Origin of the sequence: Streptococcus suis YS56 (assembly GCF_000440115.1) — a bacterium.
In the GTDB taxonomy this organism is placed as follows: Bacteria; Bacillota; Bacilli; order Lactobacillales; family Streptococcaceae; genus Streptococcus; species Streptococcus suis_L.
This window is the reverse complement of sequence record NZ_ALMY01000003.1, coordinates 1-50,822: the sequence shown is the minus strand read 5'-3', so window position 1 is coordinate 50,822 and position 50,822 is coordinate 1. Positions and strand designations below refer to the sequence as shown.

Here is a 50,822-nt window from a genome sequence, read left to right as displayed (position 1 = left end):
AAGAAGGATTCTACAAGCGTACCTTGGATATTCACCGAACACTAGGGTTGCTCTTGCACACTCAAGTCTCGATTAAGCAATTGCTTAAATACTAAGTTCGCTTGCGTTTCATTATGTAGCAGACTATGAGAATTTAATAAAAAAGATATATAGGATGCTGAAGGCTGGTGGCAATTTAGTTTTTACAGTTGAACATCCTGTTTTTACTGCTCATGGAACACAAGACTGGTATTATAACGAAAAAGGAGAAATACTGCATTTCCCGGTGGACAATTATTATTATGAGGGCAAACGGACAGCTATGTTTTTGGAAGAAAAGGTTACAAAATATCATAGAACACTGACCACATATCTAAATACACTGCTTTCAAATAGTTTTATAATAAATCAGATTGTGGAGCCACAGCCGCCAGAGAACATGATGGATATTCCGGGGATGGCGGATGAAATGCGACGCCCAATGATGCTGATTGTATCGGCAAAAAAGAAGATGTAATAATATAGAAAAAATAAACGAGGAGTATGTAAATGAGATCAGAAAAAGAAATGATGGATTTAGTACTTTCTTTAGCAGAACAGGATGAACGTATTCGAATTGTGACCCTTGAGGGGTCACGCGCAAATATTAATATACCTAAAGATGAATTTCAGGATTATGATATTACATATTTTGTAAGTGATATAGAACCGTTTATATCTAATGATGACTGGCTTAATCAATTTGGGAATATAATAATGATGCAAAAGCCGGAGGATATGGAATTATTCCCACCTGAAGAAAAGGGATTTTCCTATCTTATGCTATTTGATGATTACAATAAAATTGATCTTACCTTATTGCCCTTGGAAGAGTTAGATAATTACCTAAAGGGCGATAAATTAATAAAGGTTCTAATTGATAAAGATTGTAGAATTAAAAGGGACATAGTTCCGACTGATATAGATTATCATGTAAGAAAGCCAAGCGCAAGGGAGTATGATGATTGCTGCAATGAATTTTGGAATGTAACACCTTATGTTATTAAAGGATTGTGCCGCAAAGAGATACTGTTTGCAATCGATCATCTGAACCAGATTCTACGGTTTGAACTACTTAGGATGATGTCGTGGAAGGTTGGGATAAAGACAGAATTTTCATTAAGTGTTGGGAAAAATTATAAGTATATTAACAAATACATTGATGAAGATCTATGGAATAGATTATTATCTACATATCGCATGGATTCCTATGAAAATATTTGGAAGTCATTATTTATATGCCACCAATTGTTCAGGGAAGTGTCCAAAGAGGTAGCAGAACTACTGGGGTTTGATTATCCAGAGTATGGTAAGAACATAACAAGATATACCGAGGACATGTATAAAAAATATGTTGAAAATGACTATTTTTAAAGATTAGCAAAGATCCTTTTATTCATGGAAAATGGATGAAACGTACATCAAAATTAAAGGAAAATGGCATTATTTGTATCGAGCCATCGATGCAGATGGTTTAACCTTGGATATTTGGTTACGTAAAAAACGGGACACACAAGCAGCCTATGCTTTTCTTAAGCGGTTAGTGAAGCAGTTTGATGAACCGAAGGTTGTAGTCACAGATAAAGCCCCCTCTATTACAAGTGCCTTTAAGAAACTAAAAGAATACGGCTTTTATCAAGGGACAGAACATCGTACCATTAAATACCTGAATAATTTGATTGAACAAGACCATCGTCCAGTAAAGAGACGCAATAAATTCTATCGAAGTTTACGCACTGCCTCTACCACGATTAAAGGTATGGAAGCCATCCGAGGATTATATAAGAAAACCCGAAAAGAAGGCACTCTCTTCGGGTTTTCGGTCTGTACTGAAATCAAGGTATTATTGGGAATCCCAGCTTAAATCATAGATACCGTAAGGGATTTTATTCTTTATTTAAAACTTTGCAACAGAACCTTACAAGTAAAGTATTCAGAGGATTTGAGGAAATTTTTACTAACAGAACTTAATAGATGTACCATAGTTACATTTGATGATTTAGTGTTTGATGATATAGAGCAAGAAGTGGTTCTTCTTCTTGGTGAAAAAATAAAAGGTGACAAAGAACATTCTATAAAAGTTGTACCTTTTAAAAATGCAGATGATTTACAGGAACATTCATTAAATGAGTTTGAGTTTATGAATGTTGATAAAGAATCTAATAAGTGGACAAGATATTTTCTAAATAACGAACAAATTCACTTAATTAATACCATTAAGCAAAGTAATGAATTTGTTGAATTTTCAGATGTTGCTAAGTGTGAAGTTGGAATTACAACAGGTAATAATGCATACTTCTGTATCAATGAAGAAATTGTGGAAAAATATGACTTAAGAAAGTATTGTAAACCATTAATAGCTAGAAGCGTAAATATTAAGGGAGTCCAATTTCAAAAAGAAGATTGGGAAGAAAATATTGAGTCAGGGGCTAGAACATACTTATTGGATCTCAGTCCATATGAAAAAAGTGAATTTAAAGATGGTGTGAATAATTACATAAAATGGGGAGAAGAAAATAGCCACAATACTTCTTATAAAACGAGAATTCGTGATGAGTGGTACAAAGTCCCTTCAGTGTGGAGTCCAGATATTTTCTTTTTGAGGAGAAATTACCAATTCCCTAAAGTTATGTTGAATACAGAAGAAGTATCTGCGGTAAGCACAGATACAATGCACAGAGTTAGGTTGAAAAATCATGCTGATGGGAAAAGATTAATTGTTGCCTACTATACAACTGTTGGTTTGTTATTTTCAGAGCTTGAGGGGAGAAGTTATGGTGGAGGTGTACTTGAAATATTACCTAGTGAGGTCTCAAAGATAATGCTTCCGAATATTTTTGATGCAAAGAAAGTAACAGATGCTGAGATTGATATTCTATTTAATAAAATTGACGAATTTATTCGCCAAAACGGGAGTGATAATATCGAAGTGCTAATAAATGAGTTAGATAATAAAATATTAGTTGAAAAGATTGGTTTAGAGATTAACTCTGTGATAGAACTCAGAAAAGCTTGGAAAAAATTACAAAATCGAAGACTTTCACGAGGAAGAACAGCACAGTAATCGTTCCTGATTACCTAAACTGTAGTTGTAGCTATGATATTGTTGTTGATAGTGATATTTTTACTGAATGTGCGAATATCAATGGAACCGATGTTCCTAATAGCTACATTCCATTAGTAAAAGGGAGTTTGAAAACTCCATATCATAAGCCCGAAGTAGATTGGTATATTAGATGGGATAAGAGTGAGATTAATGATTATCATATTTTTAAAAAAGCACGATTTCAGAATAGTAGCTATTATTTCAAATATGGCATTGCAACTCCAATGCTTAAAAGTAAAAAAGTTCGTGCTTGTCTAATGGAAGACAGTGTATTTGATCAAAGTATTGTAGGTATTTTTCCAAAAAAAATCATCAGATTTACTATTTATTTTAGCATTGCTTAATTCTGCTATAGTCAATGAAATTATTCATTCTATTAATCAAACAGTGAATAATTCAGCGAATTATCTAAAACGTATTCCTATACCAAAAATAAACGAAATTGAGAGACAACAACTTAACAAACTTGTATTAGGTATTGTAGATAATCATGAGGACAATCAGAGGGAGCTTGATGAGCTCTTTGATAGACTATATGCTAAATTGAGATAAGAAAAAAGGTTGGGACTCCATCGAGAGTTCCCAGCCTTTTTTCATAGCTATTCTGATATTTTATTATTCCAAGCACTACCAAATAACTCTCCTCCATTTGGATATAACCTAAGTACCTCGGTTTGTTTTAGAATTTCTTGGCATTTTTTTGAATATGATTTTTCTTTATCAAAAGTGATGAACACTTGCTTTTTTTGTTCAAGATAGCATTGTAAGATGCCTTCCAGTCCTTCATCTTGAATTTGTTTTAGAAAGAATGAGTCATGACCAATAATCGGAAGGTTAGTAAGTTGTAGCATAGCTATATCAAAAAGAATAAGTCCTTTATACTCAGAACCAGTTCCCCTATCTTGTGGAGTGTAAAACTCATAGGATTTTGCTGATTTTAATGATATTTTAGGACTGGTTTTAGTACCATTATAGATTTTATCATTTATGGTAGACATTCTTGAATTGAGTCTTTCTTCAATATCATCCAGGATGGCTCTCATTAGTTGATTATAGGCATTATTTAAAGCGCGGATTTCATCCGACAGCTTTTCTTTTTGTTTAAAACTTTCATTGGAATCTCTAAGTTGAGTGATTTCTCGTTGTAAATAAGCATATTGTTCCAATATTGACTGAGAGACGTTTGATACGTTACTAATTTGGGATATTTTATCCTCTAATTGATTCACTTGAGAATTAGTTAGATTAATAAGGTTTTGTAATGTTTTAGCCGATTCTCTGTATTCTGCACTTAAAACGGATGTCAGTTGCTGATGGAAGGACTCAATTTCAGAAATCGTTTTGATGTCTACATTAGGAAAGAATTGTTGTAGCGATTCAAAATCTTTTTGAAATTGCTGCCTTTTAGGATTGCGTTCTGCTTCAAAGCTTCGTTTTTGAGACAATAAGCTAGAGCGCTGGCGTTTTGCATCAGATAATTGATGTCTAAGTTCTGATAATTGTTGTGCCTGAATAGAGTCTAAATCAACCAAACCGCTATCACTTTCTCTGGTAAGTTGATTTATTTCCTGTTCTAGTTCTTGTATTCTTTTTTCGTTGTCCTTATATTCAGTTTTATTCTGGACAGTAGCAATGAACTTATATTTTTGAGCAGCCACAAAGACTTTCTTTCTATCTTCAGCATCTTCGATATATTTTTTCTGCTGCTCTATTTCACTATATCTATTGAACAAACGTAATAGTGTATCGATACCCTGTTTATCTGGGGAGTCTTTTGCAGCTTTTAGTGGTTTCTTATTATCGATAGTTTCTCTGCCCCAAGCACGTATAAAGGGACTTATGGAGGCTCTAAACTGAATGAACGGATAGTTCATTTTATATTTTTGCTTTAGAAAGTGACAGTATGCTTCCTTATCTAAACGTTTAATAACCGTATAGTTACTGTCACATTTATTGAAGGTAGTAGAATTATCAGTTGAACGAGAGAAGTAGTATGACTGGTTATCAAAAACGAATTCATATTTAATTGTATGATGGCCTACGTTTTCAACAATATCGTAGGCTTCTTCGACATAGTCACTTCCTCCAAAAATAAAATCAACTATTAGAAGGAAAGTAGATTTACCAATAGAGTTAGCAGCATTTTCGCTACCCATGACTGTATTTAATCCAGGATGAAATACGATTGGCTCTCTAATTTTTCCTTTTTCTAAAAATTTATCACAACTAATTTGTTTTAACATAATACAGCATCCCGTTTTCATTCATATCGATTTTCTTAAGAGCATATAGACAGGTCACTGCATCAGTAAATAGCGTGATACTGTCTATTTTTTTATAGAGTTTTATATAGAGTTCTCTTGGAGAATAATCATTATTTCGTAGTGCTTCTAAGATGATGGGAAAGAGAGGCAATATGCTTTTCTTATAAGAAACTGCTTTATTCGGTAATTTCATTGAACACCTCACAATTTTGGATAAAGTAAGATACGATAATTTTACATGCGTCTAAATGTCCATTGCTCAGTTTTGATTGATTTAAGAGCCAATTGGCGAGATTTTCTACGATCTCTGGTTGTGAGAGATTGGTATTAGCTAATTGAGTAAAAACTTTTTTTATATCACATTGAATCATTATGAAATTACTATTTTCAGCAAACAAGTCTTTTATGTATGAGAAATAAGTAAGTACGTGATATTGAACTGTTCCCCTTAAAACACCGTGCTCAGGTAAGATTTTCTGATTGAGTTTAAGGGCGGTCATATTCAGGGTTGTTGAGCTTGAGCTTCCAGTATAATCGTTTAGTGCATCTATGACTTCGGTGATTTGTGTTTCAAGATTTCCGTGATTCATAACTTCTTGAATCTCAGTTAACTTCTGAATTTCTTGTTTAATGGACAGTAACTTTTTATATTCGTCAATATCAGCATAGTTTTCATACTCGTTAGCGTCTTGAATACATAAAGGGATTTTATTATCGTATGAATCTAATTTAGCTGGCGGGGGCATGAAATTCTTAAATTTATCTGCAGTATCCTTGTCAAGATTGGAAGAGAATATCTCTACTATTTTGTATGCTCGGATTGTAGTGTCTTTTTTTTGACGTGTTAATGGTTTCTGACAGAGAGGACATTTATTACGAACCTGTTGTAAAAGCTCAATATCCTCAATTCTAGGTGCAGAATCAGTCATCTTATTCGTCTTGTTAAGGGCATATAGAAAAGAATAAGTTAAAAACTCAACTTCTTGCCCATTTTCTAAGTATCTTGCTAGTTCGTCATACTTTTTCGGAGATGCTTCTGAATCACTGTTGATGCACTTTAATATGTTGTCGAAAATATCTTGCTTATTATGTATGCGTAAGTCAGAACAGATATTCTTTTCAAAATTTTTTAGCGTTGCTTGGATAATATTGTAATCGTTTGAAGCTTGGATAAAAGCACTATCAACTTCAATTTTTCTTTGTACTAGGCGAGTAATTTTTCGATCATCTATTGATGTTGTAATACCGTTTAAATTAGATAACGGCTCAAGTAGTGTTATACCGAGCGGCCCCTGCTTTAAAGTTGTCATCCCGGGTAACAGAAGTTTTAAATATGAGGAAAAATTAAATTCTTGCAAATAATATTCTCCTTTCAATGAAAAAATTGGTCAAAAATTGGTCAAAAAGAGGACAAATACTTTTTGATTTCATTATCTTACAATAGCAATGTAAGTAAGTTACTCGAGATTTCTAGTTTTCTCTTATTATATCACGAAACTTTCATAACGTGTGAAATTTCTTTGTAATGGCTTACATTTGCATGAAACCTATATTCGTTTGCTAGCACGACTTGAGGTGTAGGTATCAAAATTCAAATATCAGTATTTCAAGTCTACTGATTGTATATTAAGCAAAGGAAGTGCTTATGCAATCAGAATTAAATATTTTTGTTGAGTCAATTGTCTCATTTTCTTTGCTATGCGATGAAAGCGAGACAAAATATGGCAAACCAAGTCAACCATAGTCAATCTAACAATAATCCCTACCGTTATGAATCCCAGAAATCATATGATGGTCGTCCTTGTCTGTCGGGAGAAGTGCTAGCACCATTTGTGATTAAGGATAAAGTGATGCTAAGTGTGCTGAAAATCAATCGTAATAATTTAAGAACCTTTAAATTTGGAGGTAAATCAGTATTAGTTGGTTTTGTACCAGTTACTCTAGAAGAGTTTGATATCACTATGAAAGTATTCAATGCTGATGTTCATGAGTATCTAAGTCGCCATTCTAGGAGTAAACTTGATACAACATCACTTGAAGAAATGATGGAAAGCAAGGATGATATGAGGTCGTATGGCTATGATCCTTCAGCTATTTCATCCTATGAAGAAACACTTATGCTGAATGAAACTTTGAAGGAGTTGATTGAAGAAGTATATCAACGTAGTCCTAAGCATGGCAAAATTTTAAAACTGATATATGGTAATTATGAGATTACCAAGCAAGAAATCATTGATAAACTTGGTATGAAAAAAACTCAAGGGTATGATGCAATCAAGAAAGCACATGCACTCGCAAAGGAGGTATATAATGAACTAAATCAATAATTGAAAATCGCCATCTCAATTTCTGAGGTGGCGATTTTTTGCTAATCTTTCTGATAGAATAAGCATTCGTATCCATCGGCACGAAGGTTGATATCAGTCATCCAGTCTGGTGCATTACCCATCAATGATGCAATCTTCTCAATTTTTTGTTCCATTGGACATTCGATTATTACTTCATCGTGGACATGGCCTACAATTTTAAACTCTTTCAGTTGTTTCAAAGAGAAAGCAAGAATGTCACGGCTGATAGCTTGTACAATGTTTTCTACAAATTTTGGACCATAACTTTCGAGTCGTTCCCAACGTTTAGCAGTTCCAGTTCCTTCGTAAGTGACGGACTCTCCACCGAACTGGTTTTCGCCAATTCTTGGCTTGATATACGCTAGTTTGCGACCAGAAGGAAGGGTGATGAACAATATGCCACTTTTAACTTCAAATTGAATACCGTGAGTTGATGTTGGAATTAGTTCCTTTACAGCAGTCTTTACAGCATTATCGACATCCCACCAGAAGAGAACGATATTTGGATTTGCTTGTCGCCATGAGTTAACAAGTGGTTGGAGTTCGTCCTCAGTTAGTCCCATATCAATGGCCCCCATGGCTTTCAATGCACCAACAGAACCACCGTAGCCGCAAGCAAGTTCTGCAATTTTCCCTTTTTGTCTCAATTCAGAATTTTGTCCATGCTTTTCAACTGGAACTCCAAACATCTGTGAGGCTGACATGCAGTAGATATCCTTACCATCTTCAAATACTTTACTGCGCCATCTCTCTCCTGCCAGGTGGGACAGTACACGAGCTTCGATAGCCGAAAAGTCGCAAACAATGAATTTTTTTCTTTCACTTGGAACGAAAGCAGTTCGTATTAGTTGCGATAAGGTATCCTGAGTATCGTAGAGGATATCAGTAGCTTCTAAGTTACCGGTTCTGAAAAGTTCTCTCGCTTCCTCAAGGTCAGGAAGGTGGTTCTGAGGTAGATTCTGAAGTTGCACCAAACGACCAGCCCATCGACCTGTACGGTTAGCTCCGTAAAATTGAAACATTCCCCTTGCTCGACCGTCCTTACAAACACAATTCATCATGGCCTGGTATTTAGACACACTTGATTTGGCTGCTTGCTGCCGAAGTTTGAGGACTTTTGCTGTTTTATCATCGACTGTTTTGAGGAGTTCTTTCACAGCTTTTTTATCCAGTGAATCGGTGGTCACTCCGTGTTCACGTAGCCAGTCGATCATCTGAAGAACAGAGTTGGGATTTTCAAGGCCAGTTAATGCTTTTAACTCGTCTTGAATTTTGGCTTTGCTCTTTGCATCAATTTTGATTGCTGCTTTGACAAAATCAACATCTATGCCAATACCACGGTCATTGATAATCTGATCCTGGAGGTACTCATCCCAAACAAAATCAGGTACTGGGAAGTTTTTCAGTCGTTCCTTGATGGCCAATTCGACCTCAACATCACGTCTGTTGTAATTGATAAAGATGGACCATTTGTCAGGCGCGTGATGAGGAAAGTTGCGAACTCGCCCTCCATTGACTTTGGTAGGCTTACAAGGTACGCAGAAGTAGCGAATGAGGTCAGCACCCTCTCTCATCTTTTGGTCTTTGAGTTTGAGAACTGTTCCAACTCCTTCAAGGGAGAGGGGAAGTCCTAAATAAGCGGACCAAATCATGCTACATCTCCATGAAACTGGAGATAAAAATCCAAATGATAGCAATTCGGGATGATGTTTCTTGAGCCAGTTTGATAGACAAACTCGCTCAAATGAAGCGTTGAATGCCCATTTGATGACTCTATCATCTACTAAAGCTTCAAGAATATCTTGCGGTAACTTCTCCTTACTTAAGTCGTAAACAGTCACTGGTCCATTATTGACAGATACTGCAAACAAAAGGAGTTCAAAACTGTCATCTTCCGCATAGCGATAAACACCAGATTTTCGTAGGTCAATTTCGCAATAGGTTTCAATGTCGATGCTAAGTTCTTTAATCGGCATAGTTTGTCCTTTCTGAAAAAGGTGACAGAAGTACTGCCACCTAAAGTTCTATCTGTTTTTTCGACTGAGTGGTGTTTGGCTAAGTTTTTCTTTATTTTGCTTTGCCTTTCGTTCCATTTCATTTCGAATATCATCTCTAATGGTCATATACCCGAAGTATAGTCCGATAAGCACCCAGAGGCCCATAATAGTACAAGTTAAAATAGTATACATCATCAATCTAAATCTCCATTTCTAGTTCAAAAAGTCATCATCATCTTCTGTCGCAAAATCATCCTCGGCACGAGTGCGTCCACCAAGGGGTTCACCATCACGCAATTTTTGCAAGTTATTCAAACCGCAAGCAATACCTTTGTTGCCGTTAGAATTGAAAGCATAGAAGGTAATAGAAGCACGACCATAGATACCAGAGTACAATTCTGAAGTATCAATAATTTCTTGACGATTGCCATCAACCACACCAGGTTTATGCGGAGAGTTAGCATTTACGAAGTAAGAATTTTTGTATGCTTCATCATCAGGGCGTTCAAGGTCACCATCACGAAGTGGAGTTTTTAGAGTAGATAATGCAGGTACAGATTTGCCATTGCCTTTGAGTTTTGACTCACCTTCTTTGTAAGCTTGCTCAATAGCAGCCTTGATTTTGTTAATGGTGACGGTATCCTCTTTTGGGATGATGAGTGAGGCACTGTACTTGGGAGTGCTACCGTTAATTGACTTCGGCTCATTGGCATTTAAGTAGCTGAAGCGAGTGTTTGGTCCTGTAATTACTTTAGTTGTCATATAGTTAATCCTCTTTAAATTCATTTTTTGCTAGGTTCATCTCTTGACGGCTGTCGTCAATTGGAACGAGTGTTGGTTTACCACTTGGTTTTATTACGAGACCACCAAGTAGGTCGTTAAAAGTTTTCTTGCCAAGTAACTTAGTCATGGCAGTGATAGTGAGCAGTTTCTTCTCATAAGGGTCATAGCCTGCTTCAATCACTGCTTGGCTAACGGCTGACTCATCTGAGAATTTACGAACAGAGCGACCTTCAACCAGTTTGTATCCTGGGATTGGGTGTCCATCTGTGGCTTGATTTAATGCATAAGCTTTGACGTCGTTTGCCCATGAAATCAACAGATCTAGTTTAGGCAAAATCTCTGCAATGTCCTCGTTATCAAGGGTAGCTGGATTCGCAAACTCCATCTTGGCTAGTGCCAAATTATCCTCAGCACGTTTGCGACAGACATTCTTGAGTTTACAGAATTGGCAGTGTTTACCAGACTGCATATCCCCCTCACCCTTGAATGCAAGTTCAGCTTTTGGAGCGAGTTTGTTTTCTGCCCATTCAAGCAGCTCTGTCTTTTCCATCTCAAAGGTAGAAATGTTATGTTTTCGTGGTTGAAAGATTGTCATGGTAACTTTATCGAAATCATAAAGTCCATCAAACATCTCAAGTGCTCCAAGTGCATAACACATCATTTGAGGGTTGTGGTCTGCATCAACTAGAACACCAAGTCCGTGCTTATAATCAATAACCTGAAGAAGTCCATCTGCCACAATTAGGCAATCTCCAGTTCCAAATCCTTCAGGTACCCACTTAGAAAAGTCCAGTCGTTGTTCGACAAGAACTGTAGGGTCACGTGAATAGCCTCTAGCTTTCTCAACATGTTCCATGACATAGTTGCGGTATTCTTCAGCGCAATCCTGCATTTCATCGTTATAAAATGCCAATTCCTCAGTTGGATCACGCGCATTCCTACCCAAAGCTTTCTCGACTAGATAAGCACACAACTCGTGAGCATCAGTACCTTCAAGAGCAAACTCAGAGGTTACATCTGGCATATTTTCTGTTAACCGAACAGATGGTGGGCAGTTCAACCATCGATGTGATGCAGAAGCAGATAGAATGGCATGGTTAGTCATTTCCAATCCCTCCAGCTTCTTCAAGGACTGCCGCAAAGTGTTTAGGGTCAAGAGCTGATAGAGAAGAAGCACCGTAAGCATTTAGCAGAGAACGAACCTCATTCTTAAAGCCATCTTTTGCCTTTGTAGCAAGGACTGCACGGACATCCTCCAATTGAATTTCCTTTTGTGGTTCAGATTTTGGTGATATTGGTTCAGGAACTGTTTCATCCTCAGTAGTGAGGAGTTTCTTGAACTCATCCACCAAGCGAAGGTAGTACTTTGCGGTTTCTTCCATATCATGAATTAGTCTATTCAGTTCTTTCATTTTGCTCATTGTTTTCTTCCTCCATAATTTTCCGAGCGAGTAGTTTTGAAATGACGCTGATAGCGATGAGGGTATCAGCTACGTCTTCATCAGGTTTGATGTATGGTTTGTTTACCATATTTGGTCCTCCTATCTTACTAAGTAAGGTTTTTATTAAATTTTCCACTTTGCAAGAGATTTTTTTAGACATATCTCTTACACATTCCTAAGTAGAACCAAGTGATGTTTTTCCGTTAGATTTGAAAAAAATTTTTGAATATCAAAAAAGTTTCCTGTGCAATTTAATAGGAAACTTCTATTTTTTTGAATAATTTTTTCTGAAAGAGTGGAAAAATTTGTCAGATTCTTACTTAGTAAGTTAAGAAGATATATTTCTAAATTACTGCAAAAATATGGAGGGTACATAATGCAATTTACCTTATCTCATTCTGGACAGACTGGGGTTCAGACAACCACGGTTTATCCCAATCAAGTAACTATTACTGATGAAATATCGCTACAAACTGTTGTGCAATTCGACCATGTGGCGGGGCTGTTTTTAAACAATACACGCTCAAATACCAATTTCATTCTGTCGGACGTTTTGGTCATGGATATTGATAATGACCACTCTGAAAATCCAGATGAGTGGATAACTTTAGAGCGATTAAAAGAAATCTTTGCGGATTATAACTTTTCCTTGGTAACTAGTCGAAGTCATATGCAGGCAAAGACAGGAAAAGCTCCAAGACCAAAATTTCATATTTATTTCCAAATCAATGAGGTAACTGATAAAGATGTCTACGTGGCTATGAAGGAAGAACTCTGTAATCAGTACAAGTTTTTTGATTATCATGCCAAGGATGCGGCAAGATTCTTCTTTGGAAATCCAAATGCACAGGTTATATGGCATGATTCATGGCTAACTATTGATGAAGATTTGTTTCAAGCTGTGTCTATTGATGATGAGGAAGATTTCGATGCAGACTTCTATACTCCTCCAAGTGGACCAATCCAGCAAGGGAGTCGTAATTCAACGATGTCTGTATTTGCATCAAAGATTGTCAAACGGTTAGGTGTGACGCACGAAGCAAGAGATGGTTTTGATGAGCAAGCTAAGAAATGTGTGCCACCGCTTGATAAATCAGAGTTAGATTCCATCTGGGGTAGTGCTGTGCGATTCTACAATAAAACCATTAAAAGTTCTGAAGGTTATGTTTCACCAGAACAGTTTAATCGAGAAACTTTAAAACCAGATGATTACTCGGATGTTGGGGAAGCGGGAGTTCTTGCTAGAGAGTATGCCAATAAGCTAGCTTATACCAATGCGACAGATTATCTCTATTACGATGGAACGCATTGGCGTGAGAACAAGCAGTTGGCATTAGGGGCAGTTGTACACTTTACTGATGCACAACTTGCTGAAGCGAATGCACTCTTAGAAACTACAGAAAAACAACTTCAGTCTTCAGGTATTGATGAATTGACCATTAAGGCTGGAGGAAAGCGTCTAGAAAATGCAGTCGAAACTCCACTTCAATTGAAATATTTAAAAGCCTATCTTGCTTCTAAAGAGTTCCATAAATTTGTTATGAAACATCGTGACTATAAGAATTTGATGGCTGTATATAACACAGCTAAGCCAATGCTTTCAGTAGAATTATCAGAACTAGATAGTGATGACTTATTACTCAATACCCCAGAGGCTACCTATGATTTACGAAAAGGAATAAATGGGTCACAAGAACACAATCCTGAAGATTATATAACTAAAATGACAGCAGTCTCTCCTAGTGATCAGGGAATGGGATTATGGCAGGAAACTTTAGCTACTTTTTTCTGTAATGACCAAGAATTAATTGATTATGTTCAAGAAATTATTGGTATGGCAGCTATTGGGAAGGTCTATCAGGAACACATGATTATTGCCTATGGAGGCGGAGCGAACGGCAAGTCTACTTTTTGGAACACCATCGCTCGTGTGCTAGGGAGCTATTCAGGTAAATTATCTGCGGATGCTTTAACCATGTCAAACAAGCGAAATGTCAGCCCTGAGCTTGCTGAGCTTAAAGGGAAACGTCTGGTCATTGCTTCTGAAATGGCCGAGGGGATGCGACTCAATACAGCTGTTGTTAAGCAAATTACCTCAACAGATGAAATCCAAGCGGAGAAAAAGTACAAGGACCCATTTCACTTCGTGCCATCACACACGCTGGTTCTTTACACAAACCATCTACCCAAAGTAGGGGCGAACGATGATGGAACTTGGCGACGTTTGCTTGTTATCCCATTTAATGCCAAAATCACTGGTCGCTCTGACATCAAAAACTTTGCGGACCATTTGTATGACAATGCGGCACCAGCAATTTTGTCTTGGATTATCGAAGGTGCAGAAAAAGCCATCAAAGCGAACTTTAAAACAAAAGTACCAACTGCGGTATCATCTTCCGTCAAAGCCTATCGTGAGGCCAATGATTGGTTAGGACACTTCCTTAGTGACTGTTGTCAAGTTGGTGATCAGTTGACAGAAAGATCAGGAGAACTATACAGTCAGTATCGTGCCTATTGCGCCAAAAACATGGAGTATACACGCAGTACGACCGATTTTTATTCTGCTCTTGATCAGGCAGGTTTTAAACGAAAACGGACAAGTAAAGGGAATCTCATTCTTGGTTTGAAATTGGTTGATGATGGCTATGATTTCTTAGATTAATGACCAACATTTTTAGCCACCTTACCTCCACAAGAGAGGTGATGGACTATTTTAGGTGTGTAGGTCGTTGACTGAATGGTTGGAACTTATTTTGAATGAGGTTTCAGATAAATGCTTAAAACGACCAACATGAGTAACATTTTTTGATTTTGTGTAGGTCTATTATGGTCTTTTCTAAAACTATCCTATAAGCAAAAATTACTATAAAAAAAGCCTATAAGAGGAGTTTTGGATTTGACTGCACTAGACCTACACACTTCAATTTGACGAAAGGATTTAGAACGATGAGAGAAAAGTACGTTGAGCAAGCATTGGTGAGGTCTGTGAAAGCTCGAGGAGGGATTTGTCCTAAGTGGGTATCACCATCTTTTTCTGGTATGCCAGATCGCTTGGTGTTTTTACCCAATGGCAAGTTTGGCTTGGTGGAAGTTAAAGCTCCTGACCAAAAGCCAAGGATGTTGCAAGTGTCAAGGCATAAACTGTTCGAGCGGTTAGGTTTCAAGGTTTATGTGATTGACCACATTGAGATGATTGGAGAAGTGCTAGATGAAATTGACATTACATAACTATCAAGTAGTCGCCAAGGACTTCATCATAGGTCACCCAAATGCAGCAGTCATCTTAGACATGGGGATGGGGAAAACGGCTACGACTTTATCCGCTGTGAATGAATTGATGTTTGACCGATTTGAGGTTACAAAGGTTTTGGTTATTGCTCCACTTCGAGTCGCAAATACTGTTTGGAGTGACGAGATTGAGCAATGGGCAGAGTTACGTCACTTACGGTATTCGAAAATTGTGGGAACTCCCAAGCAACGAAAAGTAGCTCTCCAGAAAGATGCGGATATCTATATTGTCAATCGTGAAAACCTTCCTTGGTTGGTGGAACAATGTAGTCCCTATTTCAAGTGGGATATGGTAGTGATCGATGAATTGAGTTCTTTCAAGTCTTGGCAGTCTAAACGTTTCAAAGCCTTCATGGCTATGCGACCTTACATGAAACGTATCGTTGGTTTGACAGGAACTCCAAGCTCAAATGGACTAATGGACTTGTTCGCAGAGTTTAAAGTCATTGACGGAGGAGAACGTCTTGGTCGCTTTATCGGTGAGTTTCGTAGTCGTTACTTTGAAGAAGGTCGTCGTAACGGTAACATCGTCTATGAGTACATCCCCATGGACTATGCGGAGTGTCAAATTCAAGACAAGATTAGTGATATTACCATTTCCATGAAAGCCTTAGACTATCTGGATATGCCTGATTTGATTTCAACCAAGAAACTGGTGCGTATGACAGAAAAGGAAAAAGAAAAATACATTCAGTTTAAGAAAGAGTATGTATTGTCTGAGTTGGATGGATTAGAAGTTACTGCCGCAAATGCTGCAAGCCTGACGAACAAGTTAGTTCAGTTGTCCAATGGAGCCGTATATTCTGATGATCATACGGTTGTGGCATTACATGAACAGAAATTAGACGCCCTTGAAGATATCCTCGAATCCGCAAATGGAGAACCTGTCTTAGTAGCCTATTGGTTCAAACATGATTTAGCTCGGATTATTGGTCGTTTAGAAAAACTCAAGGTAAAGAGTAGGGTACTGAAAACAGAAGAAGATATTCGTGAGTGGAACAAGGGAAATGTCCCAGTTGGCTTACTTCATCCAGCTGGAGCTGGTCATGGGTTGAACCTTCAAAAAGGCGGTCACCACTTGGTCTGGTTTGGATTAACCTGGTCCTTGGAACTATACCAACAAACAAATGCTCGTCTGTGGCGACAAGGTCAGGAGGCTGAGACTGTCGTTATCCAACACATTGTGACTGAAGGAACGATTGATGAGGAAATCCTCAAGGCACTAGAAAACAAAGATGCACAACAAGAACGGCTGATTGCAGCTGTTAAAGCACAAGTAGGAGGGGCAGATGGATAAGGTAGAGTACATACTGACGCATTACAATGAACTCAAAAGTGACTTGGAGATGTTAAAGTATCGTTTGGAACATTTCAAACCAGTGACAGAAAATGAGGTTATTGGTTCGCTAGTTTTTGAGAAATCTGATGAACCTAGGGTTAAAAGTACACCTACCAATCGACGATCAGAGATGATTGCACTGAGTTTTCGTGAGAAGATGATTCAGGAAAACGAGGAACAATTGGCAGATTTATCGCAGCGGTATATCCGATTAGCTAATGACCTTGATAATTTTGAGATGGCTTTAAAATTTCTAAAGGGAGATTTATATGATTTTGCTCAATCCATGCTTAAGACAGATAGTAATTGGGATAGCTTGATGAGAGAGTTTCATATTAGCCGAAGTACTGTTAGAAATTGGCGCCGTAAGGTCTTAGACCATGTTAGGGAAGTTTATCTGAAAATGGGATTTTCTTTGGAAAAGTAACCTCTCCCTGACCTACCCTTGACCTAACTGTAACCTCCCCCTGCACTAAGTGTGACCTAACATTGACCTCACTTTGTCAAAATTTGTGGTAGAATTGTAAGTGTCAAAAAAGATAAAAATCTCCCTCAAATGACTGGATATTCTTAGGCTGATAGGGTAATATGCACCTAGAAAAAACAAAGGAGAATAACCATGTGGACTGAAGGACGGATTGATTATCAAGGACAAAAAGTGAATTACATTGCTAAGGTTAGTCCCCAACCTTCAGAGGTTGGAATTGACCTTGGATGTGTTTTCAAGTTAGATATTGAAGTAGCTGAAGAAACAATCGTTTCTTACGACAGAGGATGGGAAATCTATCCTGAAACAGAAGAACGTGAAGCCATTCTTGAGGCGGTTTTGTTAATTTTAACTGTTTAAAATATCTTTAAATTAATGCGTAAAAGACTGGATATATCTCCTTTTTAGAGTTAATATGTACACAACAAAAGTAGAGGAGAACAATACCATGACAAAGCATCAACAAGAAAAACTCAATGCCCTTTTAACAGAAATTGCAAAAGAAGAACTTTTTGTAGAAACCTTGGAAAAACGTTGGAGCGACAATCTAGACTTCTACGATGTTTCGGTATGGGGTATCAAAAGAGCATTGGAGAGAGCCTACGAAGCAGGCCAAAAATCAGTAAAATAAAGTGAAGCCTAGCCTCATAAAGGTTGGGCTTTTTGCGTGGAGGAATTATGATTATTTCTAGTGAACAAGTTTCAGTTGGACACCCAGATAAAATCTGTGATCAGATTTCAGATGCCATTTTGACGGAGTGTCTAAAGTATGACAAATCAAGTCGAGTGGCAGTTGAGACTTTAATCAAGGATAACCAAGTTGTGGTAGCTGGTGAAATTTCAACTAGACATTACTTTAATCTCGAGAACATTGTCCGTCAGGTTGTCGAGCCACTTGGTATGAAGAATGTTCGGGTAACTAACCTACTTGGACTCCAAAGCTCCGATATTGCTCAAGGTGTTGATAATGGTGGTGCTGGTGACCAAGGGATGATGTTTGGTTATGCGACAGACGAAACACCTGAGTACCTGCCATTTCCTTATGTTCTAGCAACCCGAGTCCTTGAGAAACTGATGTCGCTTGGTCACCCCTTACTTGGAAAGGATGCGAAAGCACAGGTATCCTACGACTATGAGAAGAAACAGATTGATACCTTTTTAGTTTCCATCCAACATACTGAAATAGCCGACCTTGCCAAAGTGAAACGAATTGTGACTGAAGCTATGATGTCAGTAGCACTTCGTTACCGTCAGAATCTAGATTTCAAAGTTCTAGTCAATCCGACCGGACGTTTTGTTCTTGGTGGTTCGTTTGCGGATGCAGGAGTGACTGGACGTAAGATTGTGGCGGATACCTACGGAGGTTTTGCACATCATGGTGGCGGTGCTTTCTCTGGAAAAGACCCAAGCAAGGTTGACCGCTCAGCAGCATACATGGCACGAAAGATTGCTAAGGATATTGTTAGAGAAGGGGATGCGAAACGATGTGAAGTACAATTAGCCTATGCCATTGGAGTAGCAGAACCTGTGTCGGTTTACGTAGAAACCTTTGGAACCAGTCGCTACATAGCAAAACAACTGGAAGGAATGATTCGTGAGCGGTATGATTTAACACCTCGAGGTATCATTAGGGAACTTAATCTCTTGAATGTAGACTACACCAAGACAACTTGCTTTGGGCATTTCACAAAAGCCTATCTTCCTTGGGAGAAATAGTGATATAATTGAGAGAGAAAAGGAGTGTTCGCATGCCCAATCCTCAAGTATCCTCTATAACCGTATCACTTTTTAGTTTCATGTTGCCGATGATTTCAATTGACATTAACGTAGAAGAAAAATTGGTAAGTATCCAAAAATTTCCTGAGACAGAAGCAGAGATAATAACAATCTCCAATCTCCGATTATTTTTATTCTTAAATCAATTAAAACGTGTGAAACTGTCTGAATGGAAGGAATATTATTCAAATGAGATGGAGATTTTAGATGGTACTCAGTGGAATGTATCATTTGTCATGAATGGAAGAACCTACAATTGCTCGGGCGATAATAATTTTCCAAGAGAATGGACGTTGTTTTGTAGGGCAATAAATAGATTAGTAAAGTACAATTACCTAGAATAATTGTGCTTTTTCTTTGGAGGGAAAATGCCAAGAAGACCAAGCACACCTTGTAAACAAAATGGTTGTCCTAACCTAGTACCTGATGGTCACAAGTATTGTGAGAACCATAAAGCAAACTACCAACTGGATACCAAGTCAACCAAAGCCAAAGGATACAATGCCCAGTGGAACAAAGCACGACTTCGTTACTTAAAAATTCATCCACTCTGTGTTCAATGCAAAGTCAAAGGTCGATTAACCAAAGCAACAGTGGTTGACCATATCTCACCCCACCGAGGTGACCAAGAACTCTTTTGGAATCAATCTAACTGGCAAGCACTTTGTAAGTCTTGTCATGATAGAAAGACCAAGACGACTGACCGATATGTGGAGTATACGTATCGATTTTAGTCTTGGAGTTTCGTTACAATAGTATCCAATTTTTAACCCCTTGGGGGAGGGGGGATGAAATCTCTAAATCCTTGGGAGACTAAGACCGACGCCCCCTCAAACGTGCAATTTCGCAAAATTCGTAAGCGGGTACATTAAAATCGCTTCATTTTGACGTTCCTTCCCACTGTTATCGTGTTTCTAATGTGGGGATGTAGCGTTCCTTAGTATGTCATTTTGGTAATAAAATAGTGAAAAAGGCTAGAAACAATGTAGAAAATAGTTGTTTTTAGTCCTTTTTTGCTGGAAAGGAAAACAAATGGACGAAAGTCAACGCAAACAAATCTGGAAAATGCGCGCAGAAGGTCTTGGTTATGGATTCATCGGAAAGGCTACAGGTTTATCTAGAGATTCCGTTAAGAAATACTGTAAACGAAATCCAGCATTGCTTGGTCATGGTGCTGCGACAAAGCAGATGGCAAAAGCCGACCAGAATGATGGGCTTCGTTGCCCTCAGTGTTATCAAGTACTTAACACTCACAAAATAGGTAGACCAAAGAAGTTCTGTTCGGATAAATGTCGTAAGGTTTGGTGGACAACTCATTCTGACGAACACGACAAATCAAAAACTGCTTATGAAGATTTGACTTGCCAACATTGTGGCAGGTCATTTTTATCTTATGCTAATCCAAATAGAAAATATTGTAGCCATTCGTGTTACATTCAATCACGCTTTTATAAAGGAGAAATCAATGACAAGTCAACCAACAATGGAAATTAGAGAGATTCGATTATCTGAACTACACCCAGCCTCTTACAATCCTCGGAAAAAACTCAAAAAGGGTGACAAGGAGTATGAAAAGATTAAGCAAAGCCTACTCAAGTTTGGCTACGTTGACCCCATCATTGTCAATAAAGATTTGACGGTTATTGGTGGCCATCAACGATTAACTGTATTGAAGGACTTAGACTATGAAACTGCCAAATGTGTCATTGTCGATTTATCCAAGGAAGATGAAAAAGCTTTAAACATTGCCCTTAATAAAATCACAGGTCAATGGGATAACCAGCTTTTGGCGGACTTGCTTTTGGATTTACAGGAGTCAGATTTCAATCTCGACCTGACTGGTTTTGAACCACCAGAAATTGACGATATCCTATCAAATGTCCATGATAAAGACCTATCAGATGATGACTTTGATGTAGAAGAGGAATTGAAGAAACCCACCTTCTCAAAACGAGGGGACATTTGGCAACTTGGTAAGCATCGAGTGATTTGTGGAGACTCTACGAAAGCTGAAACATATGACCAACTTTTAGGTGATAAAAAGGCAAATTTGGTTGTGACAGACCCTCCCTATAATGTTGATGTGGAAGAAACAGCTGGAAAGATTCTCAATGACAATATGCCTGATAGTGACTTTTACCAGTTTCTCTTTGATATGTTCACTCAGGTAGAAAAACATATGGAAGCTGATGCCTCCATCTATGTTTTCCATGCGGATACGGAAGGTCTTAACTTTAGAAAAGCTTTCAAGGATGCTGGATTTTATTTGAGTGGATGCTGCATTTGGAAGAAGAATTCACTTGTCCTCGGACGTAGTCCCTACCAGTGGCAACATGAACCATGTCTCTTTGGTTGGAAACAAAAGGGAAAACACCAGTGGTTCAGTGACCGTAAACAGACGACCATTTGGGAATATGACCGTCCCAAATCCAGTAAAGACCATCCAACTATGAAACCCATCCCTCTTATGGCCTATCCTATTCAAAATTCATCCATGAGAGGGACTTTGGTATTGGATCCTTTCCTTGGTTCTGGTTCAACCCTAATGGCCGCAGACCAAACTGGTCGGGTTTGTTACGGCATTGAGTTGGATGAGAAGTTTGTGGATGTCATTGTCAAACGTTATATAGAGTCAACAGGAAATCATAACGTGACGGTTTTGCGCGATGGACAGACTTTGACCTTTGATGAAGCCTATTCAATGATGGAGGTTGCGGTATGAGCCTAACCTTTCTTGATTTCTTTGCAGGAGTGGGTGGTTTTCGTCGTGATTTGGAATTAGCTGGTTTCAAATGTATCGGTTACTGTGAAAAGGATAAGTTTGCACGAAAATCTTATGAAGCAATGTATGACACGAAAGGAGAATGGTTTCATGACGACATCACAAGCATTGACCCAACACAACTTCCAAAAGCAGATTTATGGACTGCGGGAAGCCCTTGTCAAAATGTGTCTATCGCAGGGAAGCGGGCAGGTCTATACAGTGAACGAAGTGGACTCTTTTTTACATTTGTTGACCTCCTCCAAAGCCAAGAGGAAGAAGATAAACCCGAGTGGATACTCCTTGAAAATGTTAAGGGACTTTTATCAAGTGGCGGGGGACGAGATTATCTCGACTATCTCTCTATCTTGGATGAAGCAGGGTACGACCTTGAGTGGCAAGTGTTCAATTCAAAAGACTACGGAGTTCCCCAAAATCGAGAACGCATCTACACTCTCGGACATCTTAGAAGCAGAGGTCGACGAAAAGTACTACCTATCAGCGGAGAAAGCGGTAGCCATCTTAAGCAACTTGTAGGTGGTATGCAAAGCTACCGTGTCTACGACCCGAGTGGAATTTCCACAACTCTTGTTGGTGAGGGTGGAGGACTTGGTGCTAAGACAGGTCTTTATCTAATTGACCAATCTTTGACAGAACCAAAGTTGACAGATGAGGCACGCTGTATCACTGCACGATATACTGCTGGAGCTACAAAACGGACTGCAATGAACTCTGGAGTTCTTGAAATTCAACCCATTCTGACACCCAATCGAATCAACAAGCGTCAAAATGGGCGTAGGCTCAAGGAACAGGATGAGCCAATGTTCACATTGACCTCTCAAGACCGCCATGGTGTTCTTGAAGGCATCAAGGTCAGAAATGGTACGAAGCAAGGTTATCAAGTTGCAGAGGTAGGAGATTCAGTAGATTTATCCTATCCCAACTCTCCAACGAGACGAGCAAGAGTTGGGAAGGGAATTGCCCATAACCTCTCCTGTGGTGGTCAAATGGGTGCTGTGGTTTGGAATGATCGAGTTGTAAAAATCAGACGTTTAACCCCTCGAGAATGTTTTCGTCTACAAGGATTTTCGGATGATTTATTCGAGAAAGCCCAAGCAGTAAACTCCGATGCCCAACTGTATAAACAAGCTGGGAATGGTGTGACGGTAACAGTTGTCTATGCTATTGGTTGTGCCATTCTAGCAAGCGAAGAATTATCGAAAATATCTTCAAAATAATCGAGAAATGACTGGATATATGTCTCCTTTAGAGGTAATATGTACACAACAAAGGAAGAGGAGAACAAATCCATGACAACAACACTTGAAAAAATTTACGAAATCTACCCAGCAACCGCAAGCATCATTCCTTACAAAGATTGGGTCATCATTGCATCGAATGGATATAGAGGAACAGAAGTTGAGATTTACGAAACGGATGATAGTCTTGAAGAGTTTGAAAACTTCGAACGCAGATTTGACCGCATTTACCAAGAAGCAGGAACCTTCGAAGACTTTGGACATGCAGTTAAGTGGGCATTTGAAAAGATTGGAGAATAACATGGACGCAAAAATTTTCAATAACCTAAAGACAACCTATCCTGTTGGGACTAAGGTTAGATTAGTTAGAATGGATGACCCACATCCAGTTCCTAAAGGAACACATGGAACTGTGATTGGAGTGGATGACATTGGTTCACTCTTAGTTAAGTGGGAAAATGGCAGTTGCCTAAATGTTTTGTATGGAATTGATATCGTAGAAAAGGTAATGTGAGATGTGGGAAATTATGACTCGAACGGTTGGAGACAGACATTACGTTTGTGAGTTTCTCCGTGAAGACACAACAGACCCAAGGAATATAGACGGTGCTTGGATTAGAATACTGACTATCAAGAGAGATGGAAAATATATCTACCAATATAGATATGGGAATGAAATAGATAACATGGACGACATTGACAGAACTGTCTATCAGGCTGTACTCGATAACTTTAATGAACTTTAAGAAAGAACTCGAATTGAGTTCTTTTTTCTTACTCTAAAGGAGGTGAGATTGTGGCAATCAGGGGGCGAAAACCAAAGCCTACGAATATGAAAATACTTGAGGGAAATCCGGGTAAGCGACCACTCCCTACGAATGAAGTCAAACCCAAACAAAAAGCCCCACGTTGCCCACAGTGGCTTGAAGAAGATGCAAAGAAGGAGTGGAAACGGATGGGAAAAATTCTTGAACAGATGGGAATTTTAACCGAAATGGACATGACGGCATTTGCAGGATATTGCCAAGCCTACGCTCGCTGGAAAGAGGCAGAAGAGTTCCTTTCCAAGCATGGCTCCATTATCAAAACTCCAAATGGCTATCTCCAACAAGTCCCTCAAGTCTCTATCAGCCAGACTAACCTCAAAATCATGCTTAAATTCTGTGAACAATTTGGTTTGACACCTTCAGCACGTAACCGAATAGCAACGATGGATTCAGAAGTTGGTACTGGTGATGAAATGGAAGATCTGTTAGGAGGAATTTTATGAGTTATCATTATGAACCAAGTCCCTTCATGCTTCCAACCTCACATTATGATAAGGCAAAGGCTGATAGGGCAGTAACCTTTATCAATAACCTCTCCCACACTAAAGGCAAGTGGGCAGGAAAGCGATTTGATTTGTTGCCGTGGCAGGAACAGATTGTCCGTGATCTATTTGGAATTGTCAAGGAAGATGGTAATCGCCAATTCCTGACAGCCTATATAGAAATTCCAAAAAAGAATGGCAAGTCTGAGCTAGCGGCAGCTATCGCTCTTTATCTACTTTATGCGGATAATGAGGCCAGTGCAGAAGTTTATGGAGCAGCTTGTGACCGTAACCAAGCGTCAATCGTGTTTGATGTAGCCAAGCAAATGGTGCAGATGAGTCGCCCCTTGGAAAAGCGTTCTAAGATAATGGGTGCTACCAAGCGTATTGTAAATTATTCTAACGCTGGTTTTTACCAAGTTCTTTCTGCAGAGACTGGGACAAAACATGGACTAAACGTATCTGGCTTGGTCTTTGATGAAATCCATGCTCAGCCAAATCGTCATTTGTATGATGTATTAACCAAGGGGTCAGGAGACGCAAGGGAACAACCCCTCTTTTTTATTATCACGACAGCTGGCACGGATAGAAACTCTATCTGTTATGAGTTACATACCAAAGCATTGGATATTCTGAATGGTAGAAAGAAGGACACGTCATTCTATCCAGTGGTTTATGGTTTATCTGATGAAGATGATTGGAATGATGAAGCTAACTGGCTCAAGGCCAACCCTTCACTAGGGCATACTATTGGGATTGATCGTGTAAGAGAAGCCTACCAACAGGCACTTGATAATCCTGCAGAAGAGAATGTCTTTAAGCAGCTCCGTCTAAATATGTGGACAAGTTCAAGTGTTGCTTGGATTCCTGAACATGTTTATGCCAAAGGAAATGATCCTATACAATATGATAGTCTTAGAGGTCGTAGCTGTTATGCAGGTTTAGACCTTTCTAGTACGTCAGATATCACGGCTTTTGTCTTGGTATTCCCCCCTAGATTTGAAGAGGAGAATTATATTGTTCTGCCGTTCTTTTGGCTACCAGAAGATACATTGGAGCTTAGATGTCGACGTGACCATGTTCTATATGATGTTTGGGAGCGTCAGGGCTACATCAAAACTACGGAGGGGAATGTTGTTCACTATGGTTTTATCGAAAAGTTTATTGAAGACCTATCGGAAATCTATCATATCAAGGAGATAGCTTATGACCGTTGGAATGCGACACAAATGGTTCAGAACCTAGAAGGAATGGGCTTGACCATGGTGCCTTTCGGTCAGGGATACAAGGATATGAGTCCACCATCAAAGGAACTTTATAAACTTATGATGGAAGGCAAGATTCAACATGGTGGGCATCCAGTTCTGAAATGGATGGGACAAAACGTAGTCATGAGACAAGACCCTGCTGGCAATATCAAGCCTGATAAGGAAAAGTCAGTCGAGAAGATTGACGGTATTGTAGCAGTCATTATGGGACTGGATCGTTGTATTCGTCATCAAACCGATGAAGGAAGTGTCTATGATGAACGTGGAATATTGAGTTTTTAGTTGACAAAATAAAGTAAAATGCGTTACAATTACAGTATAAAAACCAAAGGAGAAATAGTATGGGAAAAACAGCCACTCTAAATGTACGTGTTGATTCAGATGATAAATCAAATGCAGAAAGTGTCTTGAAAGAGCTTGGAATGCCTATGTCTACTTTGATTACCTTATTGTTGAAGCAGGTTTCTATGACACGAAGCATTCCGTTTGATATTGCCTTACCACAAGCCCCCGCTTCTGTGGATGTCTCACCACTGTCTGCTGGTGAATTGAAAGACATGTTGGTGCAGAGCTATCACTCAGCGGATCAGGAAGAAACGATTTTGGCGGAAGATTTTTTCAAAGGTATTAAAGGGGTAAATTAATGATTGAATATCCCGTGAGATTGACAAAACAAGCCAGTGACGATTTGACTGCAATTTATCGCTTTATTGCGATAGAGCTACAATCACCCTTAACAGCAGATAAAAATATCCATCTCTTTGAACAATCCATCAAATCCTTATCAACGTTTCCAGAACGTTGTCCTATTCTTGAAGGGTTTGAGAGTGAGGGTATTGTGATTCGAAAACTTATTGTTAAAAACTATGTTATATTTTATCGTTTTGTTGGAGAGGTTGTAACTGTACTTCGAGTATTACATGGTACTTCTAACATTGATACATTATTGAGAGATATCGCAGAAGATAATGATGTGAACTAATATTGGCATCTCCAAGCGGAGGTGCTTTTTCTATTCAAAGTGTTCAAAAAATAGTTGATAATATCGCCAAAATGACTTGATAAGTCCTTGCTTCTACGGTAATATGTGACTACAAAAAGAAGAGGGGAACAAGACAATGGCAACAAAAGCACGGATTGGATTATTGACTAAAAACCATACAGCACAAACAATCGAGGTAGAGTATGAAGGATATCCAGAATACACAGGGGAACTTCTAAAGAAACACTTTAAATCAAGCAAAGAAATTCGTGCATTACTTCAGAAAGGTGATATCATTCAGCTTGAAGATAGTCTTGATAAAATTGAACACGATGACTTACAGGGGAATGCCCAGCAACATCGTTTCATCGGTGACATCAGTCAATTGGCAGAGGATACCTTGGCAGATTAAATTTATCTTTTTCAAGAAAGTGATAGAACATGGTATCTTCTTGAAGAAGGAGAGATGGAAAACATCTAAGAACAAACGAAAAGCACTTCAATCGAGGTGCTTTTTTCGTACTCAAAAGGAGGAACTATGGGACTACTAGATTTACTGGGACGTAAGCGTGCTAGGGATAAACCACGGAATAGTTATGAAGGCCAGGACTTTTCATATCTGTTTGGACGAACTAGCAGTGGGGAGAATGTGGATGAGTTTAAGGCTATGCAGACAACAGCTGTTTATGCTTGTGTCCGTATCTTGGCTGAAGCAGTAGCTTCACTACCCATTCATGTTTACGAGAGAACGGCAACTGGAAAGGAGAAAAAGGTGGAACATCCCCTTTATTTTCTCTTGCATGATGAACCTAACCCTGAGATGTCATCCTTTGTTTTTAGAGAAACCTTGATGACCCATCTATTGATATGGGGCAATGCCTATGTCCAGATTATCCGAGATAGAAGTGGACAGGTTATTAGTCTTTACCCACTTTTACCAGATAAGATGTCAGTTCATCGAGATGAGAGTGGTAAGCTCTATTACAAATACAAGCGTCAGTCAGACGAAAATCCAAACTTTAAGGAAAAGGGAGATGCTATATTGAAAGCAGATGATGTTCTCCATGTTCCGGGTCTGGGGTTTGATGGCTTGATAGGTTATTCTCCAATTGCCCTTGCAAAAAATGCTATCGGTATGACATTGGCTACGGAAAACTATGGTGCATCGTTCTTTAAAAATGGTGCAAATCCAGGAGGAGTTTTGGAACACCCAGGTATTCTCAAAGATCCCAAACGAGTGAGAGATTCATGGAATGCAGTCTACAATGGGGTAACCAATGCCCATAAAGTAGCAGTTCTTGAGGAAGGGATGAAATACACTCAAGTAGGCATTCCACCTGAAGAAGCCCAGTTTCTCCAAACCAGAAAATTCCAAATCAATGAAATTGCAAGGCTCTACCGAATTCCACCTCATATGGTTGGCGACTTGGAGAACTCCTCATTTTCAAACATTGAGCAACAGTCTTTAGAATTTGTTAAATATACCTTAGACCCTTGGGTAGTTCGTCTCGAACAGGCTTTCAAGAGGTCTCTTTTTTTTACCTGAAGAAAAGAAAACTTACTTTGTAAAGTTTAACGTGGATGGTCTTCTTCGTGGTGACTATCAGAGTCGAATGAATGGCTATGCGATTGGGAGACAAAATGGCTGGCTATCGACAAATGATATTCGTGAACTTGAGGACTTGAACCTCCTTTCAGATGAGGAAGGAGGTAATCTCTACTTGATAAATGGAAACATGACGAAACTGAAGGATGCAGGTGGCTTTATGAAACAAGAACCGCCAGAACAAGAAACTCAATCTGAGGAGGATATGGATGCATAAGTTTTGGAATTTTACAGACGATGATAGTGGTCGAACTCTTAGAATAGAGGGGCAGATTGCTGAAGAGACGTGGTTTGGCGATGAAGTCACGCCACAAGTATTTAAAAATGATTTACATGCAGGAAACGGAGACATTACCCTCTGGATTAATAGTCCAGGGGGTGATGTTTTTGCGGCTGCTCAAATCTATAACATGCTGATGGATTACAAAGGTGATGTCCATGTAGTGATTGATGGATTAGTCGCAAGTGCTGCTAGTGTCATTGCCATGGCAGGTACAACAGTCTCCATGAGTCCTGTTGCCATGATGATGATTCACAATCCTTGGACAGTCGCACAAGGTGAAGCCAAGGACATGCAGAAAGTCATTGAAATGTTGGGAGAAATTAAGGAATCCATCATCAATGCCTATGAATTAAGAACAGGACTTTCAAGAACCAAGCTATCACACCTCATGGACTCAGAGTCTTGGTTCAATGCCAAAAAGGCTGTTGAACTAGGCTTTGCGGACAAGATTCTCTTTGACAAACAAGAGGAGCAGGGAATGGGTACTGAGAGTTATTCTTTCAGTCGAAATGCTGCCCAACAAGATTTACTTGTAAAAATGCAGGCGAAACTTGAAGTCCAACAACCAAAGAAAACAATCCCTATCAATCAGTTGGAAAAACGATTGAATTTGCTCAAATAACGAAAGGAATATGAACTGATGTCTAAATTACTTGAATTGAAAGAAAAACGTAACCAAGCTTGGCAACAAGCAAAAACCTTCCTTGACTCTGTTCGCTCAGAAGACGGACTGGTATCAGAGGAAGATTCCAAACGCTATGATGATATGGAAGCAAAAATCAACCTCTACAATCAAGAAATCGCTCGATTGGAGCGACAAGAAAAGATTGACCTTGAACTTTCTCAACCAGCATCACAGGCTCTAATTGGTCAGCCCACAACAGTTTTGAATGACAAGACTACTGAAGAGGAAAAGAAAGGTGTCGCTTCAGATACCTATGCCAAGACATTTTGGACAAGTGTCCGTAAGCGTCACTTCTTTGATGTCAAAGATGTCCTTCGAGTAGGAGAAGATACCGAAGGTGGTCATCTTGTTCCTGATGAGTATGAGAAGAAACTGGTTCAAGGATTACAAGAAGAGAATTTCTTCCGTAGCCTTGCGACTGTCATTAAAACCTCTAGTGGTGAGCGTAAGATTCCTGTTGTGACAGGACATGGTTCAGCATCATGGATGGATGAGAATGGTCTCTATCCTGAAACAGAAGAAAACTTTGGTCAAGTGACACTCGACTCTCATAAGATTGGGACTGCTATTCGTATTTCAGAAGAGCTGCTTAACGATTCAGTCTTTGACCTTGAGTCCTATATGACGGCTGAATTTGCTCGTCGTATTGGAACGGAAGAAGAAAAGGCGTTCTTGATTGGTGATGGTTCTAAGAAACCGACAGGTATCTTTACTCAGGCAGAAGTTACAGGTCCAACGACTGCTACAAAGGATATTACCTTTGACGACATGATTGAATTGTATCATTCTCTATCAGCACCCTATCGTAAGAACGCAGTTTGGATTTTACATGATACGACTGTCAAAGCTATCCGTAAACTCAAGGATAATAATGGCAACTATATCTGGCAGCCATCCACACAAGCTGGACAACCAGATTTGATTTTAAATCGTCCATACTACACATCAACCTTTGCCCCACTTCCTGAAGCAGGAAACAAAGCCATTGCATTTGGCGATTTTTCTTATTATTGGATTGCGGATCGTCAGGGTCGTACCTTCAAACGTCTGAATGAACTCTATGCCAATAATGGACAGATTGGATTTCTTGCTTCACAACGTGTGGATGGTAAGTTAGTCCTACCTGAAGCCGTTAAGACTTTAACTGTGAAGGCTAAGTAATGATGGTCAGTTTAGTAGAAGCAAAACAGTATCTCAAAGTGGAACACGATGATGAGGATGGACTGATTGAGCAATTGCTTGAAACCAGTCAACAACTCTGTGAAGATATTTTGCGACAATCAATTTATTCAGAAGTTCTAAAGACGGCAGTCCTATACGGGGTTGCCTATCTTTATGAACATAGAGAAGATGCAAATCATAGAGAGTTGAAGGAGACGCTTTATCACTTGTTGTTGGCTGAACGAAAGGATGTGTTCTGATGAAGATTGCACCTTTGAGGGAACGATTGTCATTTCATGTTCGACAGATTGTTCAAGATGAGATTGGCAATGAAACTTCGACATGGCTCCCTTTATTTGAACGGTGGTGCTCTTATCGTCCTCTCACCTTGACCGAAAGGGATGGGAGGGTGACAAAACTGGAACAAGAGAAAGTCCAGTTCACCCTCAGGTATGAAAAGGCGATTCTTGGACTTCATTCCTTAACGACTCACATTCAATTTCGAGGTCAAACCTATGAGATTAAGTCGATTGATGGAGATACAGTACCAAGGCAACTGATTTACATCATTGCTATTAAGGAGAAGAGTTATGACTAAAATTGGACTGAATGCACTAGAAACTGCCATAGCAAATGAGCTAGCTGAGTATGTGCAGGACACTACAGAGGTGATGCGTGAAGTTGTAGAGGAAGTCACTGAGGAATCAATCGAAACCTTGAAAGCAACGTCACCGAGAAAGAGTGGTTCCTATGCCAAAGGGTGGAAGAGTAAAGCAACGATTGATACCAGTACAGGTTTAACCAAAACCATTCATAATCGAACACCAGGCCTGACGCATCTATTAGAAAATGGTCATGCCAAAAGCTCTGGTGGGCGAGTTGAGGGAATCAAGCATATCGCTCCCGTTGAGAAACAAGCGATACAATCCTTAGAGGAAAAGCTGAGAAAGCGAGTGTGATGAGACATGTTACTGAGTGAAATGTACTCCATTCTCAAAGAATTACAGCTCCCAGTCGCCTACCATCATTTTGAAGAAGGGAGTCATCCAAGACCACCGTATCTAGTATATTTGGTGACTGATTCAGATAATCATGGTGCAGACAATTGGACCTATCATAAGCAGAATAACCTGCAAGTGGAACTCTATACCACTAAGAAAGATTTAGCAACTGAACAAAAGGTGGAGTCAATATTTGACTGCCGCCTTATTTATTTTGAAAAAGTAGAGACCTATATCTCATTAGAGAAACTCTATCAAATAACCTATTACATCACATTACATGGAGGATAGTATGGCTGAAAAGAATAAGGTTACCTTTGGACTACAAGATGTCCATTGGGCAGAAGTTACAAGCGAAGGTTCTGATGGTACGTTGACATACGGCAATGTAGAACGCCTTCGTGGTGCTGCAGAATTAACCCTAGAACCAACAGGAGACAAGGGTTCTTATAAGGCAGACAATATCAATTTTTATACAACGGAGTCAAACGATGGTTATGAAGGAACACTAAAAGTTGCTCTTCTAACGCAGGAATTTTTGACTCGAGTCCTCGGAGAACAGTTGGATGCGACGACAAATACCATCTCAGAAATCGCAAATAGCGAAAAGAAAAATTTTGCGTTGATGTTCCGTTTTGAAGGGGATAAAAAAGAAACATTACACGTTTTGTATTATTGTTACGCATCTCGTCCGACTGTTGGTTCAAAAACCAAGTCAGGTTCGGATATCAATGAGGTAGAGTTGACCTTTACTGCCAGTCCTCGCCCTCTTGATAAGGTTGTACGTAGACGAACAACGGAGGAAACGAGCGATGAGATTCGTCAAAATTGGTTCAAGGCAGTTTTTGAACCTCGTAAGTAAGGGAGAAGGCCATGAGAGAAAGTATTACCATAGCAGGCACGACCTACGAGTTAGCAACCAATGCCTACACCCCAATCGCTTATAAAGAGCAGTTTGGCAAGGACTATTTCCAAGATTTATTCTCGATGGTCAATAGTCAAGCTATATTGGCAAAACTTGACCAGTTGGAAGAAGGAGAAGATTTGCAGGCACATCATATTGATGTTTCTATTTTGTCTGATTTCGATATGACATTTTTCCATCGGATTTTTTGGGTCTTTGCAAAGTCAGCCAATCCACGAGTGAAACCATTCGTAGATTTTTATATGGAGATGGAAGAACTTCCTGTGCAGGATATTGCCCCTGTCTTGATGAATATGTTGAATCAAGGGATGTCAACCAGAAAAAAGCAGATGAAACAGAAACAGCGAGTGAGGAAATCTTCACAGTAGAGAGCTATTTCTCCTGTTGTAAGGAGACTGGTTTGACCATTGACGATTTAAAACATATCTCTATTGGGATGGCACTTGACTACCAAACGAATTATGTGGAGATGCGTACTCGGGAAACTTCTCAAACACGCCCAGCAACTCAAGCTGATTTTGATAATTTCTGATGGTAGAAAGGAGGGACTATGGCTGGAAACATAAAGGGAATTACGATTGAAATTGGTGGCGATACCCAACCCTTACAAGATGCCCTAAAGGGTGTAAATAAGCAAGCTTCTGAAGCTACCAAAGAACTAAGACAGATTGATAAGGCTCTCAAGTTTGATACTGGCAATGTCACCCTCCTTACTCAAAAGCAGGAAGTATTAGCTAAACAGGTTGAAACAACTAAAGAAAAGCTAGCGACATTAAGGCAAGCACAAGCTCATGTTGAGGCCCAGTTTAAGGCTGGGGATATTGGGGCAGACCAGTACAGAGCTTTTCAACGGGAGCTTGAAACCACAAAAAATGTTCTGACTAGCTATGAGGGGAAACTAGCAAGTGTCACACGTACCATTTCTGAAAACGGCAGTCAGGTTGATAGTAATAAGGCTAAACTACAAGCACTTCAGGAAGAACAGGCTCAATTAGTATCTGAGAGTGAGAAGTTAACAAGTTCTATTAAGCTTCAAGAATCAGCTCTTAGCTCAAACGCAAGTGAGTCCGATAAGCTAGCACTTGTCCATCAAAAGGTGACTGGGCATTCAGAGATACTGGAGCGACAGATTCAAAATTTAGAGAAACAACTGGAACTAACAAAGAGTGAATTTGGTGATCAGTCAATCGAAGCCAATAAGCTTGAGAAAACGCTAAATGAAACCAAGGTAGCCTACAACCATCTTCAAAGTGAGATGAATGAGATGGCATCTAGTTCAGATGTTGCAAAGTCTAGTCTCTCTGAAGCCAATCAGCTCCTTAAAGCTGACCTTCTAATGGAGTTTGGTGACCAAATTAGTGAATTATCTCAGAAACTAGCTGATTTTGGGAAACAATCCTTGGATGCCTTTCTTGAAATAGATGAAGGGATGGACGTGATTGTCACAAAGACAGGAGCAACTGGAGCTGCCCTTGACGAGATGACTGATATGGCTAAGCAGCTTGCGACAGAGATACCGACCGATTTCAATACCGCTGGGACTGCGGTTGGTTTATTGAATACGCAATTTGATTTGACAGGCGATGCCCTAAAATCAGCATCCACTCAATTGATTCAGTTCTCGGAAATCAATGGTAGTGATGTTTCAAGCTCTGCAATTTCTGCAAAACAAGCCATTGAAGCATATGGCTTGCAGGCTAGTGATTTGGCAAGGGTTCTCGATACAGTCACTTACACTAGTCAAGAAACTGGAGTCGGTGTTCAGGAGTTGATGGATAAGGCAGTTGCAGGAGCACCTCAGATAAAATCACTCGGTTTGTCATTTGATGATGGTGTGACGCTTATGGGGCGGTTTGAGAAAGCAGGTGTGGATTCATCTGCGGCTCTCTCATCATTATCCAAAGCAGCAGTAGCTTATGCCAAAGATGGATTGACCCTGAAAGATGGCTTGGCTGGGACGGTTGAACAAATCAAACAATCCACCAGTGAAACAGAAGCCTTGTCGTTAGCATCAGAAGTATTTGGCAGTAAAGCGGCTCCACGAATGGTTGATGCCATTAAACGAGGGGCCTTAACGTTTGAAGACCTAGCAGGAACAGCAGAAAAAGCTGTAGGTATCGTCACTCAAACCTACGAAGGTACGCTTGATCCAATTGACCAGTTCACAACAGCACAAAATAGTGCCAAGTTGGCAATGGGAGAGATTGGCGATGCCATTGCCTCAACACTTGCCCCAGTACTTCAAATCTTGGCGGAGTTATTGCAGCAGGTTGCGACATGGTTTTCCGGTCTTTCAGAACCAATTAAACAGTTCTTGGTAATTGTCGGACTTCTAGTTGCTGGCTTTGGATTGTTACTCCCAGTTTTTCTTGCCCTCCAAGCTGCCGCTATGGCTATGGGAACAACTATTGTCGGTTTACTAACAGCAGCAGCTCCCATAGTTGGTATGGTATTAGGAGTAATTGCGGTTATCGCCCTCTTGGTTGTTGGGATTCAACAACTCTGGCAACATAACGAAGAATTTCGAACGGCTGTTCTGGAAATATGGACGGCTATCTCCAGCTTTATATCGACCGTCATTCAAGAAGTTTCAAGTTTTATTATGTCCATTTGGGGTACGCTTACTACGTGGTGGAGTGAAAATCAACAACTGATTCTTGATGCTGCAAACACAGTATGGAATGCCATTTCATCTGTCATCACTACTGTAATGACAATTCTTGGACCATTGATTCAAGCTAGTTGGGAGAATATCAAACTTATCATTACAACCGCATGGGACATGATAAAGATTGTGGTTGAAATAGCTATCAATGTGGTTCTTGGAATCATTAAAGCTGTGATGCAAGTCATAACTGGTGATTGGGCGGGTGCTTGGGAAACGATTAAGCAGGTACTTTCAACGGTATGGGAGGGAATTACATCTCTTATATCCATTGCATTAAACTTCATTGCCCAATTTATTTCAACTGCTTGGACGGGTATCAAGAATACCATCTCAAATGTACTTTCTGCCATTAGTTCAGTCATTTCAACTATATGGTCAGCTATTCAGTCGACAATTTCCAGTGTCCTGTCTACGATTGGTTCAACTGTTTCAACTATCTGGAACGGTATCAGTAGTACTGTATCCAACATCTTGAATGGTATATCTAATACTGTTTCATCAGTTTGGAACGGTATAAAAAATACCATTTCAAGTGCTATCAATGGTGCAAGAGATGCCGTGAGTAATGCCATCAATGCCATTAAAAATCTCTTTAACTTCCAAATCAGATGGCCACATATTCCCCTTCCTCATTTTCGAGTATCAGGCTCAGCCAATCCACTCGATTGGTTAAAGGGTGGAATCCCAAGAATCTCCATTGATTGGTATGCCAAAGGAGGAATATTAACCAAGCCCACTGCATTTGGGGTAAACGGCAATAGCCTAATGGTAGGTGGTGAGGCTGGGAAAGAAGCAGTCTTGCCTTTGAATGAACAAACATTGGGTGCAATTGGTCGAGGAATCGTAAAGACCATGACAAGCAATCTACCAACCATTCACATCACCATTACTGGAAATACGGTAAGAGAAGAGACTGACCTTCACCGAATAGCGGAGATGGTTGGAGAGAAACTAGTGTATGAATTAGAACGTCAGCAAGGATTGAGAGGAGTGAAACCATGATTAGACATAATGCATTAACCATTGGTGGAGTGTCCACGGCTAGTTTTCCTTTTAAGGTAATCGTGGAAGATAGCCCTTCTATCACAGTTAGTGAAAGTAAGACGCAATTGATAGAACACCAAGGTCTGTCAGGTGCGGTTCTTCAAACCAATCCTCGCAGAAGTGTCATGGAACTGAGTTACATCCTCTATCTTGTTAAACCTAGTGAAGAACAGTTATTTTCCTTTTTGAAGCTATTTTTGAAAGAAGGATTTTGGCTTGAGAACGCTAGTTTCAAGACCATACACTTTTGGTGTTACAAGGTTCACCATACTCCAGTTCAAAAGGATAAGCTGGGGGTGTATGAGTTTAAGGTTACATTTTCTTGTCACCCAACCAAGTGGTTCAAAACGACAACCTCGCAGGTGTTTAGAACCAGTGGTGTTTTGCGATGTCAAGGTTCAGCCATCGCTTTTCCAAAGATTACCATAAGTGGCAACTCGACTAGTGAAACTAGCTTTACGATTGGGGATGATGTCATCCGCTTGGAGCGATTGCAAGAAACACTCATTATGGATAATAATCCTAGTCAGCCAAGTTTTAAGACACAAAGAGGTCAGTTCATTAAATGGGCTGGCGATTTTATCTCCATTGATGCAGGCAGAAATGACTCAGTTGGAGTTGTCTTAGGTGCTGGCATCACATCATTAACAATAGAAACGAATTGGGGGTGGGCTTAGTGCTATCATTATTAGACAAAACGGTTCTAACGGCAAAATGGCATGGGAAACCACTTCCAGAGACCATAAAAGCAAGTGTCAAGGAAACCTTGAATGGGGATTTTGTCCTGAACTTTACCTATCCGATCACAGATAGCGGACTATTTCGAGAGATAAAAGAGGACTACCTTGTTCGTAGCCCAGTTCCAGTATTGGGACACCAGTTGTTTCGGATAAAAAAAGTCATCGAAGGAGACACCAGTCTTGAAGTTGTGGCCTATCACATATCAGATGATATCATGACTAGGTTGGTATCGCCATTTAGGTGTGAACAGGTACCCTGTGTAACAGCTCTATCAAGCATGGTCATGGCAAGCAAGTCTCCATTGGGAGATTTTTCTTTTACCAGTGACATTGTCAAGAACAGAACCTATACAACAGACAAGGAACAGACGCTGTACTCCGCACTACTGGATGGTAAACACTCTATCCTTGGAACTTGGGAGGGAGAACTGGTTCGTGATAACCTTGCCCTAACTATAAAGGGTGAGCGGGGACAAGACCGTGGAGTTGTTATTTCTACTCACTACAATTTGAAAAAGTATCAGCGAACCAAAGAAAGTTCACAGATTATCACTCGAATCCATGCCACCTCAAGCTTCAAACAAGAGGGGCAGGATAGGGAGACTGTCCTTCAAATCACTGTAGACAGTCCGTTGATAAACTCCTATCCTTTCATCAATGAAGTAACCTATACCAATAATAATCTCAAAACGCGTCAAGAGTTAATAGAGTGGGCTAGTAGCAAGTTTCGCATAGAGGGAATGGATAAGCCCAAAGATGCCATCATCATTGAGGCATTTGAGTTAGATGGTCAAACTGTTCATCTAGGCGATACAGTGACTTTAAAAAGCAAGCTACACGGCATTGATGTGAGGAAGAAAGCCATTGCTTATGATTATGATCCTCTAGCTAAGAATTACCGCTCTATCACTTTTGATGATAAGGCAAGTTTTGGAACAGGTAAGACTAGTGGTAGCTTAACTACACTAGCAAATAATCTCCTTGATGGGAATAAGCGGAGTGAGGATGTTGCCGTTGAAATTGCCCTTGAGAATGCCAATAAAGCCTTTGATGCAGAATTTGAGAAACGTCAAGTAGCCATTGATAACGCTATTGAACAGGCTCAAAGTCATGGGGAGGTTTATGCGGATCGATTAAAGGCCAGCATTGATAATGAACTTAGTTCTATTCACCAACAGATGCGGCAACATGAAGAGGAGCAGCAACGCACAACTCGTGATTTATTGGCAAAGGCTGGGGTAAATACCAACTTAGTCACAGAAGCCAAACAAAAGGCAGAACAGGCTCAAACTGGGGCAACTGAAGCCCTCAGAAGGGCAGAACAAGCCAAGCTTGATGCCATTCAAGAAGCTAACCGATTGACTTCAACGGAGCGTAGTCAAACAGAGTCAAAGATTGCGACAGCTAAATCACAAGCTATCTCTGAAGCTAGTCGATTGGTTGATGTAGCAAAATCACTCTTAGTTGGTCAGTTGGCAACTGTAAGTACCAATCTCTCACAAACCAAGGAGGATATAAAACTTCTTGCGAGTAAGCAACTGGTGGATAGTCTGACTGGTCGAGTAACGGGTGCAGAATCCATGATTCAAGTGCAAGCAGACCAAATTTCCCAGCGTGTAAAAACCAGTGATTTTAACCAAGTGAAACTGAGAATCGAAACTGCCGAGTCAGCGATTACGCAATTGGGGAATCGCATAACAACTGAAATCAGTCAAGTGGATGCGAAAATTCCAACTAGCCTAGATGGACTCAATTTGATGACTGGTACTCGTGATTGGTCGAATAAAGGAAATGCCTGGCATTTAGGAAACAATTGGTCAAATGAAACGGAGAATTTTAGGGGACTGGTTGTTCGTTCGACCCAAGCGGGTTATAACGGAAGTCATCAGAATATTGTTGTGAAAGCAGGAGATGTCATTACTTTTAGCTTTTATGCCAAAGCGAATCAGCCACTTTCTTCCATCAAAGTTTCAGCGATTTGGACTGGTTCGAGTGTCTATCGTGCTCCAGTCGCAAGAGTGCGGGAATCGGACGATATTATATCCGTCACAAGTGACTGGAAACGCTACTGGAAAACAGTTCATGTCATATCTGATGGCTCACTTCAATTTCGAACGGAGTACAATGCAAGCACCATCCCAAATGGCAATAAATTCTATGTGGCAGGATTGAAAGTAGCAAAAAGTTCACTGGATACAGGGTATTCAGAAAACCCAGCAGATATTGCTGGTGAATTGACCACCCAACGGACACTCATCACTCAAACGGCTTCTGGTGTGGAGCAGGTTTCTACAAGATTAACCGAGACAAATGGAAAGATTTCTAGTAGTGAGACACAGATTCGACAATTAGTTTCGGATGTATCATCAAAGGTTAGTCAAACGGATTTCAATAGCTTGAAACGGAATGTTGAGGGACATACTACATCCATTCAACAGACGCAACAATCTATTTTGCTTAAGGCTGATAAGACCGTTCTTGAAGGGGTCAAAACAACCGCTGACAATGCCTTGGCTAAGGCTAACACAAATGCAAGTCAGATTACTCAAACCAAGGCAGACCTGCGGATTGCCAATGACGCCATCTCACAGAAAGTCGCAAAGACTGATTTTAATAGCTTGACTAGTCGAGTAGCAAGTGCAGAAACCACTATCCGAACACAAGCTGGGCAAATTGAACAACGACTAACAAGTACGCAAGTTGAATCTGCTATAAATTCAAAAGGCTACCAAACTAAGTCTCAGGTTGATTCCAATATTACTGGTCGTGGCTATCTTACGAGCAGTTCACTACAACCTTATGCGACGACAACCAGTGTTCAGAACTTGGTCAAAACCACCTCTGATAGTTTTATCCAGCGAATCAGTCAAACTGAAAGCAGAATTCCTACCTCAGTTTCACATCGTAATTTGATAGCTGGTACTTCGGATAGATGGGGTGCTTATCAGACGATAAATACCAATAGCAACTGGGTAGCCTCTTTAGGGAGAGTTCAATTTGGAGATGGAAGTGGAATATATGTTGGGTCAAAAGTGCATTTATATGTTCATATCTCAGCGGATGAGATTACCTTTGACCCGGTGGTGACGACTCGTTCTATGAAACTCCAAGGTCCAATTTTGGATAATAAAAATGCTTGGACATGGACCAACTGGAATTTGTATCACCCTTTCTACAATAAATGGAGCAGCAATCTGACAACGGGTAACAACTATCGCTTGATAAAACTGACCGCCACCGTCACTCAAGAGATGTACCAACACTCTAAAGGTTTTGAACTTCAAGTCAGAATCGATGGAGTTAAGACTGGTAAGTTCCATGTGAGAGCCTTAATGGTTTCAACTGGTGATATCTTTCCAGACTATTGGACACCGTCATTAGACGACTTTACGACAGTAACCGCCTTTCATGAAGTGCGGGATACTGTCAGCAGTCACACTCGAACAATTGGAGATCACACCAATCAAATCAGTCAGGTTGTTCAAACGGCTAATGGGATTGTGACACGAGTGGGCAATCTAGAAACAAGTCGAGCTACAACGGCTGCCGTCAATGCCATTCAAACTCAGGTTTCAACACTTGCAGGGTCGTGGTCGGTTCGAAATTTGACAAGTGCAGGGACAGTCCTCAGTCAGCTCAATCTCAATAAGGATGGCACAGTCAAGATTGATGGAAAACTCGTTCAAATAACAGGTACAACCTATATCCAAGATGGTGTGATTGCGAGCGGAAAGATTGCCAGTCTTGATGCAGGAAAGATTACTACAGGTATTATCTCTGCAGCTCGAATTGGAGCAGAAGCTATTACTGCGGATAAGTTAAAGGTTGACCAGGCTTTCTTTACCAAGTTTATGGCAACAGAAGCTTACCTCAAGCAGTTGTTTGCGAAATCAGCCTTTATAACTCAAGTGCAGTCAGTAACCCTATCTGCCAACAAAATTTCTGGTGGAATCTTGTCAGCAATCAATGGAGCTATGAAAATCAATCTCTCACTTGGAAACATTAAGTTCTATACCAACTCTCCATCCATTTCTCGTGAGGTTAGTGGGTATCCTCACCAATGGGTTTCCTTTGAGACAGGAACATCAAACGGGAAGCCATGTGGGGTAACCATTATCGGTTCAAATCGATGGAATAACTGGAATGCCAATGACGGTGGGTTTGTAGGGATTAGAGCATGGAACGGTACTGATACTGACCAAATTGATGTGGTAGGTGATAAAGTTCGCTTAGCAAGTGCTCCATTTACCAATCCAGATGGGTGGGAGATTGTAACGTTGCCTAACCGACTGAGTATTGATGCCTTTAAAGCATCCGACCGACCAAGTTCCATCTTGAATATCGGTGATATCCGCATCTATCGAAATGGGACAACCTATGTCAGCTTGAAAGACGTACTTCATCAATTCAATCACAATTTTAAACACTTAGTAAACATCACAGGTCGAGGTGACGTCATCTTGACATGGGACACGATTAAATAAAGGAGTTCACAGATGAATCTAGAACAAATCAATCAATCACTTAAACTAACTATCCAGGAGCTTGTGACCAAGCTATCTGATGAAATTACCGCTAAGAACCTCATTGCCATCCAATTGGTGGAAAGGGATGAGGAACTTAGCCTATTGCGTAAAGAAAAACAGGAATTGACTGAGCTATTAGAAGTTCAGACAAAACCTGAAGAAGGGAAAGGAGTATAGTTATCATGGCACTCCTCAATATTGACAAAGTAACAGAACCATTTGATTTGGAGACAGCTCTCGCTTACATGCGTAAGAATGGAGAGTTCATTCGTTGTAAGACAGCAGAGCAGGATTTTTACATGTATCTTGAAGAGGTAAGGCGCCCTGCCATAAAAAATGGAAAGCGGCAGTTGGTTACAACAGAAACAGTTTGGGCTTTTAATCAGTGGGGTAGTACGACATTAACTCTGAACCTTTCTGATTTATTCCATGAATGTTTTTATCTGATGCGGTTTGATGAGAACGGTCAACCGGATTGGTCAGACCCTACCATTGTGCAGGAAGGTTCAGTAGAAAGTGAGGTGACCGATGAAGGAACTGTTAACTCTTAATAAGATTTTATTTTCCATGATTGGAGGCTTGATTGGTAGTCTATTTGGAGAGTTGGATGGGATCCTATATGCCCTACTTGTCTTCATTATTATTGACTATCTAACAGGGATTTTTGCGGCAGTTGTAGAGAAACAATTGTCGAGTAGTATCGGTTTTCGTGGCATCTTTAAAAAGATAGCCATTTTATTTTTAGTTTCGCTAGGTCATCTGATTGATACTGCAATTATCAAGCAGGGTGGAACCATTCGAACCATGGTCATTTTCTTTTATCTCAGTAATGAGGGGTTAAGTATTCTAGAAAATACCGTTCGAATTGGTTTACCAATACCTGAGAAACTACAAGCAATCTTAAAACAAATCAATGAGAGGTGAGAAGATTTGGGAAAATATCTAGTCTTTTGTGGTCATGGACAAGGGCGAACTGGCTATGATTCTGGAGCAGTGAATGTCAAACTAGGCATCACAGAAGCAGGAAAGTTTCGAGAATTAGCCAAGTTAATGTCTAAGTACAGTGGACAGCGAATTGATTTTATTACCGAACAAAATGTTTATGATTATCGGAGTATTACTAGTATTGGTAAGGGATACGACTCGATTACTGAATTGCACTTCAATGCCTTTAATGGAAGTGCCAAAGGGACAGAAGTCTTGATTCAATCTTCCTTAGAAGCGGATAAGGAAGATATGGCAATCCTATCTCTTCTTTCGCGTTATTTCCAAAATCGTGGCATTAAGAAGGTGGATTGGCTCTATAATGTCAACCAAGCAGCAAGTCGTGGATACACCTATCGTTTGGTCGAAATTGCCTTCATTGATAATGAACAAGATATGGCGATTTTTGAGAACAAGAAAGAGGACATTGCGAAAGGTCTTGTATCAGCAATAACAGGAGTTGAAGTCAAGACCATAGTTCCCTCGACCCCCAGTTCAACCGCTGGGAGTTCAGGAACTCCTTCAAAACCAATCTATCTTGTTGGTGATAGTCTTAGGGTGTTGCCTCATGCGAGTCATTATCAGATTGGTCAGAAAATCGCCAACTGGGTCAAGGGGCGCACCTACAAAATCCTCCAAGTAAAAAATGTTCACCAGTCCAACAGTAAGAGAGCTTATCTACTAGGTAGTATCACTTGTCGTGTGAGCCGGTAATGGATGGCGAATGAGTTCCTCTATTTATTCAACTGAAACAGTTAAGACTGGTAAAGTTGTAGGTTGGTTTAGAATTTCATTATTAAGTTATAAGTCTGGTTGGAACATCAAGCTTTATTTTTTACTTTTTTTCCAATAAATGCGGAAAATCTTCTCTTAAGTCTACCTAGTAAGGTAGGAGGATAAATAATTCAGATTTTTTTGAACAAAATCCTCTCAAACTGTACTTAGTAAGTAAGGAGGTGATCGAGATGATTAATATGAGAAGTCCAACTCATTAAATGGTTTCTAACATAAGTAAATATACAAATAAAATAAATAGAGAAAGATAAAGGGTAGAACATTATGGCAACAACAGCTAATAATATTTTAGTAGAGGCTAAAAAATATATAGGTGTATCTGGAGGAACAACTACACATAAAATGTTTATTGATACGTACAATTCAGTATATCCACTTCCTCAAGGGTATGCCGTTAAGTATCAAGATGATTGGTGTGATGCGTTTATTTCTTTTCTAGCAATAAAAACCAATGCGGTAGACATTATCGGTAGAGAATGTGGAGTTGATAGACATATTTCAATTTTTAAACAATTAGGTATTTGGAATGAAGATGGTAATATTGTGCCAAAACCAGGTGCAATCATAACTTTTCATTGGAGTAAAACTACTCAACCTAATGATGGCTTTGCAGACCATATTGGCATTGTTGAAAAGGTTGAAGGAAATTACGTACACACAATAGAGGGAAATTCTAGTAATGCTGTCGCTCGAAGAAGTTATGTTATTGGAGATGGAAGAATTAGAGGATATGCTTTTCCGAGATATATTTCAAGTTCTGCAGATTATTCTGGAGGTTCATTGGTGAATGCTGGGAATATGATTTCTCAAGAAAATATCCGTCTACTTATTAAGTATTCTCAAAAATATTCATTAAAACCTAGTTTTTTATTAGCTCAGATGTTTATTGAAAGTCACTGGGGCAACCCTAATGTATCGTCAGTGGGGCAAGTCGATAATAACTGGAGTGGAATTTCTGAACCGTTTCATGCACCAACACACTTAGGAATTTCTATGCGAAGAGGAACAGCAAGACCAACCTCGGAAGGCGGATATTATGTCCATTTTAACTCAATGGAAGATTACTTCAAGGCTTATACATATATATTGTCAAATGAGAATGGTTTGTATAAAGTCTCAAATGTTAACAACATAGATGATTTTTGCAAAGGATTATTCAGGATAGGAGGAGCTAAGAGCGATTATGCTGAGAGTGGCTTTGAACATTATAAATCATTATTATTACCTACATATGAAGCGATTAAGCGACAAAATAATGGGAAACTTGAACTGATTGATAGTAGTGTGGATCCTGCATTAGGAGATTATACTGACTCATCAACTACTCCAAACATACCTTTTACTCGGATTCCAGAAACAGGTAGATTCTATCCAAATCAGACAGTAACGATTCGTAATCATCCTAGTCGTAGTGGTGGAGTAGTTGGACAATACAACTCAGGAGAATCCTTTAGTTATGACTCCTATGTAGTTAATGATGGTCATATTTGGTTAAGCTATGTTTCATATTCTGGCGAACGTCGCTATGTTGCGTGGCGTGTACAAAATGGAACGAAATTTGGAACGATTGATGAACCAAATTCAACGTCTGGTTCACAAAACTCGACTCAATTTACTCGGGTTTCAGAAACAGGCAGATTCTATCCAAATCAGACAGTAACGATTCGTAATCATCCTAGTCGTAGTGGTGGAGTAGTAGGACAATACAACTCAGGAGAATCCTTTAGTTATGACTCCTATGTAGTCAATGATGGTCATATTTGGCTAAGCTATGTTTCATATTCTGGCGAACGTCGCTATGTTGCGTGGCGTGTACAAAATGGAACAAAATTTGGAACGATTGTGTAATTTTACATATCCAACATTTTATTTAGAATATTGACTAAAGATTTGAATTAATATTGATTGAAGAAAAGTCTAGTTTAGGCTAATTTCTTCAATCAATTCTTTGATTGCTATAAAAAATAGTTTTCTGTCCTACTATTTCTGATTGAAAAATAGAGCAATTACTTGTATAATAAGGATAAATTAATATATAGAAAGGATTTGCTCATGAAAAGATTTTTCATTTTAACAGCAGGTTTACTGGTATTCTTGTCTGCATGTAATTTTGAAAAAACAAATATTACATCAAATAATGGTAGTTCTACTTCATCAACTATTAGGAAAATTGAGCAATCTCAAACAAATTCGGAGGAATCTGATATAACCTATTCGAAATCGGAAAGTTATTATCGTAGTATTCTTATTCAATCTCGAGATGAACAACGTCATTATATTGAATCTTTACCTCAAGAACAGCAACAAAGCGTTCAAACAACATTTTCTGCAATGGTAATGAAAGCAGAGGAACTCAAACAAGAATTTTCCTCAGACAAAGAGTTAATCGAAATGGTGTTGCATGACTTGTTGGGGGAAGAAGGACAAGTAAGGGATTTTTCTACTTCGGAAACTTCTGATTTAATAGAAACTTATGCCAAGAAAAAAAATATACGTTATCTTCAAGGGACTCCAGCTACACAGCAAAAATATTACGGTTACTCAGTACCCGATGAATTACTTAAGTTCGTATTTTTGAACGGTAATCCAATATCATTCCAGTTTTATGGTTATGTGATCGGAGAAGGAGAACTGTATATCCTCAATGATTGCTATGTGAATGAAGCAGGAACAGAACTTATTTTATTTGTTGAAAGAAATGGTCAGAAGTATGTCTTAGAAAGCAACAAGTCACCAGATAATCAAAAAATTGATGTTTTCTTTAGTCAAGATGAAATTTTGACTTCTTATTAACGGTAAAATATTAGATAAAATTAATATTGATTATTTCTCTCCTTCCCGCATATCAAATTTCTTTTGGATTGATTAGTTGGTAATAGGGAAAACTACCTTGAAATGGAGTGGGAAATTAACCTGTATAGGGCGGTTTCTATTTGAGTTTTTTATTAAATTTGGCCTGGTGGAAACATCAGGCTTTATTTTTTTGCCTTTTTTTCCAATAAGTGCGGAAAAATTACTCCCAAACCTACCTAGTAAGGTAGGAGGAATATTTGTATTCCATGAACTGTGGCATAAATTTATCAGGTCGAATTAGTTGGTCTGATAACTTGACTAATTTTCCCTTTAGAGTGATATATAGTGTGCCATTACATAGGAAGGAGAGTAAATGTCCGTAAAAAAGATTAGAGTCAATAAACAAAAACATAAGCAGAGGATCTGTGCCTACATTCGAGTTTCGACGACCAATGGAAGTCAGTTAGAATCGTTAGAAAATCAGAAACAGTATTTTGAAAACCTGTATTCCAATAGAGACGATATTGATTTTGTAGGTGTTTATCATGATAGAGGTATATCTGGTTCTATGGATAATCGTCCAAATTTTCAAGCCATGATTGAAGATTGTCGTAAAGGTATGATTGATGTTATCCATACCAAGTCTATTGCCCGCTTTGCTAGAAACACGGTTACAGTTCTTGAAATTAGTCGTGAACTGAAGGCAATTGGAGTAGACATATTCTTTGAGGAACAAAACATTCATACCCTTTCAAGTGAAGGGGAAGTGATGCTTTCAGTATTAGCTAGTATTGCAGAGGACGAGTTAAGGAGTATGAGTGGCAATCAACGTTGGGCTTTTCAGAAGAAATTCCAACGAGGAGAGTTAGTCATTAACACCAAGCGATTCTTAGGATACGATGTCGACGAAAACGGTGAGTTGATTATCAATCCAGAAGAAGCCTTAATAGTAAGGGAAATATTTGCACTTTACCTTGCAGGAAATGGTACACATCGTATTGCCAAACAGTTAAATGAAAAGGGAGTTGAGACTGTTACAGGTGCTAAATGGCATGACACCACAATCCGTCAAATGTTAAGCAATGAAAAATACAAAGGTTCAGTCTTACTGCAGAAGTATTTCCATGATGGTGTGAATGGTCCCAAAAAATTGAACCAAGGCGAACTTGAACAATACTTGATAGAAGATAATCATGAAGCCATTATTTCAAAAGAAGATTGGCAAAGAGTCCAAGATAAGCTAAATAGTAGAAGATGGCAACAAGGTAGAAACAAAACCTATAAATTTACAGGGTTGTTAAAGTGTCAGCATTGTGGTTCGACATTAAAGAGACAAGTTTCCTATAAGAAAAAAATTGTTTGGTGCTGTTCCAGATACATAAAAGAGGGAAAAGTAGCTTGTCAGGGGATGCGAGTGCCTGAAGTAGATATTTCAAATTGGGAGATAATCTCACCAGTTACAGTAATAGAAAGGGATAGAAATGGGGAAAAGTATTACAGTTATTCCGGCCAAGAAAGTGCAGACCAGCGTTCTTCATCAAGTCAGGAAGAAAATCAATGTAGCAGCATATTGCCGAGTGTCCACCGACCAAGAAGAACAGCTATCAAGTTATGAAAACCAAGTTAATTACTACCGAGAGTATATCTCCAAACACGAGGACTATGAGTTAGTTGACATCTATGCGGATGAGGGCATCTCAGCAACCAATACCAAAAAACGTGAAGCCTTTAACCGCTTGATACAAGATTGTAGGGCAGGTAAGGTAGATAGGATTTTGGTCAAGTCGATCAGTCGGTTTGCCAGAAACACCCTTGATTGTATCAAGTATGTCCGAGAGCTGAAAGAACTGGGTGTTGGTGTAACTTTTGAAAAGGAGAATATAGACAGCCTAGATTCAAAAGGTGAGGTTCTTCTAACAATCCTTTCTTCCTTGGCACAGGATGAGTCACGTTCCATTTCAGAGAATGCGACATGGGGAATTCGTAAGAAGTTTGAACGTGGTGAAGTGCGCGTGAATACCACAAAGTTCATGGGTTATGACAAAGATGAGAACGGTAGGCTTATCATTAATCCTCAGCAAGCTGAAACAGTTAAATTCATATATGAGAAATTCTTAGAGGGGTATAGTCCTGAGTCCATGGCTAAGTATTTGAATGACAATGAAATACCTGGTTGGACTGGAAAGGCAAATTGGTATCCAAGTGCTATACAGAAAATGCTTCAAAATGAAAAGTACAAAGGTGATGCCTTATTGCAAAAGACATATACAGTTGATTTTCTGACTAAGAAACGAGTTCAAAATGACGGTCAAGTTAACCAATACTATGTAGAAAATAGCCATGAAGCTATTATTGACAAAGACACTTGGGAATTAGTACAGTTGGAATTTGCAAGGAGGAAAGCCTACCGAGAGGAGCATCAGCTCAAGTCCTATATCATGCAAAATGACGATAACCATTTTACAACTAAGGTGTTCTGTACAGAATGTGGTTCAGCCTTTGGTCGAAAGAACTGGACAACCAGTCGAGGTAAACGCAAGGTTTGGCAATGTAACAATCGCTATAGAGTCAAAGGACAGATTGGCTGTCAGAATAACCACATTGATGAAGAAACGCTAGAGAAAGCCGTAGTAATGGCTGTAGAACTATTGAGTGAGAACGTGGATCTGTTGCATGGGAAGTGGAATAAGATTCTAGAAGAAAATCGTCCGCTAGAAAAGCATTATAGTACAAAGTTGGCTGAAGTGATAAACAAGCCATCCTGGGAATTCGATTCGTATGAGATGTGTCAGGTGTTGGATAGTGTCACAATTGCGGAGGATGGGCAAATAACAGTCAGATTTTTAGAAGGAACTGAGGTAGACTTGTAAGTGACTGTGACCATTAGGTTGCAGTTTTTTGTGGTATAATCGAATGGTAGTACAATTTGGAGGTCATAAGATATTGCAGACATTGGTTGAATTTGTAGCAATTGCAGAGGAAAAAGTGGTTGATAATTTCGATAGTTACATGATGGAATTTCAAACTTTTATGGTCGAATCAGGATTAATTGATGATGAATCTGTAGATAGTCAATTTCATAGCCTAACTGAAGTACCACTTTATGTTATTGATTTCCATTCTGAAGAGTGTATTTGGAAAATCGGTGTAAAATTTAATACCTATGGAAATAGTTATGAACTTGAAGTTTCAATTCAAAGTGAAAATTACAGCCTTAACTTTAAAAATGACTATCTTGAACGATTAAAGGTTCTAGTGAAAAACTTTATCAAAGCTAAACATAAAAAAATATTTTGGTTGTATGATGCTGAGTCTGAATTTTTAGCAACTGATTTATACCCAAGAATTTTTATGGTTGAAAATTTAGCTAGAAAATTTATTACAATGGTAATGAATAGGAAATTTGGGATTCATTGGTGGAAACTTGTACCATTAAAAATTCAAGAAAAACACAAAAGTAGATTGGGTGGTTACAAAGCAATCATTGATAATTTCAAGGATGTAGATGAGCGTTTGATGTCTATAGATACGGGGGATTTACATGTTATATTATCGAATAAAGTAAAGAAGTGGGAGTTTTCCGAAGAGAACATAAGGCAACTATCTAAGCCCAACTTACAATTGGAAAGTCTGACAAAAATTTTACAAAGCCAGCAAGTTGTATATAGTGATTGGTGGCAAATGATATTCTCAGATTTTTTGCCAGAAAATTTTCTAGAAGCTTTCCGAACATTTGAAGTAAATAGAAATCACATCGCTCACAATAAAATGATAGATAAATCAGCCTATAGGAAAATATTAATTTCAATTGAGGCTGTCCAAAAAGGATTATGTGATGGTATACAAAAGATGTCATCAGAAGTTAAATCGGAGGAGGAGCGTAAGGAGGAAGAATTTGAGTCTGAATTATTCTTTTTACAAGAAGAGTCAATTCTATCAGAAAGAATTCTTGAATTAAAGGAAAGTGAGAGTGGGGTAGCAATTCGAGATAGAAATCAGATTCTAGCTATATTCAATGATGAATTGAGTAGACTTTATGATTCGATTGAAGAAAGCTTCCGATTCAGTGGGTATTTAAAGTTCAGCGATTATACTGCACTAAATGATTGTGATTCAAATTGTGTTGTATTCGAAATTGAAAACAAAATAGATGGTCAGTTAATTAGTTTTGAGGCTGATACAGATATTAACGCCTATGAGGGTTCCGAAAGTTTCCTATATTTAAGATATCAAAAAGATGGAAGTTCAAGTTCAGAATCAATTGGAAAAGTGTCTTATACTAATGGGGAGGTTGAATTTAATGAGTTTCAAGGTACTTATTTGCCTGTCCAGATGGATGGTGTTTCAAAGAACGAACTATCTAGGCTAGGTAATAGATTGGTTGAAATAATTAACACTGGATTCACAGATTATAAGGCTTTAGTGGAAAGTTCCAGATATTCTATAATTAAAGATGGGGGCTCTGATCCCATTTTAGATTTACCGTGTGAAGAGTGTGGGGAGGAATGGATATGTGTTGATGAAAAGATCACAGATTTTGGTAAATGTCTGAATTGTGGAGAAGTCAATGAAGTAACAGACTGTGAGAGTTGTGGTCGCTATGATTTGGGTTCAAAAAGTGACGATTTTCCTTTTCTATGTGATGACTGTGAAAATATCTATTTAATGGATTAGTATTATCGTTCCACAGTATTATCGAAAATTAATCCAATTTCAATTCGTTCCATAATATAGGTAAGACCTATCAGCACACATAGAAGTAGTCGGTTTGTTAGAAAAACGCATTTAGGTTGTCCAGCTTGCTTACCTGTTTTCCGGCAAGCTGCTTCAAAGGTCCACTGGACCTTTGAACTCCCAAATACGCATCACGTCGAGTGTGTTGCTCTGCTTGTAAAGGACTAGAAAACTTTAAACGAAAGGATTCCATAGGAGAAGTACCCATTTTCTCTAATTAGATAAAAATGCAACCTCTGTTATTCTTGTATAACTACTTTACAAGTTTTGAAAATTAGATATTATCTGCATCATTTATATATTTGTATATTTATGTTCGAGAAAATCTATACGCATAGTTAAGAAAGAAAAGAGCCGCGAAAGCGACTCTTTTTGGTTTTATAGTCATTTAGTTTTAAAATAGTATTCCAAAGAATACTCAACCGATTGAAATCTCCTCAATAACTCAGC

Annotated in this window: 51 protein-coding genes and 5 pseudogenes; 48 read left to right on the top strand and 8 right to left on the bottom strand. The window is 39.1% G+C overall.

Features of this window, described 5'->3' with window-relative positions; translation table 11 throughout:
• The 6 genes and pseudogenes from SST62_RS1000000112545 to SST62_RS1000000112540 form a co-directional block, all read left to right on the top strand.
• Window positions 1–89, top strand: a pseudogene (locus tag SST62_RS1000000112545) (23S rRNA (adenine(2058)-N(6))-methyltransferase Erm(B)); the annotation flags it as partial.
• A pseudogene (locus SST62_RS1000000112735) lies at window positions 89–496 on the top strand (methyltransferase domain-containing protein); the annotation flags it as partial. The pseudogenes SST62_RS1000000112545 and SST62_RS1000000112735, both read left to right, overlap by 1 nt.
• 32 nt (window positions 497–528) lie before the next feature.
• Entirely contained in the window at window positions 529–1,392 is an 864-nt protein-coding gene (locus SST62_RS0100540; protein ID WP_002294505.1) for an aminoglycoside nucleotidyltransferase ANT(6)-Ia, read from the top strand.
• 7 nt (window positions 1,393–1,399) lie between these two features.
• Window positions 1,400–1,882, top strand: a pseudogene (locus SST62_RS0100535) (IS6-like element IS1216 family transposase); the annotation flags it as partial.
• A 78-nt stretch (window positions 1,883–1,960) separates the two neighbouring features.
• Window positions 1,961–3,082 (top strand): hypothetical protein, encoded by a 1,122-nt coding sequence (locus tag SST62_RS0100530; protein ID WP_029185877.1) that lies wholly within the window; start codon window positions 1,961–1,963, stop codon window positions 3,080–3,082.
• Complete coding sequence (locus SST62_RS1000000112540) at window positions 3,031–3,468, top strand: hypothetical protein (protein WP_153309588.1); 438 nt, start codon at window positions 3,031–3,033, stop codon at window positions 3,466–3,468. Before SST62_RS0100530 ends, SST62_RS1000000112540 begins: the two co-directional genes overlap by 52 nt.
• Window positions 3,469–3,723: 255 nt before the next feature.
• Here the strand turns inward: SST62_RS1000000112540 and SST62_RS0100515 are convergent, their stop codons facing one another.
• From SST62_RS0100515 to SST62_RS0100505, 3 genes are read right to left on the bottom strand one after another with little or no spacing between them, the layout of a single operon-like run.
• Window positions 3,724–5,367, bottom strand: coding sequence for a DUF2326 domain-containing protein (locus tag SST62_RS0100515; RefSeq protein WP_029185875.1), 1,644 nt, complete (start codon window positions 5,365–5,367; stop codon window positions 3,724–3,726).
• Window positions 5,351–5,581, bottom strand: a complete 231-nt coding sequence (locus SST62_RS0100510) for an ABC-three component system middle component 7 (RefSeq protein WP_029185874.1) — start codon at window positions 5,579–5,581, stop codon at window positions 5,351–5,353. Before SST62_RS0100510 ends, SST62_RS0100515 begins: the two co-directional genes overlap by 17 nt.
• Window positions 5,565–6,746, bottom strand: a complete 1,182-nt coding sequence (locus tag SST62_RS0100505; protein ID WP_029185873.1) for an ABC-three component system protein — start codon at window positions 6,744–6,746, stop codon at window positions 5,565–5,567. The genes SST62_RS0100510 and SST62_RS0100505 overlap by 17 nt, the downstream gene beginning before the upstream one ends.
• Window positions 6,747–7,091: 345 nt before the next feature.
• Here SST62_RS0100505 and SST62_RS0100500 point away from each other — a divergent pair, with 345 nt between their 5' ends.
• Window positions 7,092–7,715 (top strand): hypothetical protein, encoded by a 624-nt coding sequence (locus SST62_RS0100500; protein ID WP_228376828.1) that lies wholly within the window; start codon window positions 7,092–7,094, stop codon window positions 7,713–7,715.
• A gap of 41 nt (window positions 7,716–7,756) precedes the next feature.
• On the opposite strand, the gene SST62_RS0100495 is transcribed toward SST62_RS0100500, so the two are convergent.
• The 5 genes from SST62_RS0100495 to SST62_RS1000000112970 all read right to left on the bottom strand — a co-directional run bounded on the left by SST62_RS0100495 (window position 7,757) and on the right by SST62_RS1000000112970 (window position 12,046).
• Window positions 7,757–9,712 (bottom strand): DNA polymerase, encoded by a 1,956-nt coding sequence (locus SST62_RS0100495; protein WP_029185871.1) that lies wholly within the window; start codon window positions 9,710–9,712, stop codon window positions 7,757–7,759.
• Window positions 9,713–9,946: 234 nt separating this feature from the next.
• Window positions 9,947–10,495: a DUF2815 family protein gene (locus SST62_RS0100485; RefSeq protein WP_029180468.1), complete on the bottom strand. Its 549-nt coding sequence runs from the start codon at window positions 10,493–10,495 to the stop codon at window positions 9,947–9,949.
• Between the two features lie 4 nt (window positions 10,496–10,499).
• Window positions 10,500–11,621, bottom strand: a complete 1,122-nt coding sequence (locus tag SST62_RS0100480) for a DUF2800 domain-containing protein (protein WP_029185870.1) — start codon at window positions 11,619–11,621, stop codon at window positions 10,500–10,502.
• Window positions 11,614–11,937, bottom strand: coding sequence for a hypothetical protein (locus SST62_RS0100475; protein WP_029185869.1), 324 nt, complete (start codon window positions 11,935–11,937; stop codon window positions 11,614–11,616). Before SST62_RS0100475 ends, SST62_RS0100480 begins: the two co-directional genes overlap by 8 nt.
• Window positions 11,912–12,046 carry a hypothetical protein gene (locus SST62_RS1000000112970; RefSeq protein ID WP_266577698.1) on the bottom strand — a complete coding sequence of 45 codons (135 nt, stop codon included), beginning with the start codon at window positions 12,044–12,046 and terminating at the stop codon, window positions 11,912–11,914. The genes SST62_RS0100475 and SST62_RS1000000112970 overlap by 26 nt, the downstream gene beginning before the upstream one ends.
• Before the next feature lie 288 nt (window positions 12,047–12,334).
• On the opposite strand from SST62_RS1000000112970, the gene SST62_RS0100465 reads away from it, so the two are divergent.
• The 41 genes and pseudogenes from SST62_RS0100465 (at window position 12,335) to SST62_RS0100260 (ending at window position 50,312) form a co-directional block, all read left to right on the top strand.
• Window positions 12,335–14,620, top strand: coding sequence for a phage/plasmid primase, P4 family (locus SST62_RS0100465; protein ID WP_029185868.1), 2,286 nt, complete (start codon window positions 12,335–12,337; stop codon window positions 14,618–14,620).
• 284 nt (window positions 14,621–14,904) lie between these two features.
• Entirely contained in the window at window positions 14,905–15,186 is a 282-nt protein-coding gene (locus SST62_RS0100460; RefSeq protein ID WP_029185867.1) for a VRR-NUC domain-containing protein, read from the top strand.
• Window positions 15,167–16,543, top strand: a complete 1,377-nt coding sequence (locus SST62_RS0100455) for an SNF2-related protein (protein WP_029185866.1) — start codon at window positions 15,167–15,169, stop codon at window positions 16,541–16,543. The genes SST62_RS0100460 and SST62_RS0100455 overlap by 20 nt, the downstream gene beginning before the upstream one ends.
• A complete protein-coding gene (locus SST62_RS0100450; protein ID WP_029185865.1) occupies window positions 16,536–17,012 on the top strand; it encodes a hypothetical protein in 477 nt (158 codons plus the stop codon). The genes SST62_RS0100455 and SST62_RS0100450 overlap by 8 nt, the downstream gene beginning before the upstream one ends.
• 192 nt (window positions 17,013–17,204) lie before the next feature.
• On the top strand, window positions 17,205–17,432 hold the full coding sequence (locus SST62_RS0100445; RefSeq protein ID WP_029185864.1) for a hypothetical protein: 228 nt from the start codon (window positions 17,205–17,207) through the stop codon (window positions 17,430–17,432).
• A gap of 88 nt (window positions 17,433–17,520) precedes the next feature.
• Window positions 17,521–17,703, top strand: a complete 183-nt coding sequence (locus SST62_RS0100440) for a DUF6900 domain-containing protein (protein WP_029185863.1) — start codon at window positions 17,521–17,523, stop codon at window positions 17,701–17,703.
• Window positions 17,704–17,750: 47 nt separating this feature from the next.
• Window positions 17,751–18,788, top strand: a complete 1,038-nt coding sequence (metK, locus tag SST62_RS0100435; RefSeq protein WP_029185862.1) for a methionine adenosyltransferase — start codon at window positions 17,751–17,753, stop codon at window positions 18,786–18,788.
• Between the two features lie 32 nt (window positions 18,789–18,820).
• Window positions 18,821–19,192, top strand: a complete 372-nt coding sequence (locus tag SST62_RS0100430; RefSeq protein ID WP_029185861.1) for a hypothetical protein — start codon at window positions 18,821–18,823, stop codon at window positions 19,190–19,192.
• Between the two features lie 24 nt (window positions 19,193–19,216).
• Window positions 19,217–19,582: an HNH endonuclease gene (locus SST62_RS0100425; protein ID WP_029185860.1), complete on the top strand. Its 366-nt coding sequence runs from the start codon at window positions 19,217–19,219 to the stop codon at window positions 19,580–19,582.
• 298 nt (window positions 19,583–19,880) lie between these two features.
• On the top strand, window positions 19,881–20,342 hold the full coding sequence (locus SST62_RS0100420; protein WP_029185859.1) for a hypothetical protein: 462 nt from the start codon (window positions 19,881–19,883) through the stop codon (window positions 20,340–20,342).
• Window positions 20,314–21,570, top strand: coding sequence for a site-specific DNA-methyltransferase (locus SST62_RS0100415; RefSeq protein WP_029185858.1), 1,257 nt, complete (start codon window positions 20,314–20,316; stop codon window positions 21,568–21,570). Before SST62_RS0100420 ends, SST62_RS0100415 begins: the two co-directional genes overlap by 29 nt.
• Window positions 21,567–22,847: a DNA cytosine methyltransferase gene (locus tag SST62_RS0100410; protein ID WP_029185857.1), complete on the top strand. Its 1,281-nt coding sequence runs from the start codon at window positions 21,567–21,569 to the stop codon at window positions 22,845–22,847. The genes SST62_RS0100415 and SST62_RS0100410 overlap by 4 nt, the downstream gene beginning before the upstream one ends.
• Window positions 22,848–22,919: 72 nt before the next feature.
• Complete coding sequence (locus tag SST62_RS0100405; protein ID WP_029185856.1) at window positions 22,920–23,168, top strand: hypothetical protein; 249 nt, start codon at window positions 22,920–22,922, stop codon at window positions 23,166–23,168.
• Between the two features lies 1 nt (window position 23,169).
• The gene (locus tag SST62_RS0100400; protein WP_029185855.1) at window positions 23,170–23,382 is read left to right on the top strand and encodes a DUF4314 domain-containing protein; all 213 of its coding nucleotides are present in this window, start codon (window positions 23,170–23,172) and stop codon (window positions 23,380–23,382) included.
• A gap of 282 nt (window positions 23,383–23,664) precedes the next feature.
• On the top strand, window positions 23,665–24,138 hold the full coding sequence (locus SST62_RS0100390) for a phage terminase small subunit P27 family (RefSeq protein WP_029185853.1): 474 nt from the start codon (window positions 23,665–23,667) through the stop codon (window positions 24,136–24,138).
• Window positions 24,135–25,727 carry a terminase large subunit gene (locus SST62_RS0100385; RefSeq protein WP_029185852.1) on the top strand — a complete coding sequence of 531 codons (1,593 nt, stop codon included), beginning with the start codon at window positions 24,135–24,137 and terminating at the stop codon, window positions 25,725–25,727. Before SST62_RS0100390 ends, SST62_RS0100385 begins: the two co-directional genes overlap by 4 nt.
• Window positions 25,728–25,786: 59 nt before the next feature.
• Window positions 25,787–26,089, top strand: a complete 303-nt coding sequence (locus tag SST62_RS0100380; protein ID WP_029185851.1) for a type II toxin-antitoxin system RelB/DinJ family antitoxin — start codon at window positions 25,787–25,789, stop codon at window positions 26,087–26,089.
• Window positions 26,089–26,427, top strand: coding sequence for a type II toxin-antitoxin system RelE/ParE family toxin (locus SST62_RS0100375; RefSeq protein ID WP_029185850.1), 339 nt, complete (start codon window positions 26,089–26,091; stop codon window positions 26,425–26,427). The genes SST62_RS0100380 and SST62_RS0100375 overlap by 1 nt, the downstream gene beginning before the upstream one ends.
• A gap of 136 nt (window positions 26,428–26,563) precedes the next feature.
• Window positions 26,564–26,839 (top strand): hypothetical protein, encoded by a 276-nt coding sequence (locus SST62_RS01000000111330; protein WP_228376827.1) that lies wholly within the window; start codon window positions 26,564–26,566, stop codon window positions 26,837–26,839.
• Window positions 26,840–26,965: 126 nt separating this feature from the next.
• Window positions 26,966–28,250: pseudogene (locus SST62_RS01000000111325) on the top strand (phage portal protein).
• A complete protein-coding gene (locus tag SST62_RS0100360; RefSeq protein WP_029185849.1) occupies window positions 28,243–28,938 on the top strand; it encodes a head maturation protease, ClpP-related in 696 nt (231 codons plus the stop codon). The pseudogene SST62_RS01000000111325 and the gene SST62_RS0100360 overlap by 8 nt, the downstream one beginning before the upstream one ends.
• Before the next feature lie 18 nt (window positions 28,939–28,956).
• Window positions 28,957–30,162 (top strand): phage major capsid protein, encoded by a 1,206-nt coding sequence (locus SST62_RS0100355; protein ID WP_029185848.1) that lies wholly within the window; start codon window positions 28,957–28,959, stop codon window positions 30,160–30,162.
• Between the two features lie 2 nt (window positions 30,163–30,164).
• On the top strand, window positions 30,165–30,422 hold the full coding sequence (locus SST62_RS0100350; RefSeq protein ID WP_029185847.1) for a head-tail connector protein: 258 nt from the start codon (window positions 30,165–30,167) through the stop codon (window positions 30,420–30,422).
• Window positions 30,422–30,760 carry a head-tail adaptor protein gene (locus SST62_RS0100345; RefSeq protein ID WP_029185846.1) on the top strand — a complete coding sequence of 113 codons (339 nt, stop codon included), beginning with the start codon at window positions 30,422–30,424 and terminating at the stop codon, window positions 30,758–30,760. Before SST62_RS0100350 ends, SST62_RS0100345 begins: the two co-directional genes overlap by 1 nt.
• The gene (locus SST62_RS0100340) at window positions 30,753–31,121 is read left to right on the top strand and encodes an HK97 gp10 family phage protein (protein ID WP_029185845.1); all 369 of its coding nucleotides are present in this window, start codon (window positions 30,753–30,755) and stop codon (window positions 31,119–31,121) included. The genes SST62_RS0100345 and SST62_RS0100340 overlap by 8 nt, the downstream gene beginning before the upstream one ends.
• Before the next feature lie 6 nt (window positions 31,122–31,127).
• Window positions 31,128–31,454, top strand: a complete 327-nt coding sequence (locus SST62_RS0100335) for a hypothetical protein (protein ID WP_029185844.1) — start codon at window positions 31,128–31,130, stop codon at window positions 31,452–31,454.
• A 1-nt stretch (window position 31,455) separates the two neighbouring features.
• Window positions 31,456–32,025: a major tail protein gene (locus SST62_RS0100330; RefSeq protein WP_014636346.1), complete on the top strand. Its 570-nt coding sequence runs from the start codon at window positions 31,456–31,458 to the stop codon at window positions 32,023–32,025.
• Between the two features lie 11 nt (window positions 32,026–32,036).
• Window positions 32,037–32,456: a hypothetical protein gene (locus SST62_RS0100325; RefSeq protein WP_029185843.1), complete on the top strand. Its 420-nt coding sequence runs from the start codon at window positions 32,037–32,039 to the stop codon at window positions 32,454–32,456.
• A 32-nt stretch (window positions 32,457–32,488) separates the two neighbouring features.
• Window positions 32,489–32,620 carry a hypothetical protein gene (locus SST62_RS1000000112965; RefSeq protein WP_032499262.1) on the top strand — a complete coding sequence of 44 codons (132 nt, stop codon included), beginning with the start codon at window positions 32,489–32,491 and terminating at the stop codon, window positions 32,618–32,620.
• 18 nt (window positions 32,621–32,638) lie between these two features.
• Window positions 32,639–35,758, top strand: coding sequence for a phage tail tape measure protein (locus SST62_RS0100315; protein ID WP_029185842.1), 3,120 nt, complete (start codon window positions 32,639–32,641; stop codon window positions 35,756–35,758).
• Entirely contained in the window at window positions 35,755–36,477 is a 723-nt protein-coding gene (locus SST62_RS0100310; RefSeq protein WP_029185841.1) for a phage tail protein, read from the top strand. Before SST62_RS0100315 ends, SST62_RS0100310 begins: the two co-directional genes overlap by 4 nt.
• On the top strand, window positions 36,477–41,024 hold the full coding sequence (locus tag SST62_RS0100305; protein ID WP_029185840.1) for a phage tail spike protein: 4,548 nt from the start codon (window positions 36,477–36,479) through the stop codon (window positions 41,022–41,024). Before SST62_RS0100310 ends, SST62_RS0100305 begins: the two co-directional genes overlap by 1 nt.
• Before the next feature lie 12 nt (window positions 41,025–41,036).
• The gene (locus tag SST62_RS0100300; protein WP_029185839.1) at window positions 41,037–41,243 is read left to right on the top strand and encodes a hypothetical protein; all 207 of its coding nucleotides are present in this window, start codon (window positions 41,037–41,039) and stop codon (window positions 41,241–41,243) included.
• 5 nt (window positions 41,244–41,248) lie between these two features.
• Window positions 41,249–41,617, top strand: a complete 369-nt coding sequence (locus SST62_RS0100295) for a hypothetical protein (protein WP_024407620.1) — start codon at window positions 41,249–41,251, stop codon at window positions 41,615–41,617.
• Window positions 41,595–41,990, top strand: a complete 396-nt coding sequence (locus tag SST62_RS0100290; protein WP_014636353.1) for a phage holin family protein — start codon at window positions 41,595–41,597, stop codon at window positions 41,988–41,990. The genes SST62_RS0100295 and SST62_RS0100290 overlap by 23 nt, the downstream gene beginning before the upstream one ends.
• A 6-nt stretch (window positions 41,991–41,996) precedes the next feature.
• Window positions 41,997–42,743 (top strand): annotated as a pseudogene (locus SST62_RS0100285) (N-acetylmuramoyl-L-alanine amidase); the annotation flags it as partial.
• A gap of 366 nt (window positions 42,744–43,109) precedes the next feature.
• Window positions 43,110–44,693, top strand: coding sequence for an SH3 domain-containing protein (locus tag SST62_RS1000000112840; protein ID WP_029185837.1), 1,584 nt, complete (start codon window positions 43,110–43,112; stop codon window positions 44,691–44,693).
• Window positions 44,694–44,897: 204 nt separating this feature from the next.
• Window positions 44,898–45,638, top strand: coding sequence for a hypothetical protein (locus SST62_RS0100275; RefSeq protein WP_029185836.1), 741 nt, complete (start codon window positions 44,898–44,900; stop codon window positions 45,636–45,638).
• Between the two features lie 373 nt (window positions 45,639–46,011).
• On the top strand, window positions 46,012–47,253 hold the full coding sequence (locus SST62_RS0100270) for a recombinase family protein (RefSeq protein ID WP_029185835.1): 1,242 nt from the start codon (window positions 46,012–46,014) through the stop codon (window positions 47,251–47,253).
• Complete coding sequence (locus SST62_RS0100265) at window positions 47,156–48,508, top strand: recombinase family protein (protein WP_194283577.1); 1,353 nt, start codon at window positions 47,156–47,158, stop codon at window positions 48,506–48,508. Before SST62_RS0100270 ends, SST62_RS0100265 begins: the two co-directional genes overlap by 98 nt.
• Window positions 48,509–48,551: 43 nt before the next feature.
• Entirely contained in the window at window positions 48,552–50,312 is a 1,761-nt protein-coding gene (locus SST62_RS0100260; protein ID WP_029185833.1) for a hypothetical protein, read from the top strand.
• The last annotated feature ends 510 nt before the right edge of the window (window positions 50,313–50,822 follow it).

Coding starts and splice junctions, on each gene's coding strand:
- SST62_RS0100540 (WP_002294505.1), top strand. CDS start 529: ATGAGATCAGAAAAAGAAATGATGGATTTAGTACTTTCTTTAGCAGAA.
- SST62_RS0100515 (WP_029185875.1), bottom strand. CDS start 5,367: ATGTTAAAACAAATTAGTTGTGATAAATTTTTAGAAAAAGGAAAAATT.
- SST62_RS0100510 (WP_029185874.1), bottom strand. CDS start 5,581: ATGAAATTACCGAATAAAGCAGTTTCTTATAAGAAAAGCATATTGCCT.
- SST62_RS0100500 (WP_228376828.1), top strand. CDS start 7,092: ATGAAAGCGAGACAAAATATGGCAAACCAAGTCAACCATAGTCAATCT.
- SST62_RS0100495 (WP_029185871.1), bottom strand. CDS start 9,712: ATGCCGATTAAAGAACTTAGCATCGACATTGAAACCTATTGCGAAATT.
- SST62_RS0100485 (WP_029180468.1), bottom strand. CDS start 10,495: ATGACAACTAAAGTAATTACAGGACCAAACACTCGCTTCAGCTACTTA.
- SST62_RS0100480 (WP_029185870.1), bottom strand. CDS start 11,621: ATGACTAACCATGCCATTCTATCTGCTTCTGCATCACATCGATGGTTG.
- SST62_RS0100475 (WP_029185869.1), bottom strand. CDS start 11,937: ATGAGCAAAATGAAAGAACTGAATAGACTAATTCATGATATGGAAGAA.
- SST62_RS1000000112970 (WP_266577698.1), bottom strand. CDS start 12,046: ATGGTAAACAAACCATACATCAAACCTGATGAAGACGTAGCTGATACC.
- SST62_RS0100465 (WP_029185868.1), top strand. CDS start 12,335: ATGCAATTTACCTTATCTCATTCTGGACAGACTGGGGTTCAGACAACC.
- SST62_RS0100460 (WP_029185867.1), top strand. CDS start 14,905: ATGAGAGAAAAGTACGTTGAGCAAGCATTGGTGAGGTCTGTGAAAGCT.
- SST62_RS0100455 (WP_029185866.1), top strand. CDS start 15,167: ATGAAATTGACATTACATAACTATCAAGTAGTCGCCAAGGACTTCATC.
- SST62_RS0100450 (WP_029185865.1), top strand. CDS start 16,536: ATGGATAAGGTAGAGTACATACTGACGCATTACAATGAACTCAAAAGT.
- SST62_RS0100445 (WP_029185864.1), top strand. CDS start 17,205: ATGTGGACTGAAGGACGGATTGATTATCAAGGACAAAAAGTGAATTAC.
- SST62_RS0100440 (WP_029185863.1), top strand. CDS start 17,521: ATGACAAAGCATCAACAAGAAAAACTCAATGCCCTTTTAACAGAAATT.
- metK (WP_029185862.1), top strand. CDS start 17,751: ATGATTATTTCTAGTGAACAAGTTTCAGTTGGACACCCAGATAAAATC.
- SST62_RS0100430 (WP_029185861.1), top strand. CDS start 18,821: ATGCCCAATCCTCAAGTATCCTCTATAACCGTATCACTTTTTAGTTTC.
- SST62_RS0100425 (WP_029185860.1), top strand. CDS start 19,217: ATGCCAAGAAGACCAAGCACACCTTGTAAACAAAATGGTTGTCCTAAC.
- SST62_RS0100420 (WP_029185859.1), top strand. CDS start 19,881: ATGGACGAAAGTCAACGCAAACAAATCTGGAAAATGCGCGCAGAAGGT.
- SST62_RS0100415 (WP_029185858.1), top strand. CDS start 20,314: ATGACAAGTCAACCAACAATGGAAATTAGAGAGATTCGATTATCTGAA.
- SST62_RS0100410 (WP_029185857.1), top strand. CDS start 21,567: ATGAGCCTAACCTTTCTTGATTTCTTTGCAGGAGTGGGTGGTTTTCGT.
- SST62_RS0100405 (WP_029185856.1), top strand. CDS start 22,920: ATGACAACAACACTTGAAAAAATTTACGAAATCTACCCAGCAACCGCA.
- SST62_RS0100400 (WP_029185855.1), top strand. CDS start 23,170: ATGGACGCAAAAATTTTCAATAACCTAAAGACAACCTATCCTGTTGGG.
- SST62_RS0100385 (WP_029185852.1), top strand. CDS start 24,135: ATGAGTTATCATTATGAACCAAGTCCCTTCATGCTTCCAACCTCACAT.
- SST62_RS0100380 (WP_029185851.1), top strand. CDS start 25,787: ATGGGAAAAACAGCCACTCTAAATGTACGTGTTGATTCAGATGATAAA.
- SST62_RS0100375 (WP_029185850.1), top strand. CDS start 26,089: ATGATTGAATATCCCGTGAGATTGACAAAACAAGCCAGTGACGATTTG.
- SST62_RS01000000111330 (WP_228376827.1), top strand. CDS start 26,564: ATGGCAACAAAAGCACGGATTGGATTATTGACTAAAAACCATACAGCA.
- SST62_RS0100360 (WP_029185849.1), top strand. CDS start 28,243: ATGCATAAGTTTTGGAATTTTACAGACGATGATAGTGGTCGAACTCTT.
- SST62_RS0100355 (WP_029185848.1), top strand. CDS start 28,957: ATGTCTAAATTACTTGAATTGAAAGAAAAACGTAACCAAGCTTGGCAA.
- SST62_RS0100350 (WP_029185847.1), top strand. CDS start 30,165: ATGGTCAGTTTAGTAGAAGCAAAACAGTATCTCAAAGTGGAACACGAT.
- SST62_RS0100345 (WP_029185846.1), top strand. CDS start 30,422: ATGAAGATTGCACCTTTGAGGGAACGATTGTCATTTCATGTTCGACAG.
- SST62_RS0100340 (WP_029185845.1), top strand. CDS start 30,753: ATGACTAAAATTGGACTGAATGCACTAGAAACTGCCATAGCAAATGAG.
- SST62_RS0100335 (WP_029185844.1), top strand. CDS start 31,128: ATGTTACTGAGTGAAATGTACTCCATTCTCAAAGAATTACAGCTCCCA.
- SST62_RS0100330 (WP_014636346.1), top strand. CDS start 31,456: ATGGCTGAAAAGAATAAGGTTACCTTTGGACTACAAGATGTCCATTGG.
- SST62_RS0100325 (WP_029185843.1), top strand. CDS start 32,037: ATGAGAGAAAGTATTACCATAGCAGGCACGACCTACGAGTTAGCAACC.
- SST62_RS0100315 (WP_029185842.1), top strand. CDS start 32,639: ATGGCTGGAAACATAAAGGGAATTACGATTGAAATTGGTGGCGATACC.
- SST62_RS0100310 (WP_029185841.1), top strand. CDS start 35,755: ATGATTAGACATAATGCATTAACCATTGGTGGAGTGTCCACGGCTAGT.
- SST62_RS0100300 (WP_029185839.1), top strand. CDS start 41,037: ATGAATCTAGAACAAATCAATCAATCACTTAAACTAACTATCCAGGAG.
- SST62_RS0100295 (WP_024407620.1), top strand. CDS start 41,249: ATGGCACTCCTCAATATTGACAAAGTAACAGAACCATTTGATTTGGAG.
- SST62_RS0100290 (WP_014636353.1), top strand. CDS start 41,595: ATGAAGGAACTGTTAACTCTTAATAAGATTTTATTTTCCATGATTGGA.
- SST62_RS1000000112840 (WP_029185837.1), top strand. CDS start 43,110: ATGGCAACAACAGCTAATAATATTTTAGTAGAGGCTAAAAAATATATA.
- SST62_RS0100275 (WP_029185836.1), top strand. CDS start 44,898: ATGAAAAGATTTTTCATTTTAACAGCAGGTTTACTGGTATTCTTGTCT.
- SST62_RS0100270 (WP_029185835.1), top strand. CDS start 46,012: ATGTCCGTAAAAAAGATTAGAGTCAATAAACAAAAACATAAGCAGAGG.
- SST62_RS0100260 (WP_029185833.1), top strand. CDS start 48,552: ATGGTAGTACAATTTGGAGGTCATAAGATATTGCAGACATTGGTTGAA.